The 57,671-nt window shown below is 39.4% G+C and carries 36 protein-coding genes, 1 tRNA gene and 1 pseudogene (2 of these 38 cut by a window edge); 18 read left to right on the top strand and 20 right to left on the bottom strand.

The window, feature by feature from the left end; all coding sequences use genetic code 11:
• The 3 genes from DKG77_RS09095 to DKG77_RS09085 all read left to right on the top strand — a co-directional run.
• On the top strand, window positions 1-289 hold the final stretch of the coding sequence (locus DKG77_RS09095) for a PspC domain-containing protein (protein ID WP_109662347.1). 1,454 nt of this gene lie to the left of the window's left edge; the window shows 289 of its 1,743 coding nt (coding positions 1,455-1,743); the start codon falls outside the window, past its left edge; its stop codon occupies window positions 287-289.
• Window positions 290-402: 113 nt separating this feature from the next.
• Window positions 403-1,125, top strand: a complete 723-nt coding sequence (locus DKG77_RS09090; RefSeq protein ID WP_109662345.1) for a head GIN domain-containing protein — start codon at window positions 403-405, stop codon at window positions 1,123-1,125.
• Window positions 1,126-1,336: 211 nt separating this feature from the next.
• Window positions 1,337-1,783 (top strand): hypothetical protein, encoded by a 447-nt coding sequence (locus DKG77_RS09085; protein WP_109662343.1) that lies wholly within the window; start codon window positions 1,337-1,339, stop codon window positions 1,781-1,783.
• 74 nt (window positions 1,784-1,857) lie between these two features.
• On the opposite strand, the gene trxB is transcribed toward DKG77_RS09085, so the two are convergent.
• Entirely contained in the window at window positions 1,858-2,826 is a 969-nt protein-coding gene (gene trxB, locus DKG77_RS09080; protein WP_109662341.1) for a thioredoxin-disulfide reductase, read from the bottom strand.
• A gap of 574 nt (window positions 2,827-3,400) precedes the next feature.
• Window positions 3,401-4,903: a MocR-like pyridoxine biosynthesis transcription factor PdxR gene (gene pdxR, locus DKG77_RS09075; RefSeq protein ID WP_165819369.1), complete on the bottom strand. Its 1,503-nt coding sequence runs from the start codon at window positions 4,901-4,903 to the stop codon at window positions 3,401-3,403.
• A gap of 107 nt (window positions 4,904-5,010) precedes the next feature.
• Here pdxR and DKG77_RS09070 point away from each other — a divergent pair, with 107 nt between their 5' ends.
• From DKG77_RS09070 to DKG77_RS09055, 4 genes are read left to right on the top strand one after another with little or no spacing between them, the layout of a single operon-like run.
• Window positions 5,011-6,006 (top strand): NAD(P)H-dependent amine dehydrogenase family protein, encoded by a 996-nt coding sequence (locus DKG77_RS09070; protein ID WP_109662337.1) that lies wholly within the window; start codon window positions 5,011-5,013, stop codon window positions 6,004-6,006.
• 32 nt (window positions 6,007-6,038) lie between these two features.
• Window positions 6,039-6,911: an aminotransferase class IV gene (locus DKG77_RS09065; RefSeq protein ID WP_109662335.1), complete on the top strand. Its 873-nt coding sequence runs from the start codon at window positions 6,039-6,041 to the stop codon at window positions 6,909-6,911.
• A 29-nt stretch (window positions 6,912-6,940) separates the two neighbouring features.
• Window positions 6,941-8,236, top strand: a complete 1,296-nt coding sequence (locus tag DKG77_RS09060) for a M20/M25/M40 family metallo-hydrolase (RefSeq protein ID WP_109662329.1) — start codon at window positions 6,941-6,943, stop codon at window positions 8,234-8,236.
• A gap of 10 nt (window positions 8,237-8,246) precedes the next feature.
• Window positions 8,247-9,821, top strand: coding sequence for an N-acyl-D-amino-acid deacylase family protein (locus tag DKG77_RS09055; protein ID WP_109662327.1), 1,575 nt, complete (start codon window positions 8,247-8,249; stop codon window positions 9,819-9,821).
• Window positions 9,822-9,943: 122 nt separating this feature from the next.
• Here the strand turns inward: DKG77_RS09055 and DKG77_RS09050 are convergent, their stop codons facing one another.
• The 4 genes from DKG77_RS09050 to DKG77_RS09035 all read right to left on the bottom strand — a co-directional run bounded on the left by DKG77_RS09050 (window position 9,944) and on the right by DKG77_RS09035 (window position 18,835).
• A complete protein-coding gene (locus tag DKG77_RS09050; protein WP_109662325.1) occupies window positions 9,944-11,365 on the bottom strand; it encodes a SusD/RagB family nutrient-binding outer membrane lipoprotein in 1,422 nt (473 codons plus the stop codon).
• Between the two features lie 13 nt (window positions 11,366-11,378).
• Window positions 11,379-14,612: a SusC/RagA family TonB-linked outer membrane protein gene (locus DKG77_RS09045; RefSeq protein WP_109662323.1), complete on the bottom strand. Its 3,234-nt coding sequence runs from the start codon at window positions 14,610-14,612 to the stop codon at window positions 11,379-11,381.
• A 20-nt stretch (window positions 14,613-14,632) separates the two neighbouring features.
• Window positions 14,633-15,874: a M14 family metallopeptidase gene (locus DKG77_RS09040; RefSeq protein WP_109663705.1), complete on the bottom strand. Its 1,242-nt coding sequence runs from the start codon at window positions 15,872-15,874 to the stop codon at window positions 14,633-14,635.
• Window positions 15,875-16,441: 567 nt separating this feature from the next.
• On the bottom strand, window positions 16,442-18,835 hold the full coding sequence (locus DKG77_RS09035; protein ID WP_109662322.1) for an ABC transporter permease: 2,394 nt from the start codon (window positions 18,833-18,835) through the stop codon (window positions 16,442-16,444).
• Between the two features lie 725 nt (window positions 18,836-19,560).
• Between DKG77_RS09035 and DKG77_RS09030 the strand changes: the two genes are divergently transcribed.
• The 3 genes from DKG77_RS09030 to DKG77_RS09020 all read left to right on the top strand — a co-directional run bounded on the left by DKG77_RS09030 (window position 19,561) and on the right by DKG77_RS09020 (window position 23,458).
• Window positions 19,561-21,282 carry a purine-cytosine permease family protein gene (locus DKG77_RS09030; RefSeq protein WP_109662320.1) on the top strand — a complete coding sequence of 574 codons (1,722 nt, stop codon included), beginning with the start codon at window positions 19,561-19,563 and terminating at the stop codon, window positions 21,280-21,282.
• A complete protein-coding gene (locus DKG77_RS09025) occupies window positions 21,282-22,766 on the top strand; it encodes a mannitol dehydrogenase family protein (RefSeq protein ID WP_109662318.1) in 1,485 nt (494 codons plus the stop codon). Before DKG77_RS09030 ends, DKG77_RS09025 begins: the two co-directional genes overlap by 1 nt.
• 248 nt (window positions 22,767-23,014) lie before the next feature.
• Window positions 23,015-23,458 carry a hypothetical protein gene (locus DKG77_RS09020; protein WP_109662316.1) on the top strand — a complete coding sequence of 148 codons (444 nt, stop codon included), beginning with the start codon at window positions 23,015-23,017 and terminating at the stop codon, window positions 23,456-23,458.
• A 146-nt stretch (window positions 23,459-23,604) separates the two neighbouring features.
• Here the strand turns inward: DKG77_RS09020 and DKG77_RS09015 are convergent, their stop codons facing one another.
• From DKG77_RS09015 to DKG77_RS08985, 7 genes are all read right to left on the bottom strand, one after another.
• Entirely contained in the window at window positions 23,605-25,368 is a 1,764-nt protein-coding gene (locus DKG77_RS09015) for an efflux RND transporter periplasmic adaptor subunit (RefSeq protein WP_109662314.1), read from the bottom strand.
• The gene (locus DKG77_RS09010; protein WP_109663703.1) at window positions 25,365-26,081 is read right to left on the bottom strand and encodes a PepSY domain-containing protein; all 717 of its coding nucleotides are present in this window, start codon (window positions 26,079-26,081) and stop codon (window positions 25,365-25,367) included. The genes DKG77_RS09015 and DKG77_RS09010 overlap by 4 nt, the downstream gene beginning before the upstream one ends.
• 6 nt (window positions 26,082-26,087) lie before the next feature.
• Entirely contained in the window at window positions 26,088-28,595 is a 2,508-nt protein-coding gene (locus DKG77_RS09005) for a heavy metal translocating P-type ATPase (protein ID WP_109662312.1), read from the bottom strand.
• Between the two features lie 68 nt (window positions 28,596-28,663).
• Window positions 28,664-29,221, bottom strand: coding sequence for a helix-turn-helix domain-containing protein (locus tag DKG77_RS09000; protein ID WP_243414896.1), 558 nt, complete (start codon window positions 29,219-29,221; stop codon window positions 28,664-28,666).
• A gap of 20 nt (window positions 29,222-29,241) precedes the next feature.
• A complete protein-coding gene (locus DKG77_RS08995) occupies window positions 29,242-29,511 on the bottom strand; it encodes a heavy metal-binding domain-containing protein (RefSeq protein ID WP_109662310.1) in 270 nt (89 codons plus the stop codon).
• A gap of 11 nt (window positions 29,512-29,522) precedes the next feature.
• Window positions 29,523-30,740, bottom strand: a complete 1,218-nt coding sequence (locus tag DKG77_RS08990; RefSeq protein WP_109663699.1) for a TolC family protein — start codon at window positions 30,738-30,740, stop codon at window positions 29,523-29,525.
• The gene (locus DKG77_RS08985; RefSeq protein ID WP_109662309.1) at window positions 30,737-34,507 is read right to left on the bottom strand and encodes an efflux RND transporter permease subunit; all 3,771 of its coding nucleotides are present in this window, start codon (window positions 34,505-34,507) and stop codon (window positions 30,737-30,739) included. The genes DKG77_RS08990 and DKG77_RS08985 overlap by 4 nt, the downstream gene beginning before the upstream one ends.
• Between DKG77_RS08985 and DKG77_RS17275 the strand changes: the two are divergent.
• A pseudogene (locus tag DKG77_RS17275) lies at window positions 34,499-34,666 on the top strand (hypothetical protein); the annotation flags it as partial. The gene DKG77_RS08985 and the pseudogene DKG77_RS17275 sit on opposite strands and share 9 nt — an antisense overlap.
• Here the strand turns inward: DKG77_RS17275 and DKG77_RS17130 are convergent.
• From DKG77_RS17130 to DKG77_RS08960, 4 genes are all read right to left on the bottom strand, one after another.
• Window positions 34,613-35,020 carry an HYC_CC_PP family protein gene (locus DKG77_RS17130; protein ID WP_417935470.1) on the bottom strand — a complete coding sequence of 136 codons (408 nt, stop codon included), beginning with the start codon at window positions 35,018-35,020 and terminating at the stop codon, window positions 34,613-34,615. The pseudogene DKG77_RS17275 and the gene DKG77_RS17130 overlap by 54 nt on opposite strands.
• 376 nt (window positions 35,021-35,396) lie before the next feature.
• Window positions 35,397-35,470, bottom strand: a tRNA-Pro gene (locus DKG77_RS08970).
• Window positions 35,471-35,558: 88 nt separating this feature from the next.
• Complete coding sequence (locus DKG77_RS08965; RefSeq protein WP_109662304.1) at window positions 35,559-35,858, bottom strand: hypothetical protein; 300 nt, start codon at window positions 35,856-35,858, stop codon at window positions 35,559-35,561.
• A 211-nt stretch (window positions 35,859-36,069) separates the two neighbouring features.
• A complete protein-coding gene (locus DKG77_RS08960) occupies window positions 36,070-44,382 on the bottom strand; it encodes a T9SS type B sorting domain-containing protein (protein WP_109662302.1) in 8,313 nt (2,770 codons plus the stop codon).
• A 146-nt stretch (window positions 44,383-44,528) separates the two neighbouring features.
• Here DKG77_RS08960 and DKG77_RS08955 point away from each other — a divergent pair, with 146 nt between their 5' ends.
• Window positions 44,529-45,647 carry a PQQ-dependent sugar dehydrogenase gene (locus DKG77_RS08955; RefSeq protein ID WP_109662300.1) on the top strand — a complete coding sequence of 373 codons (1,119 nt, stop codon included), beginning with the start codon at window positions 44,529-44,531 and terminating at the stop codon, window positions 45,645-45,647.
• A 19-nt stretch (window positions 45,648-45,666) separates the two neighbouring features.
• Here DKG77_RS08955 and DKG77_RS08950 read toward each other — a convergent pair whose 3' ends face one another.
• Both DKG77_RS08950 and DKG77_RS08945 read right to left on the bottom strand, forming a co-directional pair.
• Window positions 45,667-46,476 carry an N-acetylmuramic acid 6-phosphate etherase gene (locus DKG77_RS08950; RefSeq protein WP_109663697.1) on the bottom strand — a complete coding sequence of 270 codons (810 nt, stop codon included), beginning with the start codon at window positions 46,474-46,476 and terminating at the stop codon, window positions 45,667-45,669.
• Between the two features lie 5 nt (window positions 46,477-46,481).
• Complete coding sequence (locus DKG77_RS08945; protein ID WP_109662298.1) at window positions 46,482-47,231, bottom strand: DeoR/GlpR family DNA-binding transcription regulator; 750 nt, start codon at window positions 47,229-47,231, stop codon at window positions 46,482-46,484.
• Between the two features lie 192 nt (window positions 47,232-47,423).
• Here DKG77_RS08945 and nagB point away from each other — a divergent pair, with 192 nt between their 5' ends.
• The gene (gene nagB / locus DKG77_RS08940; protein WP_109662296.1) at window positions 47,424-49,364 is read left to right on the top strand and encodes a glucosamine-6-phosphate deaminase; all 1,941 of its coding nucleotides are present in this window, start codon (window positions 47,424-47,426) and stop codon (window positions 49,362-49,364) included.
• Window positions 49,365-49,403: 39 nt separating this feature from the next.
• Here nagB and DKG77_RS08935 read toward each other — a convergent pair whose 3' ends face one another.
• Window positions 49,404-50,150 (bottom strand): DeoR/GlpR family DNA-binding transcription regulator, encoded by a 747-nt coding sequence (locus DKG77_RS08935; RefSeq protein WP_109662295.1) that lies wholly within the window; start codon window positions 50,148-50,150, stop codon window positions 49,404-49,406.
• A gap of 212 nt (window positions 50,151-50,362) precedes the next feature.
• Here DKG77_RS08935 and DKG77_RS08930 point away from each other — a divergent pair, with 212 nt between their 5' ends.
• The 5 genes from DKG77_RS08930 to DKG77_RS08910 all read left to right on the top strand — a co-directional run.
• Window positions 50,363-53,323: a SusC/RagA family TonB-linked outer membrane protein gene (locus DKG77_RS08930; RefSeq protein ID WP_243414894.1), complete on the top strand. Its 2,961-nt coding sequence runs from the start codon at window positions 50,363-50,365 to the stop codon at window positions 53,321-53,323.
• Between the two features lie 17 nt (window positions 53,324-53,340).
• Window positions 53,341-54,672, top strand: coding sequence for a RagB/SusD family nutrient uptake outer membrane protein (locus DKG77_RS08925; protein ID WP_109662291.1), 1,332 nt, complete (start codon window positions 53,341-53,343; stop codon window positions 54,670-54,672).
• Between the two features lie 90 nt (window positions 54,673-54,762).
• Complete coding sequence (locus DKG77_RS08920) at window positions 54,763-56,274, top strand: glycoside hydrolase family 10-like protein (protein WP_109662290.1); 1,512 nt, start codon at window positions 54,763-54,765, stop codon at window positions 56,272-56,274.
• 3 nt (window positions 56,275-56,277) lie between these two features.
• A complete protein-coding gene (locus DKG77_RS08915) occupies window positions 56,278-56,760 on the top strand; it encodes a GNAT family N-acetyltransferase (protein WP_109662288.1) in 483 nt (160 codons plus the stop codon).
• Window positions 56,757-57,671 carry the 5' portion of an MFS transporter gene (locus DKG77_RS08910; protein WP_109662286.1) on the top strand. The gene runs 369 nt beyond the window's last position, so the window shows 915 of its 1,284 coding nt (coding positions 1-915); it begins with the start codon at window positions 56,757-56,759; the stop codon falls past the right edge of the window. The genes DKG77_RS08915 and DKG77_RS08910 overlap by 4 nt, the downstream gene beginning before the upstream one ends.

Below are 57,671 nucleotides of genomic sequence, written 5' to 3'. Positions count from 1 at the left end.
AGAATCTACAAGAGGATATATTGGTCGTGGTGTAAAAAATGACCAAGATTATTATAGAAGTGGAATTGTCGGCTATACTTGGATAATGGGAGAAAATGGTGAGCTTAAATGCCAAGACTGTCCAGAAAAACTAGACGGTGATGAGGATGAAGATGAAGATGAAAGAGGAAAAATTATCATAGATGAAAATGGAATAGATATAGATGTACAAGATCGAGAAGATGCTTTTAAAATGAAAATTGATGAAAATGGCATTAAAATAAGAGCAGGGGAAAAAAATGACAATTGAGCAACGATTTACAACAACTGGGAATTTTTTAATACTCAAAAATCATAGCAAACACGAGATTTGAATCAATAAGAAAAAGACAATAATTAAAATCAATCATTAAAACAACAATCATGACAACACTAGCAAGAATAGCAATCGCATTTTTAATGGCAATCTTTGCCTCCTCCTGTAATTTTGACGTAAGCTTTGGAGATGGAAAAAGAGGAAATGGAGAGGTAGTGGAAGAAAGTAGAAAAGTAAACGAAGACTTTACAGTAGTATCTGCCTCTGAAGGTTTGGACGTATTTGTAACTCAAGATCGGGATTTTAAAATTTCGGTTGAGGCAGATGAAAACATTATAGACTTAATTGGAACAGATATTAAAGATGGAACCCTTAGGATTCATGCAATAGAAAATATTGGAAGAGCCACTAAAAAAGTTTATGTATCCCTTCCTAATATTACTGCATTAAAAAGTTCAAGCGGAGCAGATTTAATTGTACAAAACGTGATTGAAACTGAAAAGTTGGATTTGGACGCAAGCAGCGGGTCAGATTTACATGTAGAACTGGTTGCCTCCGAAGTTACTGCAGATGCCAGCAGTGGCGCAGATATTAAAATAGCGGGTAAAACAGATGCTTTATATGCGGATGCCAGCAGTGGTGCAGATATTAGGGCACGAGAATTAATGGCCAAAACATGTAACGCTGATGCCAGCAGTGGCGCAGACATTTCTGTAAACGTTTCGGAGTCTTTAATTGCAGATGCCAGCAGTGGCGCAGACATTTCCTATACTGGTGATGCAAGCGTACAAAAGAAAAAATCTGTTTCTGGAAGTGTACGTAAATACTAATATTTTTAGTGATCAAACAAAAAACCAATAGTCTGTTTTTGTTTATAGGGAACGGACAAAACCAATCTAACCGAGGCCTAGTTGAAAACTAGGCCTCCTTTTGTCGAAAATATTGCGAAATATTCAACTTAATAGCTTTTATATTAACTAATTATCATAAAAAATTGTATCTTATTAGTGAAAACAAAAACTAACTCTTAAAACGTTTGCCATGAAAAAACTACTTGGATTGGTTTTCTTGATGCTCATTTTAATCTCTGCTACCAAGTTTGCATCTACAGAACCAAAAACAATGCATACAATTGAAGGTGCTTGGGAACTTCAAAGCTTTTATAGTTATGATGGGCAGGACGTAACAGATACCATTGATAAATCCGATGGATACAGGCAAGTGAAAATGTATTCCAAAGGAAAGATTATGTGGACAAGATATGTTCCAGATGATCCAAATGGAAGGTTTGGCTATGGTTCCTACAAAATAACGGAAAATTCATTGATTGAGACTATAGAGTATGGCGACGATAATATGATGAAAGCTTTGGATACCATGAGAAATTTTACCTTCGAACTTGATTTGAAAGACAATTTTTTTAGTCAAATAACTTTAGATGATGAGGGCAACAGAACCTCCTCTGAAAATTATAAACGCATAGATTAATAATTGAATTAGCACTCCACTAAAAAAGGCGCCCATTTAAGGCGCCTTTTTTATTATTTCTATATTAATAAGCACTAAGAGACTACTGCTTCTTTGCTCTCAATTGAAGCTAGATAACGTTCTGCATCCAAAGCCGCCATACACCCTGTGCCTGCAGCTGTAACAGCTTGCCTGTACTCTTTGTCTTGAACATCACCACTTGCAAAAACTCCTGGCTTGTTGGTCTTTGTGGATTTTCCTTCGGTAATCACGTACCCTGTTTCATCCATCTCCAATTGTCCTTTAAATATATCAGTGTTTGGTTTGTGACCAATTGCTATAAAAAGGCCAGTTATCTCAATATCTTCTTTCTCACCTGTTTGGTTGTTCACCATTCTAAGGCCTTCAACTACTTGCTCACCAAGTACCTCATCCACTTCGGTATTATACCTAACTTCGATATTCTCCAAACTGTTCACCCTGTGCTGCATTGCTTTAGAAGCCCTCATATGGTCTTTACGAACCAACATGGTCACTTTTTTGCAAATGTTAGCCAAATAAGAAGCTTCCTCCGCTGCTGTATCTCCAGCACCCACTATAGCCACTTCCTGTCCTTTGTAAAAGAAGCCATCACAAACGGCACAAGCAGAGACCCCTCCACCCCTTAAACGTTGCTCGCTTGGTATGTTTAGGTATTTTGCAGAGGCTCCCGTAGAAATAATTACGGTCTCCGCCTCAATCAATTTACTATCGTCAACGGTTATTTTATGAATTCCTCCTAGTTCATCACTAAAATCAACTGCTGTGACCATTCCAATCCTGACTTCTGTTCCAAATCTTTCAGCCTGCTGTTGTAATTGCACCATCATAGTAGGTCCATCTATACCTTCTGGGTATCCAGGAAAGTTATCTACCTCTGTTGTAGTGGTTAATTGTCCACCAGGCTCCATACCTGTATACATTACGGGTTTTAAATCAGCTCTAGCCGCATAAATTGCAGCAGTATATCCAGCAGGACCGGATCCAATAATCAATGTTTTTATTCTTTCTATCTGTTCTGACATAACAAAAATCTTCCTCTATAATTACTTTTACAAAAGTAGGTTTTTTGTCCAAAAACTTACATAATGGTTACCTCTAATTAATATGAATACTCTTGGATGTTTGTTTTGCTATGTAAATTCAACAACTAGATTTTTTGTTTAATCTAGCCGATCTGAAGAACCTAAAAGATAAACCCTAAACTTTTCGGCATGTAAATTCAAAGCGTATAATTATAAAAAACCGTTACAACCAAGGAGCTCAACCTCAAAACCCCTTGGCGCAACGGAGACCTCTTCTAAAAAAGACACTTGAGTAGAGAACACTACAGTACTGTTACCTCATATCTTTTTCTTTGGAGATCTATACTAAAGTTTTAAAGGTTTTTGACTTCTAACTGAGGTAAACTTACCATTGAATTATGCTAAAGTCATACTACAATTAATCAATGGGCAATCTCCTTTAACGGATATACCTTCTGGATCAACATAATTGAAGTTTATAAACTATTTTGGTGAGATTTTTGCGTTTGCGCATCAAGAATTTTAAATCATTCTCAAGACTTTTGCATGGCTTTAAAAATACTCCTTCTACTGTTTAGGTTTGGTCGTTTTTACATTTGTAAAGGGTATAGGCCCTTGCCATTTTTTCTAGCTTTTGTTTGATAACCGGTGTGCTTACCGAGGAAAAACCCATTACCAACCCTTTTTCTTTCTTGGTCTTAATGAAGTATTTACTGTACGGAAAAGATATGATCTCTTTATCTATTAACATTTTGGACACTTCAATATCACACATATCATCTGGAAGCTTTGCCATAAGATGAAGCCCTTGGTTTGCCGGTTGGATCTTAACGCTATCATCAAATACGTTTTTAAAATGCTCAACAAAAAACTGCTTACGCTCATTTACCACTTGCACCACTTTTCTTAAATGCTGATTTAAGTAATCCTTTTCTATAAAATCTGACATTACCCTTTGTGTAACAGGAGATATAAATCTTAAAGACTGTTCAAACATTGCTTTGATACTGTCCACATAATGTGGGGGAGCAATTAAATATCCCAGTCTAATAGAGGGGTGCAAAATTTTGTTGAATGTACCTTGGTAAAAAACCCTATTTCCCTTGTCCAAACCAAATATTGAGGTGATTGGACTTTCCCAATTGCTAAATTCATTGTCATAGTCATCTTCAACAATGATCATATTATTCTCCTGTGCCCAATCCAAAAGTTCCAGCCTTCTTTTAAGGCTCATTTGAACCCCAGTTGGGTACTGGTTGGATGGTGTGGTGAAAATCAGTTTTCCTTTTTTTAATTTAACATGACTTAGGCTGTCCAATGACAAACCTTCAGAATCAATTTCTGCGGGCACAATTTTAGCTTTTAAACTTTTAAAAACGGCCAAAGCATTGGCATAAGTGGGGTTTTCAACAACCACTTCATCTTTTTTGTTCAACAGTAAATCTCCTATAATTGACAAGGAATGAAGTGACCCTGTAACTATAATGATTTGAGAATAATCGCATTGAATATTCCTATACATTTTTAAATAGTCCGCTATGTTTCTCCTAAGGCAATCCAAACCAAGGGTATGACTATAGGACATATCAGAATACTTAATATCCCTCCAATAGTTATTGGTTAAATTCTGCCACTGTCTAACAGGAAAAACATCTAAAGGAGGTAGCCCAGGTCTAAACGCTATACCTTTATTATGTCCCCTGTTCATTAAGGTAATATTGGAACTAAAATGCTCTGCGCGTTCAGAAACTTCTGGATACTTAGTAATTTGTTTTTGGGTTCTTAAACTGTACTTGATTTTCTTGTCTTTAATATCATTTACATAGTATCCAGAACCTTGTACGGCATAGATGTAATTTTCCAAACAAAGTATTTCATAGGCTTTTATAACGGTACTGCGTGATAAACCCATATCCTTGGCCAACAATCGTGTTGGTGGCAATTGATATCCCTTTACCAGTTTTTTTTTGTTAATAGCACGCATAAAAGAATTGGATAGTTTCATGTAAAGGCTCCGCTCTCCATTATCTGAGCTGAATCCATGAGAAATGAGCAAGCTATTGAGTTTGGTCTTCAAAATTGAAATGTATTGAAAAAAAAAATTGGTATGGGAAAGGTAGAAAAACATTTTATAATATTGATTAGCGCTTTATAAATAACTAAATATTAAATATTTAACTAGGTATGATTACAGTAATCCAAATTGGCCTGGGGCCTTTAGGGCAACAAATTGGTAGGTACATTTCTGAAAAGACAAGTATTTGTACAACAGCCGCGGTAGATATAAATAAACAATTGGAAGGGGGTGATTTTGGAAAGCTCATTAATGGCACTCCTTCAAACGTATTAATTAACAATTCTGTCCAAAACGCGCTGGAAAAACTTACAAAAAAACCAGATGTTGCAATAATCACCACAGTTTCGAGCATAAAAAAATTGGAAGCTCAAATTGAAGATGTAGCCAAACATGGAATACCCATAGTTTCTACTTGTGAAGAGCTTTCATACCCTTGGGAAGAAAACCCAGAGTCAAGTAAAAATATTGAAGCAATTTGTCAGAAACATAAGATCGCATGTCTTGGTACAGGAATAAATCCAGGTTTTTTAATGGATTACCTTCCATCCGTGCTTAGTTCGGTATGTAAGAATATAGATAGTATATTGGTTGAACGAATTCAAGATGCCACACCAAGGCGCATTCCTTTTCAGAAAAAAATCGGTGCAGGGCTAGACTTGAAAACGTTTAAGGCTAAAGAAGCAGAAGGTACCCTTAGACATGTTGGACTTAAAGAATCCGTATATTTCCTCGCTAAAAGTTTAGGTTTTGAATTGGATACGGTAACAGAAGACCTTAATCCAGTAATCGCCGAAAACGACATAAAAACATCTGCAATGGAGATACAAAAAGGAGATGCGCGCGGAGTTCAACAGATTTCCTACGGGTATCAAAATGGAGGTTGCAAAATAGAAATGAATTTTAAGGCAGCAGTGGGCGAACCAAGGTCCTATGATAAGATCACGGTAAAAGGAGTACCATCTTTCACCTCTGAAATAGATACTGGCATTAATGGTGATATTGCTACATGTGCCATTACAATTAATTCAGTGAAAAGTATTTTGAAAGCTCCACCCGGTTTACATACGATGGCAACAATAGGTGTCCCCGGATATTTAAATTAAATAGATCAACAACAAAAATCGCAATTTTTAAAATGGCCAATTATCCCGAAAAGGTATATATAAATGGAAGAATAGTTCCCCATCATGAAGCCAAGATATCAATTTTTGACAGGGGCTTTTTGTTCGGTGATGGAGTGTATGAGGTAATGGTTCAAATTGGGGAAACTTTTTTTTACGGCAAAGAACATTTAGATAGACTGGTTGGTTGTCTTAAAAAAATAAAACTAGATTTTGATGTTTCCACCCTGCCCAAAGAAATTGAAAGATTGCTCACCGCATCTAAATTAAATGCTAAGGATTGCTTGGTTTATATTCAGGTCACAAGAGGAGTTGCCGTTAGAAAACACTCATTTCCTAAAACTGGAAAACCTACTATTATTATGTACGCCACACCTTTTACATTGCCAGATATCAACCAAAAAAGCATTGCAACGATTACTACTGAAGACAATAGGTGGCACAGGTGTGATATAAAGGCAACCTCTCTTTTGGGCAATGTAATGGCAAATGATCAAGCTGCGGAACAAGGAATGTACGAGTCTATTTTTATAAGGGATGGTAGGGTCACAGAAGCATCTCATTGCAATGTCTTTTTTGTGAAAAACAGTATTGTTTATACACATCCGGCAGATACTTACATATTGGACGGAATTACTAGACAGATCATAATACAATTGTGCAAGGATTTAAAAATAGCGTTTAGGGAAGAACCTATTCTGGAAGAAAACCTGACAACCATGGATGAGGCTTTCTTGAGTGGAACAACGACCCAAATTGCCTCAATAGGGAGGATAGATGATCATTTGTTTGATCCTGATGGTAGTATTGGTCCCATAACCAGAAAGTTACAACAGGCCTTTTTAGAATTAAAGCGAACCTATAAGGAAACTCCCATGACTACTTAAAAATATCATTTGAACTAAAACGGAAAATAATGAAAAGATCAACCTATGTAGGTATTGTGTTTTTATCCATCATAATACATACTAATTTTATTTATGGCCAAAACACTCCACAAGCAGCTAAAACCTATATCAAGGAAATTAAGAAACTTGGGGATCAAAAATCAATCAAACATGCCATTCAGATTGTTGATGATATTGAGAGCGAAACTAATAGTGATCTCATTTTACTAACAGAAATCCCAGCTCCTCCTTTTAAAGAAACTGTTAGGGCAGAAAAATTTAAATCCATGTTAGAAGATGCTGGTGCTGAAAAGGTTTGGATTGATGAAGTAGGAAATGTAATTGGATTGCAAAAAGGTTCAGAAGAAGGCAAAGTGGTTGTTTTGGATGCCCACTTAGATACTGTCTTTCCAGAAGGTACAGATGTAATGGTTAAACAAAAGGGTGACACGCTCTATGCTCCAGGAATTGGCGATGACACAAGAGGGTTGGCTATGGTAATCGCAACACTAAAAGCAATTAACAAGGCTAAAATAAAGACCAAAGCAGATATTTTATTTATTGGGTCCGTAGGTGAAGAAGGACTTGGTGACCTTAGAGGTGTAAAATACCTGTTTAAAGAAGGTAGCGCCAAAATAGATTCCTGGATTTCAATTGACGGGGGAAGCATTGGTAGAGTTAACAATGCTGCGCTGGGTTCAGTAAGATATAAGGCAATTTTTAAAGGAAAGGGAGGCCACTCATGGGGAGCATTTGGCCTAGCAAATCCGCACCATGCTTTGGGAGTGGCCATTAAAGAGTTTTCGTTACAAGCATCAGAATATACAGCAAAAGGTCCCAAAACAAGTTTTAACGTTGGTCGAATAGGAGGTGGTACATCCGTGAATTCAATTCCTTTCGAATCTTGGATGGAGGTAGATATGAGATCCGTAAGTGCCGATAGGCTAAAAGAAATAGACAGTATATTCATAAAATCTATGAGAAAAGCTGTAAATGAATACAACGCATCCGGCATAAAAGATTCAATATCATTAGAATTAGTGAAAATTGGGGACAGACCTTCTGGGGAAACACCAGTTGATAATCCTTTGGTACAACGCGCCATTGCAGTTTCAAACTACTTTAATGCCGCACCAAAGCTTACTATTGGTTCTACAAACGCCAGTATACCAATATCCAAAGGTGTTCCTGCCATAACAATAGGACGTGGTGGAAAAGGAGGTTCTGCGCATGCCTTGGACGAATGGTGGGTTAACGACAACGGTGCAGATGCAATAAAGTTGGCCTTACTGCTAACCTTGGCAGAAGCAGGAATCTCTAAATAAACATATGCACATGAAAAGTAAAGTAGTCTTTCAATTAATTTTCGCTGCACTCATTTTATTAGGTTGTGAAAATGAGCAAAAATATGATATCTTAATTCTGAATGGAGAAATCTATGATGGTTCTGGCGATACTCCTTTTAAAGCAGATATCGCCATTAAGGATTCAACTATTGTTAGTATTGGGGACTTATCAGAATACAAGGCAACAAGAATAATCGATGCAAAAGGCCATGCCGTTGCTCCCGGTTTTATTGATATGCATGCCCATCTGGACCCAATACTAAAACTTTCAGATTGTGAAAGTCATTTAAGACAGGGTGTCACTACAGCCTTAGGAGGGCCCGATGGGGGAAGCCCATGGCCCATCAAAGCGCATTTGGACACTTTAGAACAAATAGGTGTTGGAATGAACATAGCCTATTTGGTTGGCCATAATCAAGTACGAAAAAATATTATGGCCTTAGAAAACCGGGCTCCCACTCAGGAAGAGTTAGAACAGATGAAAGCCCAAGTAAAAGAAGCTATGACCGAGGGTGCTTTTGGTATTTCAACAGGCTTAAAATACCTTCCAGGGGCCTTTTCCAACGTAGATGAAGTTATAGAGTTATCAAAAGTTGCCTCTTCAATGGACGGTATTTATACCTCACATTTAAGAGAAGAAGGGTTGGGTCTTTTTGATGCAGTAGCAGAAGCAATTAGCATATCCGAAAAAGCTGACATTCCCGTGATACTTACACATCATAAAGCTATAGGAAAACCTATGTGGGGTAAAAGCGCAGTTACTTTGGCGATGGTAGACTCTGCCAGAACAATTGGTCTTGACATAAAAATTGATCAGTATCCATATAGCGCAAGCCATACGGGAATCTCTGTGCTCATTCCAAGTTGGGCAAGAGCTGGCGGAGCTGAAGCATTTAAAGAAAGGGTCCAAAATGTACAACTTAGAGATAGTATTAAAAGAGGAATAATTTTCAATATTCTTAATGACAGAGGTGGGAATGACTTAACGCGTATCCAATTCGCCAAGGTAAAATGGATGAAAGAACTTGAAGGAAAAACATTAAAGTATTGGTGCGAATTAAAAGGGCTTGAACCAACATTGGAAAACGGCGCCGACCTGGTCATAGAGGCCCAATTAAATGGTGGAGCATCTTGTATATACCATGCAATGCACGAAGAAGATGTGGAACGAATCATGAAACATCCCCAAACTATGATAGCATCTGATGGCAGGCTTGTGAAACCTGGGCAGGGACACCCTCACCCTAGATGGTATGGTACTTTTCCTCGGGTTTTGGGTCACTATGTTAGAGAAAAATCAATAATAACCTTACCAGTGGCTATCTATAAAATGACAAAATTACCCGCTTCTTCTCTGGGGTTGACCGATAGAGGAATGATTAATGAAGGTATGAAAGCAGATATTGTTGTTTTTAATCCAAATACGGTAATTGACAAGGCAACATTTGAAGAGCCCCACCAATACCCAGAAGGTATTGATTTTGTTTTGGTCAATGGGCAGGTTACCATCGATCAAATGAATTATAATGGAACAAAGGCAGGAACGGTACTTAGAAAAAAATAGCTAATGTAGAGGAAGAGTTGATTTTTGCCAGTTTTAATAAAAGTAAAAAGGGGTGTCAAAATTGACACCCCTTTTCTTGAATTGAGAAACTAAGCTAACTCAAAACTAACAACTAATCTTTCTTACTGATTAACTGGTGTTGGCGTAAACAAATCTGGTATTGGATTTGGTAAATTACTGTTATTGTTAATCTCTTCCTGCGCATACAGAAAACGCTGTGGGTTAACTGTAGTTGTTGCATTATTCAAAGGAAAAGGTACTATCAAATCTGTCTCTGAACGTAGCCTTCTAACATCATTAAAAGGCATATAAGTACTAAATCCAGTAACATAACGTTCTTCGATAATTTCCCTTAAAACCGCCCTATCCGTGGCAATGTTATCCATATTCTCCATACCTCCAGCTTCAAAATCGGCGAGTACATATGGGTCATAATTAAAGGTCTCATCCCCATTTATGAGGTTGAAGGCAGCACCTGTATCCAAATAAGCTCTCAGCTCATTCAATTTATCAATAGCACCTTGCACATCATCATTTGCCCTGATCAAACATTCTGCCCAGATCAGCAGATTTTCCTCAAAACTTACCAACTTCATTGGTGTGGTGGCATCATCTATACCTCCGGTCTGATCTCCGTCCCCACTTATGTAAGAATAAGCTCTTCGCGCGGTCTCATCAGTTTTGGCGTTGTTTCTGCCACTAGCATTAGCTGGATCCACTAAGTCTCTGTAAAAAGCACCATCCCCTGTCATATCTCCTGCTCTACTACTGTTTACAAAATTGAACAAGATGTTACTATTTCCGGGAACATCTCCAATTGGGTTATAAGACATTGTACCTGCGCTACTATTAATTCCATTTACAACATTGGCCAATGCCTGTGCATATTGTTTTGTCTGTAAAAAGTAGCGTGCTTTTAGAGTATAAGCGGCGGCCACCCAACTATCCGCATCTCCTCCAAAGTAATTGTCTTGACTATTGGTTACGCTTGTAGTTGACCCATTTTGCAATTTTGGAATTGCACCGTCAAGCAATGTTTGCAAAGCAGCATAAATTTCAGCCTGCCCATCTAAGGTAGGATCTTCTGACCCGACCCCAGGGTTATCAGGCGTAGCGGCAGAATATGGTATATCTCCAAAAAGAGATGCGCCCGTACCTACAGCTAATGCTTCGTTTACATCTATGATTCCTTGTAAAAGTCCTACATCAGGAGAGATTCTTCTAATCTCTTTGTTTTGAACTAATATTCCATTGTAAAGGTGTCCCCAAACGGCATTGGAATCACCAGGAGTGTAATCATAGTTATATAATGTCTGCTGTACCAACTGCAAGCCTATTAGGCCTCCGGTATAGTACATACTTGTCCTGGCCAATTGCCCTTGTTGCACTTGGGCATTTGCCAATAATGTTCCTGCCAGTAATAGATCGCCAGAGGGAACCTCTACTAATTGATTTGGATTATCATTTATATCTAAGTAATCATCACAGGCGGTTGCCGATGTTAGAAAAATCAATGATAAAATTATTTTATATATAGATTTCATAATTTCCTACGTATTAAAAATTAAAATTGATTCCAAAAGCATATGTTCTTGCACCGGGGTTAGAGAAATAATCTAAACCACGTGCTCTACCCACTCCAAACTGATTAATATCAGGGTCAATACCTACAACATCGGTCCAGATAATTAAGTTACGACCAGAAGCAGTAAACTCTACAGAACTCAAACCAGTTGCTTTTTTAAAGTTTTCAGAGTCAAGCCTGTATGATAGTGATAATTCTCTTAGTCGAGTCCAACTACCATCTTCTACGGCAAATTCATTTAGCTTTCCGTCTCCAAAACCATATAAAGAGGTATAGTATTCTTCATCTAGTAAGACATTGCCTCCACCAAAGTTACCAACGTTTCCTCTGACTACGGAACCGGCAGTAAATACATCACCATCAAAGTTTGTTAAATCCTCCGTTAGTGTAATGGTCTTGCCAACATCTGCATGCGTTCCAAAGAAGGACAAAATAAATCGTGTTCGTTGTGCCAAATCATTCCCCTGACTGGTATCAAAAGATGCTGCTAAAGATAAATTCTTGTAAGCAAGATTGAATTGTAGACCTCCTCTCCAATCCGGATTCGGATCTCCAACTATAAGGTTTCCACCAGTATCTACTTGTGGGAAACCATTGGCGTCCAAAATCAAACTTCCATCATCATTTCTTAGAGCACCTTGAGTATAAAGCACTCCTAGGGGTTCGCCGTCAATAGCGACAGATTCAATGGAAGTTCCTTCCGAAAATTCCTGGATAAACTCTCCTGTTCCGTCAACACCTCTAACCACATTTTCATTGGTACTATAGTTTAACGAAATAGAACCTTTCCAATCTTCCTTTCTAAGAAAATCATACCTTAACTCAATTTCAAGTCCATCATTTTCTATTGTTGCGCCATTGGCATATATCTCATCAAAACCAAGTGAAGGAACCAAAGCAAGGTCTAATAAAACGTCTTCAGTTTTGTTCGTATAATATGTAGTGGACAAAGCCAGTCTGTTTCTTAAGAATCTTAAGTCTAAACCTACTTCATATTCTGTTTTGATCTCAGGTTTTAAGTTGGAATTTCCTAAACGTTCATCTAGTTGAAACCCTCCCCCAAAGTTTTCTAAAGCAATTTGATCAGAGAAACTTGAGAATGTTCCTACTTCAAAAACTGTTTGTTCCCTATGGGCAATTGGTACATTTGCTACTTGACCATATGCCAATCTAACTTTACCAAAAGATAAAGGACCTGAATCTTTTAATGCTTTAGTAAAGGTCCATCCTAATTCTGCACTAGGGTAAAAGAATCCATTATCAGATTCAGGCAACACAGAATGCTTTTCAAATGCGCCCCCTAATTGCAAAATAAGCTGGTCTGCATAGTCAAAATTTGCAGTACCATAGAAACGAATATTTCTTCTACTGGTTCTCGTAGTTTCTGAGCCAATATTTTCTTTGGCAGAAAGTTCGGCTGCATCAAGTGGGCTTCTAAAATTGGCAATAAAGTTATCCGCTTCTGTAAAAATTCGTTTACGTCTTCTATCATTGATACCAAAACCTACAATTACATTGGTATTCAAATTTTTGCTTAATGCATAATTGAAATTTGTAATTAAATCTCCATTATATTCCTCATTGTTAATGGTCTCATCGTTTAATAGTCCAAATCTTCTTGCAGCACCTGCAGTATAATAAGGGAAAAAGTAAACTCTTGTATCTACATAAAAATCAACCCCACCTCTAATAATGGTGCTAATATTGTCATTCCATTGATACGAAACTTCTCCTGTACCGATTAATCTGTTTACTTTGGCCGTACTTTCTTGTTCATTAACCGTCCAAAGCGGGTTGTTGTATATGACATTATCGCTGTTACCCAAATACCTTCTATAACCTCTATGCCTGTTAGGTGTAATAGAGCCTGAACTACTGTTGTAATTACCTATGTAATCCGTTTGATCAAAATCTGCGGGAGTACGAAGAAGTCCTAAATACAAACCTGCGGTGTTTGAACCTTGTTGCGTTCTATTGGAGCCTGTATGCACATAATTGGCTTTAAAATTAGTTCGCAACTTGTCCGTCAAGTTTTGTGTTAGATTAACGGTAAAGTTTGTCTTTTTGTAAAAACTGCTCTTGATAATACCTTCCTGATTTACATGTGCGGCGCTTATATAATAAGTGCCTTTTTCGCTACCGCTGCTCACAGAAACTTTATTGTCATAAGTAATCCCCGTTTGAAAGACTTGGTCAAAGTTTCTGTTAGTGAAAACTTCTCTAGAATTCTTTTGAGTAATGGGATAAATAATGTTACCTGTGGTCAAGGATTCAAAAAATTCACCGGAAGTATCAACGTCATCTGCGCCACCGGCTCTTTCAGAAATTCTATCTCCCCAAGACCGTTGTGCGGTAGGGCTAAAACTACCGCCATTACCTTGACCAAAAGTAGTCTGTAATGGGTGTTCATATGAAATTTGATCAATAGAAACACCTGTAGAGTAGCTTACATTAAATTTACCGGCTTTACCCTTTTTTGTGGTAATCACAATAACACCGTTTAAGGCTCTTGACCCATACAAGGCTCCTGCTGATGCTCCTTTAAAAACCTGAAAGGATTCTATGTCTTCCGGGTTAATATCGTTCAGCCTGGATTGCTGTGATACACCTGCGGACTGATCATCATCTCCCGAACCTGCTAAATTGTCGTTATTCAATGGAATACCATCCACAACAATTAAAGGTTGGCTCGAACCGCTCAATGAGCTTGTTCCTCTAATTTGAATGTTGGAACCAGCACCAGGGTCACCCGAGGTCGCATTAATAGTTACACCAGCAGCCTTACCGGCAATACCGTCAATAATTTTATTTTCCACAGGTTGTACGAGCTTATCTGCATCAATCTTTGAATAGGTAGATGCCAACTTATCTCGTTGTTCCACAAAACCTAGCGCTGTCACCACTACCTCGGACAAACTCTCTGCATCTGGTTGCAGTACAAAACTCATTGAAGAATCTGAGCCAATAATTCGTTCTTCAGTCCTATAGCCTATAAAGGACACTACAAGTGTCTCTCCTTGGTTAGCTTCAATAGTATAATTTCCATCAAAATCTGTCGTAGTTCCATTGGTGGTCCCTTTAACAAAAACCGATGCCCCGGGCAAGGGACCGGTCTCATCTGAGACTGTACCAGAAATCGAAACCTGGGAATACCCAATTCCTACCGTCAAAAATGCCAGTAAGAATGTTAAAAATGATTTTCTCATAAAATTTAGTAATTAGATAGTTATTTATTTAGTTGTTGTTCTGTTAATAGTTTCATCATTTCATAGGCAGATACTTTTCCTTTAAGTGTTATAAAATCTCTTGGGGTCTCATCCCCTATCTCATAGGTTATTCCAACAGCGTTATGTCTTTTTAAAAACCACCCTTTGGATACAGGTTTTGTACTTGTGGCACTTTTTTCATTCACAACATAATCTGGGATACCCGCTTCTAGGCCAGAAAACCAATTTTCAATAAAATTTGGGAGGTTCGTATTTTCCCTTTGCACGTTGGTATAAAAAACATCTTTCCAAGTGGAATGAAAATCCAATCCCAATAGTACTTTAACATGTTCTTCTTTAACAATACTCTCTATCTGTTTAGTTACGGCCAAAACCTCTGGTTGTCTATACCTTCCCCAATCCCTGTTAAGGTCCACGCCTTTACCATTATGCCGCCAATGTCCAAGATCCACCCCATCTGGATTCATCAATGGAAAAGCAATGACTCTATAATTTTTAAGGAAGTTATCTCTAAGTTCTCCGCTTTGTAGAATGGTCTCCAAAAAACTTTGAAAAGCAAAATACCCCGTTACTTCAGGCGGGTGTTGACGAGTAAGTAGCACAATAATATCTTTATTGGCTTTAGATCCAGAATAGATATCAAGCATTGGAATATCCCTTCCAAAATGGGTTTTTCCAATATTTTTTAGCTGTGTTATAGATTCATTTTTTTTGGTAAGCCCGGTATACCAATCCTTAACATCTTGAGATGTCTGCACTTCTTGGGCCGCAATAAGTGTAGTGTCTTTTATTACATTGAACTTGAGTATGGCGGTGGTATCCTTTAATGAGAATATTGTAGAATCTGCCTGCACCCATGACTTGTCCGCTGTTTTGTATTTTGGAACATACCTGTGCTTGTACCCTTTAGGGTAATTAAACTGAAAATAAACTTCTTTTTCGTTACTGGCCCAAGTTTTGAAAGCAAAATATGCGCTGTTATTTATTGGAGTGTTTTCAGGTAGAACTTCCAATAGCAAGGTACTGTCATTTAAACTGCTTATTTTATTGAGTCTTGCTCCCTCGAAATCATTACTGATGTAAATTCCAAATTCTGAAAAATGTAAAATCTTTTTGTTCTGGAAACCTATGTTTTTGTTTTTTGTGTCGACTTCATTTGGAAACTTTACCTTGTGGGAACTTGAGCAGGAAAAGACCATTGCCATAATAGCAAAAACTGTGATGGATCTTTTTAATCGCATGAGGCTCAGCATGGATTCTACAGAATAGAGATTATTAACTTATCATAAAATAAAGTTAAATTAACGTGCATGCTGCAAACCAATTTTCGGTTTGCAGGCATACCAATCTGAGCTGTTTTATAATAAAATATAAGCCCCGATATACTCTTACTTTTTTTTAATGAAAATGCCTAGGAACTTATAAAGGCCAAAGTCCAACAAAGTTGAGATTCAAGTATAAGGGACAGGTGTTCTTTTCGAGACATATATAGAATTCTCTGGAGATTTGCTTCAAAAAACAAACAAACTTTATACCCTAATTTTTCTATCCTCTTAAAGCCCAATTTAAGCGGTACAAAGGGTTGTGGAAATTGCCTAAAGTAAAATCTGCTCAGTTAAACTAAAAATCATAAGACATGGTGAGTAAAAACAAAAAGGATGAATTCCTTAAGTTAATTGACCGCCTTAATTTGTTAGGGGATTAAGCATAGACTTCTTGAGTTATTGCTAGGTTATTGAATAACTCAACAATTGATGAGACTTCGCTGTTTTTTCCAATTGGTATTGTAAAGTGGCCGTTATAGGATACTACTCTGTCCGTAAACTTTTCACAGGGTCAGAAATGGCGGCCCGAATCACTTGGAAACTTACGGTCAGTACGGTTATAATGAAAGCGGACATTCCGGCAATAGCAAAAATCCACCAACTTATTTCTATTCGATACGCATAACTTTCTAACCATTGGCCCATAAAGTACCAAGCGATTGGAGTAGCTACTAAAACCGATATCAGGACTAAACCGATAAAGTCTTTGGAAAGCATAGCCCATAAATTCATAACCGATGCACCTAGCACTTTACGTATACCGATTTCTTTTGTGCGTTGTTCTGCCATAAAGGATGCAAGACCGATGAGACCCAAACAGCTGATAAAAATTGCTAGTAAAGAAAAAATCCCCGAGAGTTTTCCGATGCGTTCCATTTCGGCAAATTTCTTAGCGTAGTTTTGATTTACAAATTGATATTCAAAAGGGACTGCTGGCACATATTCCGTAAACACATCTTTAACAATTGCCAACGCTTCGGATGCGCTCTTGTCCGGATTCAACTTTAATTCAATATAATTTGCATTGTAAACGTAGTCTATCATATAGATGGCATGTTTGACCGATTCGTAAGGCGATTCCGATAGCATATTCCTCACAACACCAATTATCTTATGTTCGCTATTGCCCCACTTGATTATTTTACCAACAGGGTTCTCAAGACCCATATACTTTACGGCGGCCTCATTGATAATGTAGGCTGTAGAATCAGTTGAAAATTCTCTCGAAAAGTCTCGTCCTTCAACAATTTCCCAATCTACTGTCTTTCCGTAGTCATGCGTGATGTAAAAATTAGCAAATTCAGCATTGAAGCCTGGGTCTTTTCCCTCCCACGAAAATCCATCATTGCTGTTGAATGCAGCCGTAAGAGGACTTGACGATTCCGACATTTCCACGATTGCATTCCGGTTCTTTAATTCGTTTCGCAGCAAATTGTACTTACCCTCATAGTCAGAAGTCGAGATTTCCATTATGATCAGCCCTTCTTTATCGTAACCCAGCGGTCGTTCTTTTGAATGTTCAATCTGTTCCCTGACGACTATAGTGCCAACAATGAGAATCACAGAAACCGTAAATTGCCATACCACAAGGACTTTTCTAAAAGCCGATACGGAACGACCTGCCTTAAAACTTCCCTTCAATACTTTGACAGGTTTGAAAGAAGACAAATAAAGGGCTGGATAGCTTCCGGCCAAAAGCCCAACCAACAGTATGCTTGATAGACATATTAGCCAAAACACAAAATTATTGTAGGGGAACACTATCTGTTTACCGGCCAATTGATTAAAAAACGGAAGAACGATCAAAACCATTAAAAGAGCCACACAGAATGATATGAAAACGACAACAATGGACTCGCTCAAAAACTGATTGACTAATTGCCCTTTGTTCGAACCCAAAGACTTTCGTATACCTATTTCTATATTTCTTTTAACGGAATTCGCGGTACTCAGGTTCATAAAATTTACACATGCCAGTAAAAGGATAAAAAAGCCGATAATACCGAACAACCAGACGTAACGTATGAAGCCACCTGTCTGAACACCGTTTTTCCAAGAGGATTTCAAATGCCAGTCGGCCATAGGATGAAGAAAGATTTCAGTCTTTAGAGCTTTTTGCGATGCGTCTAGTTTATCATATTTGATATTCTTGATTTTTCTGTTAACCGTTTCGAAGTTCGTATTGGCGGCAACTTGAACATACAGTTGATAGGAGTTGTCATCCCATCGTGGATTCTCGATTGCTGATTTGACCCAATCAACAGATGATGTATAAAGCTTCCAAGGTGCAATGAACATAATGTCTGAAAACTCTGAACTAATGGGCAAATCTTCGTACACTCCGGTTACTACAACATTAAGTTCATTATCTACTTCTACTACTTTTCCAATCGGGTCTTGATTTCCAAAAAAAGAGTTTGCGAGCGATTCTGAAAGAAGAATAGAATTAAGTTTTTTCAAACCATCACGGCTACCTTGCAACATTTTTAAGGAAAGCATTTCTGGAGCGCCCACATCCATATAGTTTCCTTTTTCCGTAAGCTTTTTGTCATCTTTTGAAAGGATATGCTCCCAAGTGAAAGAGGACATGACTACATGCTCAAAATTACCTCCAAAGCTATTCTCCAATTCTGGCCCCATAGGAGCAGGAATTGAATTTTGAGTTACCCTTTTGCCACTATTTGTTTGGTGCTGCCATACTTGAGCTATGCGTTCATAATTGTTGTGATATGTATTAAAAGAGAGTTCAGCTGTAATCCAAAGCCCAATAAGCATTACTACCATTATTCCAACCGCCAAACCACCAATATTGATAACGGAATAGCCTTTATTGCGTTTCAGATTTCGCCAAGCGATTTTTAGATAGTTTTTGAGCATGGTTCTCGTTTTTGACTAGTGGTACCTTCCAAAAAAGGTGATTATCCTTCGAAAAATTATAGGGATCGTACGATTCCTATAACTATAAGCATGCCATTTTTTATAACTAATTTAATATCAATTTATTACAAAATTATTGGTTGAAACCGATTCTCAAAACTGTAAAATATCTGTACAGGAAGTGTCCATTATTTATACGTCATTCGGGTAGGATTAAATAAAAGGAATGCATTTTTAATATATCATGATGGCCGGAGTATCTTAAAATGAACGTTTTTCGAAACAATCTGCTTATGGTTGTGAGATAATTAATCCCAGGTTTTTCTTGACTTTAATTGCCTATTATAAAAGTTCAATTTGCCATACCTATTTCTAAACTTTCTTAAAATTCACCGAAAAAGCCATTTAATGACCTAAAACGGTGGATTAAATGTAATTGGATTGTCCTGTAAAAGGTGAATTAACAAGAATACAAAAAGAGACCAAGAATAGGACACAATAGCAAGAGAAAATTCACTATCGATGCATTATCCCATAAAATGGCCGTATTGGGGGACAATTGATTTTACTTAAAAAATGTTAATTTACGATGATTTTTATACCAGGAAAATGGTCTATGTTTATTTTCTAACATTGTATTGTAAGAATAAAAATCGATTGTAATTAGTAATAAAATCGAACTAATAAAGATTCACGAGAATCCAATTCCCAACGCCAACTTAAATATGAACACAACCAACGATTTTCAACAGTTCGAAAACCTTGAAGAAGAACAATTACCCGTTGCCAAACATAAATTACATGATTGGACCCATTTTGCCGGACTATATGCCGCCGAGCATGTGGCCGCCACCGAGTTTGTCATCGGAGCCACATTTGTCGCCTTAGGAGCGAAAACAATGGACATTTTATTAGGACTGTTGATCGGCAATGTGTTGGCCGTTCTGAGTTGGACCTTCATCACTTCCCCCATTGCGGTCGATACGCGACTGAGTCTCTATACCTATCTCAATAAGATTGCGGGCGATTCGATGACCAAGCTCTATAATTGGGCCAATGTGATCATATTTTCGGTAATATCTGCAGCTATGGTTACCGTATCGGCTACTGCTGTCCGTTTTGCATTTGACATTCCTGCCCAACTGAACTGGTATCCAACCAATCTTTGGTTTATTTTAATTGTATTCGTTGTTGGTATAGTGGTGGTTTCAATAGCAATGTATGGATTTAATGCCGTTTCCGAATTTTCGGGTATTTGCGCACCTTGGCTTTTCGTAATGTTTACCAGCGGGGCTATGGTACTTTTACCTGCCTTATCCCTAGACGTGTTGGATAAGACTTCACCGAGTGGATGGAATGATTTTATTATACTGGGCAATCAATCGATATGGACGGGAATCGACAGTAACGGAGAACCTGGCATCGGCTTGGTCGAGGTAATCGGGTTCGCCTGGGCGGCCAATACCATTACACATTTCGGCTTAATCGATATGGCCCTGTTGCGCTTCGCGAAAAAGAAAATTTATGGGCTGGCCACGAGTACGGGAATGATGTTCGGTCATTATGTTGCATGGATCGCCGCGGGTATTATGGGTGCAGGAGCAGCAGTGATTTTAGGAAAATCCATTGTAGAACTCGACCCGGGCGATGTTGCCTACTATGCGTTGGGCTGGTCTGGATTTGTAATTGTAATCGTTGCAGGATGGACTACTGCCATAACTAACCTGTATCGGGCAGGTTTGGCGGCACAGGCCATCTTTTATAACCATTCACGGCGAGGAACTACATTAACAGTCGGTTTGATAACCATAGCGATAGCATGCTTTCCTTTCGTTTTTTCACAAATACTGCCGTTGTTGACCTATGCAGGGTTACTTGTGGTTCCTGTGGGGGCGATTGTATTTGCAGAACATCAAATTTTCCCTAGAATTGGCTTTACGCGCTATTGGTCTTCGTATCGCAAGTTGACTTTTAGTATGCCTGCCGTTGCCTCTTGGGCCTTGGGCTTGGTCTTCGGTTTTGGCTTGAATGCGCTCCTTATAATGTCTTTCTTTTATCTCTTTATCCCGACGTGGATTTTTACCATCTTGGTGTATACGGTGCTCGCGTCTCGTTATGGGGCGAAACGAAAATATCCAGTGGAAGCAAAAGAAGAAGAACTTCGGAAGGATTCGATCGAGCGATTTCAAGAACAGCAGGCAACTAATGAGCCGATTATTTCCAAGGATAAATCTTTATTCTCCAAAGGATTAAAAATCATAGCGATTACGGTTTTGGTTATTACCTTGATTTTGGCCTGTAATGTCATGTTCGGTAGTGCCACGGAAAGTGGGTATGTAGAAAATCGTGAAATATTCTATAGATATGCCTTTATCAGTACATTGATTTATTTCATAACGGCCTATTGGGCTTTACAACGTGGAAAACCAAAAAAAGAAGAGCACTAATGAAAAATACTGTGATACTTAATCAAAAGAATTTGAATCAGCTTGCCGACCGTATTCCTGTCCCGACATTTGATCGCAGTTCTCATAAGGTTGGAATAGTCCATATCGGTGTCGGAGGTTTTCATCGGACGCACCAAGCGTTTTATACACATCAGCTCCAAGAAAAATTTAAGGCTCCTGAATGGGGTATTTGTGGTGTTGGTTTGCGGAAAGGTGATCAAAAAATATATGAGGTTCTAAAAAAGCAAGATCATTTATACACGGTTCTGGTGAAACATCCAGATGGGAAAATAGAACCCCGGATAATAGGTTCAATAATCGATTTCGAACTAGGTGTCGATAACCCCGTACCCGTCATAGAGCGCTTGGCGGACCCGTCAACCAAAATTGTCTCTCTGACTATTACCGAAGGGGGCTATAATTTTAATCCATCGACAGGAGAATTTGACTTTGAGAATCCTGATATCCAACACGATTTGAAACATTCCGACAGCCCAAAAACAATATATGGGTTCTTAACGGGCGCTCTAAAAAAACGTCGTGAAATGGCACTGCCGGGATTCACCGTCATGTCTTGCGATAATATTCAGCATAATGGTGATGTTGCACGTAACATGTTACTATCATTTGCTCAGAGACAGGATGCGGCTTTGGCCCATTGGATTGAACGGGAGGTATGTTTTCCCAATAGTATGGTAGACAGGATAACACCCGTTACGACCCAGGCCGATATCGATTATTTGGAAAAGACCTACGGAATAAAAGATGAATGGCCGGTAACTTGTGAACCATTCATACAATGGGTCGTGGAAGATAAATTTTCAAATGGTCGGCCTGAATTCGAAAAGGTGGGTGTGCAATTTGTTCCTGATGTGAAACCCTATGAAAAAATGAAACTCCGCTTACTCAATGCGGGCCATTCTGTATTGGGTATATTGGGTGCTATTCACGGGCACCAAACCATAAACGCCTGCATGGAAGACGAAACTTTTGTTATCTATTTGAGAGCATTTATGGATAAGGAAGCCACCCCTGCTCTGGACGAAGTAGAAGGTATTGATTTAGAAGAGTACAAAGACAGTTTGATCGAGCGATTTGCCAATCCGAATATAAAGGATTCCGTAAGCCGTATTTGTTCGGAAAGCTCTGCCAAAGTGCCAAAATTTTTACTCCCTACCATCCAAGAAAATGTGACCCGGGGAGGAAGTATTAAATATGCAACATTGGTAATTGCCGCTTGGTGTTATTACAGCGATAAAGGAATCAACAAAAATCAACAACCCCTTGAAATTATTGATGCCTTGAGTGGGGAACTGCACCAAGCGGCCAAACGAACCGAAACCGACAGTCTGGCATTTATCAAACAGGAAACTCTTTTTGGCAATCTTACTAAAAATGAACGATTTACAGAGTTATACGCCGATATGATCCAAAAAATCTATGATGATGCCGATATCAAAAAGTATATACAGGATATACTTTAAAAGCTAAATTTTTGGATAGTCCCTTAAAACGAACATTTTTTGGGAATCTACTCCTTCTGCCCAAAAAGTCCCATAAAATGCCCGTTTATCAGTACACCTATCATCCACCAGAAACTGTTTTATGTGGGTACTAATAGAGAAGACATGAAGAACTTAGAGCCCAAGGGTACATAACCCTTGAAAAAATAATGCAGGGTTATTTGCGTTCTAGCTGTTACATGTACTAATAATCAAATCTTACAATTATTATGAAACTTACTAAGTTTTTCTTTATGATTTTCACTGTTGTTGCGTCCACTGCCTTTGTTGGCTGTAGCAATGACGACGATGATACCATGGTCCAAGTAAGGGTCAATGGCGTGGTTTTCGATAACGGTGACGATTTCAATGGGGATGTTGATGGTGACTTCACAGGAAATGGTGGAAGTGCCACTAGGACATTCGTTTGGTTGAACAATCTGACAACAGCAGACTACAATGCTGATATTACAGCAACTACCGACGGTACTTTCAACATAGTGGTATTGGATGCTGATGGCACTACTGTTTTGAACAGGTCTTTGGACGGAGCGGTTGAGCCGGATTCCTTTTCTGGGGTAACTGATGCCGGAACCTCTGGGGTATGGTCGGTAACAATCACCGTTAACTCTTTCAATGGAGATGGTAGTTTCTCTTTGAGCGAAGGAAATTAAAATCCGAGAGGATAGATAAATACTTACAGGAAAGCCCCACCTTGGGGGATTTTTTTGTTTTTTATTATGAAATCTTTTAAAAAAGTACTGTATGGCCAACATTTTGTTTGGCCTTTTTAATTAAACCCAAATACTGATTCCCTACCTTATTTCAATATTTTTACAACACTCCCACAAGTAAGCATCGCATCACCAAAATATGGATTTCGAATTTCGTTTTCGGTACTTAACCAAACAGCTCCTCTATTGTTGTTGGCCATTGGACATTTTTGGACATACAAAGTATTGTCCAATGAATCCAAGTTACTAGCAATGGCGACAATATTTTCGTTCAGAATCACAAAATGGATACGTTGGTTTTCCAAATCTTCCTTCTTGGCGATAGCTTCCAACATCTCAATACTCTTATTTACGTGTGCTTTTTCCATAGCTCCCGTATCAGACAAATCGAGCTTCTTCAGAATTTCCAAAGTTGCAATGGCATCCATAGATGTTTTTGGTGCATCACCGGATACCAGAGCATCCTTTAATTTTAAATAGGCAGGCAATGCCGCTTCAAAATCTTTCTGGAAACCATCTGAAAATTTTATTTTCATCATTTCTCCCGAAATGTCTGAAGAACTATTGTTCTCCAGCATTCCCATATGGCCTTCGTGACCTGTCATGGTCTTGCCTCCTGTTTTGTTCATCATACTTTTTTTGCCTTGTAATTGTGCCGCGGCATCTACAGTAAAGGTTCCATTGGTCACGATTTCTTCACCGTAATCAAGGCCATTGGCGACCTCAATTTGGTCCCCACTTCTTGCCCCCAGCATTACCTCACGCATTTCAAATATGGGCTCATCCCCATTTGCCTTTACATAGACCAAAGAGCGTTCCCCTGTCCACATTATGGCACTTGAGGGTACCAGCAATGATGCTTGGGGAGTGACTAAACCGCTCTCAATTTTGCCAGATACGAACATCCCAGGCTTAAACATATCTTTTTGATTGCTAAGCGTGGCGCGTATAGTAACAGTTCTGGTCGTGTTGTCCAGCACAGGGTCAATGAACGTTACTTCACCATCAAATGTCTTATTGGGGTAGGCATTGGCAGCTATGCTGATTTTCTGTCCTTTTTTAAATTGGGATAATTGGCTCTCATAGACATCAAACTCAGCCCAAACCGTGTTCAAATTGCTGACCTTGACAATCGGTTGACCCTTTTTTAGATAGTCCCCTTCAGAGCTCATTACTTCTGAGACTGTTCCGGAAACTGTTGCATACACAGGGAAATTCTCCTTTACTTTACTCGAGCTTTCGATGCTATTGATTTGATTATCCGATAATTTCCAAAGTTTTAGCTTATTGCGTACCGCACTGTATAATTGTGGTTGCGATTCCCTTAGAGAAGCTGCTGTCAACAATTCTTGTTGTGCGGCCACCAGTTCAGGTGAATAAATAGTTGCCAGTAATTGACCCTTTCGAATCGCTTGCCCCTCATAATTTACATTCAATCGTTCAATCCTTCCATCAAAATAGCTGGCTTGCACGGCCATTGCTTCCTCGTTAACTGCAATCTTACCAGATAAGGAAATTGTGTTATCGTTATCACCCTCAGTATCTCCCACCACGGTGGTCCGTATGTTTGCCAAAGCCATTGCATTTGCTGTCATTTTGAACTGTTCAGGAGACAATCCATCAGCTCCTGCGTCCGCTGGAATCAAATCCATTCCGCAGATTGGACAATCCCCAGCTTCTGGCTGCATAATTTGCGGATGCATGGAACAAGTCCACATTTGTCCATTTTCCGGACTATGATTATGTTCTGTCATTTCCATAGTCTCGGTATTGGATTCTCCAAATAGAAAATATCCAACCCCCAAGCCAACGATAGCTGCAATTACGATATAAATAATATTCCTTTTCATCTCTTTCTTTTTAATCGATTTTTAATATTTACAATTGAGGGTGAACTTATATACCATAGGATAAATCCACTTAGAACTGTTATCAACCCTAATAATGAAAAAGCCCTAAGTACCGTGGTATTAAAGTTATCTCTCCCCTCATAATCCATCGTATGGGTCATCCATAGAAAATCAAAAATGCGCCAATCTCTGTGGCGAACCGTCTGGAACTTTCCATCAATGGTGGACACATAGGCCTTTAAGTTTTCATCGCTCTTATAGGTGATGACATAAGCGGGTAAAAGTTTTTCTCTGTATTCGTGATGTTTTCCCGTCTTTTCTATCAGGGAAACATCTGAAATTTCCAGTCCATTCCTCATGTAATTGCCAGCAACGTAAAGGGCCTCTTCTTCATTGATGGATGGCTTGGGGGTTCCATCCACGGCATTGAACAATCGGTTCTTGTTGATCCAATAATAGGGTTTACCATTGATATCCCTGATTTCAATCGAATTTATCCCTTCTTTAAGATTTAATAGGGAAGGTGCCATTAAATCCGAAAACGCGGGGGGCTGGTATTCCATGTTCTTAAAATGGTCACCGTGTATGTCATCAATATTTGTCCAACTAAAGTATAAACCACTAATGGTCCAGAACAAAAATTGAATGCCCAAGAAGATTCCTAGGTATCTATGTGATTTTCGAATCCATTTTGCTGTGTGCCTTTTTATCATGATCATCTAAATTTTTACTCGTTTTAAGCGCAATGCATTTGCAATTACAGATACTGAACTAAAGCTCATTGCGAGGGCCGCAATCATAGGAGATAACAATATTCCGAAGACGGGATATAATACACCTGCTGCAACTGGAACTCCCAAGGTGTTGTATATCAAAGCAAAAAATAGATTTTGCTTAATATTCTTCATCACGGCATCACTAAGGTTTCTGGCTTTGACAATACCATGAAGATCACCTTTTACTAGGGTAATTGCCGAACTCTCTATTGCTACATCCGTACCCGTGCCCATTGCAATGCCCACATCGCTTTTGGCCAACGCAGGCGCATCATTGATGCCATCGCCAGCCATTGCCACCACTTTGCCATCAGATTGCAGTCGTTCCACCTCTCTAAGCTTATCTTCGGGCAACATACTTGCTTTGAAGTCAGCCAGATTGAGCTCATTTGCCACAGCTTTTGCCGTTTCATGGTTGTCTCCTGTGAGCATAATCACGGCCACTCCTTTATTTTGCAACTCCTTTATAGCCTTCGCGCTGGTCTTTTTGATCTTATCACCAATGACCACATAGCCAACGACCTTCCCATCAGCTGATAAGTATGAAACCGTTTTTCCTTGCTGCTGATATTCCTTGGCCTCCATTTTCATACTATCGGAAATTGTTGCATTGGCATATTCCATTATTTTAGGATTACCAAGCGCCAACAATTTTCCATCCACTATTCCCTCAACACCTTTTCCGGTCACCGCAATGAATTGTTCAGCTTTTTTTGCTTTTGCTCCTTTTTCTTTACCATAAACCACGGTCGCCTTGGCCAATGGGTGTTCACTGTTACTGTTTAGAGCAACAATCATTTCAAGAATATCGCTCTCATTGAGGTCTTGACTGAACGAACCCACTTTTTCCACTGTTGGCTTTCCTTCGGTGATGGTTCCTGTCTTATCGACAATCAAGGTGTCCACCTTGTCCATTTTTTCCAATGCCTCCGCATTTTTGATGAGCACTCCATTTTGGGCACCTTTTCCTACACCCACCATAACAGACATGGGTGTAGCCAATCCCAACGCACAGGGGCAAGCAATGATCAGGACAGCGATGGCATTCACCAAAGCATAGACGTAAGCAGGCTCTGGTCCCCAAATGGCCCAAACAGCAAATGTCACTACTGCAATTAGCACAACAATGGGAACAAAATAAGCGGAAACGGTATCTGCCAATTTTTGTATGGGCGCCCGACTGTGACTAGCATCATTCACCATCGTGATAATTTGGGAAAGTAGTGTGTCACTCCCTACTTTCTCGGCTTTCATCAAAAAGGATTGATTCCCATTGATGGTTCCACTACTGACCTTGTCGCCCTCAGTTTTGTTTACTGGGAGAGGTTCCCCCGTGATCATCGACTCGTCTATGGCACTGTATCCTTCTGTTATAACTCCATCCACAGGAATTTTATCCCCAGGCTTTACTTTTAGGACATCCCCTATTTCTATTGTATCTATGCTTACTTCAAATTCCTCGCCATCCACTACTTTTATCGCCTTGTTAGGTGCCAATTTTAAAAGTTCCTTCACAGCTGAATTGGTTTTGCTATGCGCTCTAGCTTCCAATAATTGACCGAGCAGTACCAGCGTCAAAATAACCGTTGCTGCCTCAAAGTAAACATGTACTGTTCCATGTTCCGTTTTGAACTGCTCCGGAAACACATCTGGCAAAAACATCCCAACTATGCTAAAAATCCACGCAACTCCCGCTCCTATTCCAATGAGGGTAAACATATTCAGATTCCAGGTCTTGATACTCCGATAGGCACGCTCAAAAAACATCCAAGTGGCATAAAACACCACAGGAATTGAAAATACGAACTGCAACCAGTTCCAATATTTCTGCTCCAAAACATTGTACAATGGATTGTTTGGAACCATCTCGCTCATTGCAATGAGAAAAATGGGTAGGGTAAAGGCCACCGCAACCCAAAACTTTTTGAGCAACTTATGGTAGGTCTTCTCCTCAGCAGAGAGATCCGGTTTCATGGGCACCAAATCCATTCCACATATAGGGCAGCTGCCGGGTTTGTCCTTAACAACCTCTGGATGCATCGGACAGGTCCATTTGCCACCCACTGAGCTCGTTTTCAAACTTTGTTCCTCGACCAAATCCATACCACAAACAGGGCAGTCACCGGCTTTATCATAGGTCTTATCCCCTTCACAGTGCATTGGGCAATAAAACGTTCCTGTTCCTTTGCCTTTTGGTTTCACCTTATTTTCCTTTTCAGGATGATGATGATGGTGTTCTCCAGGCAGATGTATGCTATAGTTGCCTCCCTCCTTCTCCAATGCTTGCTGAAACGTATCTATTTCGATATGGTATTCCATTTCGATGATAGCTTCCTTTTTTACCAAATTAACCACAGCACTGGTTACGCCATCAACAGCGTTAAGTGTTTTCTCAACGTGATTTCGGCAACCATTACAACTCATTCCGTGTATGTGATAGGTGTGTTTCATAGTTTTTAAATTAACCGCCAAAACTACCTATTGCTGTTTCCAAAGTTTTGCACAATTATGGGTTTTATTTATACAATTTGATCTAACGGTTTTCTATTCCATTCCCTTGCTTTTTGGTATACTCCCATTGACATTCCTGTTGCTGATTTGAACTGCCTTGCCAAATGGCTGCTACTGGTATAGCCCAATTGATAGGCTATTTCGGAAAATGTTCTGTCCCCCATTTGAACAAGCTCCTTCGCCTTTTCAATTTTAAGACCGATGAAGTACTTCTCAATGGTAATCCCTTCATGGGCACTGAACAATTTACTCAACACGGAATAATCTTTGTTCAACTTGTCTACAAGATATTCCGAGAGATTTTGGTTCAAATCTTGGTCTTGCAGTCCAACAATCAGATGGTTTTTGATTTGGGCAATCAATTGTTCTTTCTGATCGATTACCAGTTCAAAACCATTAGTGGTCAAAATCTCCCGAATCTTGCTCATTTCAATATCCGAACCCTCCTTAAATCGAACTTCTCCCAATTCAATATGGGCCACATAAAATCCGTTTCTTTCCAACTCAGATTTCAAAACCGATTTACACCGGTCGCATACCATATTTTTTACCTTAACTGAAGCCATTGTGGTTCGGGGTTTACTTTTTAATGGGTATGCCCATCATTTTGATGTTCTACGTTGGCCACATAGTCCATACCGCATTTAGGGCAAGTGCCTTCGGTGTCACTGCCACTACCTTCGCAGTGCATTGGGCACACATATGCAGATGTATATTCCTTGCCCTGCTTTTCGTTTGTTTCAATTTGCTCGGTATTGGCCTCGGTGTTTTGCTCCGTTTTGCCCTTGCACGATACAGAAAGTAATAGTGTTGCAAGCAAGGTGATCGCTAAAAATGTTTTGATTCTCGTGTTCATTATTATCAGATTTACTTGTTTATTAAATAATTGATGAGTGCAGATTGCATGTAGTACAGTTGCACCGATCGGATTTGATTTAATTGAAATTTTAGTTGGAGTTCTTGAATATCCAGCACATCATTGAAATCAATGGTGCCAGTTTCATAATTCTTTATCAGGATTTGCTCCGCGTCTTCGGCCTGTCTCAAATTTTTAGCCTGGGTGTTAAAAGCAATGCGGGCTTCATTACGGATTGATATGGCTTTTGCCAAAGCCGACTCCAGGACATTGAATCTTTCCTGCTTTTGGAATTCAATTTCTTGTTTGCGGAGTTCATTCTGTTTGGTTCTGGAATCGTACCGTTTGTTGAAAATTGGAATGGACAGTGACACCATCGGCATTACGATGTCTTTACCATTATCACTGAAAGTCATATTGGGTCGCTCTTGTACAGGAACATAGTCCAGCCCAAAACCAAGCATGGGTGCACCCTCTTTTTGATTGACCGATTCTGCTTGGGTCACCGACTCATACATTTTGTCAAAACGTAGGAGCTCAGGGTTTAACTGTAAGCTATCAATAATCACAGGGTCATTTTCGGGAATATTTACTGCCTCGACCACTTCAACGGCCAAACCGGTATCCCGATTCAACAACGCATTGAAATTGGCTTGTTCCGCCACAAACTGCTCCTGTAAGATTTCCTTTTGCTGCTGCAGTTCGTTCTGGCGAATTTGCAATCGCAAAACATCCACTGCACTTGCCTTGCCTACTTCCACTGAGGTCAATGCCAAGGTTTCGTAGGTTTTGAGCAATTGAATGTTCTTGTCCAACACACCTTGCTTGGCCTTTAGGCTGTACAGCTTGTAATAGGACTGTGTCACGGACAAGGCCAACTTTCGTTTGGCAACAACGTAATCCACATAGTCTGTTTCAGCCATGGCTGTGGCATACTTTTGACGAGTGGAAACCGTACCAAACCAGGGCAGCATTTGTTTGGCCGAAAATCGGGCTACTTGGGCCCCCGTTCTTGTCTCGGGTTCACTTACAAAATACCCAGCTCCGAATTCGGTATTGGGAAGCCAATTGGCCTCGTTCACCTTCTCCTGGGCAATGTTATATCGAACTTCATATGCTTGAATATTTGAGTTGTTTACCTGGGCTTCATTAATATAGGACTGCAACCCTTGTGCATTCCCCAAAGCGGAAACAAACAAAATGCCGATCATGATTTTTACTTTTTTCATTTGTTTGCTTTTTTGAGTTGAACTTCTTTTCGCCAACCAAACAATACCGGAACAACAAAAAGGGTAATGAGCGCAATGAGCATTCCGCCAAAACTTGGAATGGCCATTGGTATCATAATATCACTTCCACGTCCTGTGGAAGTCAGTATTGGGAGCAACGCCAATATGGTTGTTGCCGTCGTCATCAAACAAGGCCTAATACGTTTTTCGCCCGCTTCGATAACAGAATCGTGAACCTCTTTTAAGTCCATTGGTCTATTTCTATCAAAAGTTTGGGTAAGATAAGTTGCCATGACTACGCCATCGTCCGTGGCAATTCCAAAGAGTGCTATAAAACCTACCCAGACGGCAACGCTTAGATTGATAGTTTGCATCTGAAAAAGGTCTCGCCAGTTTTCACCAAAAAGATTGAAATTGAAAAACCAATCTTGTCCGTAGAGCCAAATCATAATGAATCCACCTGCAAAGGCAACAGCAATACCTGAAAAGACCATAAAGGAAGTGGCAACACTTCTAAATTGGAAATACAATATCAAAAAGATAATGATGAGTGCCAATGGCACAACGACAGACAAAGTTTTTTCAGCTCGCAACTGATTTTCATAGGTTCCTGTGAAAGCATAGTTGATTCCCTTGGGCACAATAAGCTCACCATTGTCAATCTTGGCTTGAATAGCTGCCTGGGCGTTCTCTACCACGTTCACTTCGGCAAAGCCGTCCAACTTGTCGAACAATACATAGCCCACCAAAAAGGTGTCCTCACTTTTGATAACCTGCGGACCCTGTTCGTATCGCATGGTAACCAATTCACTTAGTGGTACGGGGCCTCCCTTGGAAATCGGCACGTAGATATTGTTCAAATCATCGGGATTGTTACGTAGTTCCCTAGGATAGCGCACCCGAACTGCATAGCGTTCCCTACCTTCAACCGTTTGGGTCAATGGCATTCCGCCTACTGCGATGGAAATAACCCTTTGTACTTCTTCGACCGTGACCCCATAGCGTGCAAGTTTTTCCCTGTCAATATCAATGAGCAGATAGGGTTTTCCAACAATACGGTCTGCAAAAACCGCCTGTTCTTTAACACCATCGGCTGTTTTTAAAATGTTTTCCAATTGTAGACCGAACGCCTCAATTTCCTTTAATTCCTGGCCTTTTACCTTGATACCCATTGGCGCACGCATTCCAGTTTGTAGCATGACCAAACGGGTCTCGATGGGTTGCAATTTGGGTGCGGATGTCACCCCGGGAAGCTTCGTCACTCTTACGATTTCATTCCAAATATCATCCGGGGATTTAATTTCTGGTCGCCAATTTCGGTAGTACTCCCCATCGTTATCTTCAATGAGTAAATTTCTGTCGATACTGGAGAAAGACCTCTCGACTTCGCTCGAGGTGACATTTCCGCTCAAGTTGGGATTTGCAACTTTTTTCCCATTTTTCAGCACGAAATACCCCTCATCATCAGTTCTAAAACGTTGGGGTTCGCTATCAGCGTTCAATTCGTATTCCGCACGATATTGTATCATGTTTTCATACATGGAAAGGGGTGCTGGGTCCAGGGCGGATTCCGTCCTACCCGATTTCCCAACCACCGTTTCGATTTCTGGAATACTGGCAACCGCCATGTCCAATTGCTGCAACACTCGTTTGTTCTCTTCCACCCCGGAATGTGGTAATGAGGTAGGCATCAAAAGAAATGAACCTTCATTGAGTGCGGGCATAAACTCCTTGCCTGTATTTCTCATTATCAATACACCAAGAATCAGTATTGTAGTGGGTATTGATAGGAAAAGTATTTTATTGCATAATGCCCATTGAAGAATCCTGGTGTAATAATTTCGGAATGCCCAAAACGTTCCTAATAATCCAAAACAAATAACACTTACAAAAAGTAAGTTCATTATAATACTTCGGTCAAAGCCCAAAGGTCTCCAATAGGTAGCCAAAAGGAAAATTATTGCCGAAACTGAAATAACGATGTTCAAACGGGTCACCTGTTTTCCTGAAAGTGTATATCCGTTGAATAGGCGTGAAGCTAGTTCAGGGTTCTTTAAAGGTCTTATGGTTCCAAAAGCCATCAATACTAACCCAATCCAATATCCATAAACTACGGCCACAAGACCTGCTATGATAAGGGCAGCACTAAAAACATAACCTATTATACTTTTGCTTCTTTTCCTTTTAAAGAAAATGGCAGCAAAAGGGGGTATTAAAAAGAGTGCAACAATAATCGAAGCTGTAAGGGCCATGGTCTTGGTAAATGCCAACGGCCGAAACAACTTTCCTTCGGCACCTATCATTGTAAATACAGGAATAAAACTGATGATAGTTGTCAATACAGCGGTCAGGATTGCCCCTGAAACTTCGGTAGTGGCATTGTACACCACATTATTGATTGTAAGTTGTTCATTGCCATTCCGCTCTTGGTTTTCATCAAGATGTCTAATGATATTTTCGGATAATATGACCCCAACATCCACCATTGTACCAATTGCAATTGCAATACCGGAGAGGGCAACGATGTTCGCATCCACACCAAAAAGTTTCATCGAGATAAATACCATTAAAACAGCTACAGGTAGCAAGCCAGAAATTAAAATAGAAGCTCGTAAGTTGAATACCATTACTATAATGACAAGCACCGTTATAAGAATTTCAAGGGTCAAAGCTTCATTGAGTGTCCCTAATGTCTCTTGAATCAATTCAGTGCGGTCATAAAAGGGAACAATGGTTACTTGAGAAGTACGCCCATCAACCAATTCCTTTGTTGGCAGTCCTGATGAAAGTTCCCCTATTTTTTCCTTAACACTATTTATGACATCCAATGGATTTGCACCGTATCTTGCAACCACAACACCACCTACGACTTCGGCTCCCTCTTTGTCTAACATCCCTCGTCTTGTGGCCGGACCCAGATGCACCCTGGCCACATCCTTTATACGAATAGAAGTATAGTTTTCAACATCTACTACTGCATTCTCAATATCCGCAATGGATTTTACGTAGCCTAATCCACGAACCAGATACTCTGCCTGATTGATTTCCAAAGTCTGGGCTCCAATGTCTTGATTGGATTGCTTTACGGCTTTTACCACATCCCCCAGCTGGATATTGTATTGGCGCATCAGCTCAGGGTCCACATCGATTTGATATTCCTGGACATAACCTCCAATAGAAGCTACCTCAGAAACACCTCTTGCCGAGGACAGCGCATACTTTACATAGTAATCTTGAATGCTACGTAGTTCGTGCAAGTCCCATCCTCCGGTAACATTGCCATCTTCATCACGTCCCTCCAATGTGTACCAGAAAATCTGTCCCAAACCCGTAGCATCAGGTCCTAGGGATGGATTCACACCATTTGGCAGCAATCCAGCGGGCAAGGAGTTCAGTTTTTCTAGAATTCGGCTTCTTGACCAGTAGAATTCCACATCCTCTTCAAAAATGATGTAGATACTGGAAAATCCGAACATGGAGGAACTTCGGATGGTCTTGACCCCAGGAATTCCAAGAAGGGAGGTGGTCAAAGGATAGGTAATCTGATCTTCAATATCCTGTGGTGAGCGACCGTCCCATTTGGTAAAGACAATTTGTTGGTTCTCCCCTATATCCGGAATGGCATCTACTGCCACTGGATCACTTGGTAGAAAACCGATGTCCCATTTAAAGGGAGCGTGTACAATACCCCACCCCACAAATAGGGCCAGTAATAGAACCGCTACCAGTTTATTTTCGATTAAGAATTTTATCGCTTTATTCAGCATTGTTTTAATGTATTAGATATTTACAGTAGATGTGCGGATAAGTATAAACAGCACATTGAGCCCAAAACAGAAACCTGTATGGGATCACTTCGAATATCTAGTACATCAAATCAAAAAAGTCTCGTAAAGAACTTGATAGTCCTTATCGAGCAAGGGCGGCAGGTGCCCAATAAAAGAAGTTGTAACCGTTTCTACATCTTGGAACAAGTTGATGTAGGAATAGGTAAAGCTAACTAAAAACACTTGTTGCTTAAGGTCCAGGTCGAAAAAAGAGGTTTTTAAATCTTCCTGACCTTGCATGGTAAATGAAACTTCATCGCAACAGGACTTTTCAAATTCTGTTTCCATGCCATCGGAATCAATCTCCATACCGCATGTTTTTGCATTTGCGAAGAATGCCACATCCACCACTTTACCCATACATAGGTGCTTATCCACGGTCCATGAAACCGTTGACAACAAGACCAATAGGGTCAGCATTGATGACAGAATTTGACGTAAAATGTCCTTCATTTCACTACAAAACTACAAAATGTAAACAATTATTGCTTGGTTTAACAGAAGTTTAGAAAGTGTCCCGTAAAACGAACAATTTTTGGAACACTCTGGCACATAGTTAAAATGTATAAGGATGAAATCAATTCTACCATTAATTGAACTTATATTTAAAAGTCATAGCTTTGAGAATGATTTAATTCTGTAGGTTCAAATCATGGTTACCCGAAAACCTATTAGTACTAAACCCAACATAGTAGGTGTTTAGCAAAATAAGCAACCGTTTTCGTCACGTTCATTGTATTATTTAGACTAATTTGTACTAATTTATATTTTATTTTTAAAATACAAAACCTTGACAATCAATTGATTGTCAAGGTTTAAATATTAAAAGTCGGGATGACAGGATTTGAACCTGCGACCCCACGCCCCCCAGGCGTGTGCGCTACCGGGCTGCGCTACATCCCGAAAATGGATTGCAAAAATATAAATTTAAATGAAAACGACGTTTGAATTTTCATCAATTAAACAATCTAAATTGCAGGTTCCAGATTTTTTAAACCCCCGAAAGGAATTCGCGGATTTCAATGCAAAAAGCTTCCCTTGCTTCTGCTGAATCATTGGCCGGATTAAGTAAAAAATACCCTAGTGTCTGATTTTGGCAAAACTCATCCAAATTTTTTCCCTTCCATAGATGATAGCTCATCAATAAGGTATTGTAGTCTATTTTGTATGGCTTGTCTACCTCACTATACCCATTTAGGTAAAGATTCAATTGAAATACAGAATAGTCAAGGTTTTCAGATTCGTAGGTTAAAAAAAAGGAGGGAACTGGTGTAGATTTGTTTTTATCCATTAATGAGCACGTTTAAGAATTAGCCCATAAACTTCATAGATGCAGTTCTAATATATAGTCTCTAGAACAACCCATTAAGACAGAGCTTTATATTTCTTTAAATGAACTATTGCTTCTTTAGGAGAATTAAATCTATTGGTTAGATTATACAAATTCAAATAATAAAACTACAGTACACTTGTAAATATACTCAAAAAACGATTATAATAACTTACCTGTAAAGTGTAAAATGCCCTACATATTGTTGCTTATCTCTGTCATTTGCATTGACAACATACCAGTAGTCTCCAGTGGGTAGTTCATTACCTTCGTAAGTACCGTCCCATCCCTTAACTTGGTCCAGTATAGCTACTACCCGACCATAACGATCGTAAATTTTCACTTCCAGATTTGGGAAGAAACTGCTATTGCCAAGTCTCCAATAATCATTAAGATTATCTCCATCAGGGGTGAAAAAATTTGGAATCTCTGGCATTCCATCAAAATCAAATGGCATTACCAAATTAGCCACACAGCCGTTTTGATCTCTCACCATTATATTGATGTTGGCATCCTGATTAATTGTAAAGACATTTAACTCCCCAAATGATTCTCCTTGGAAGAAATACTCATATCCTCCAAATCCACCACTGGCTATTGCCTTAATTTCGTTGGGACCTATTTTTTCTGCCTCCAGGATCAATGGTTCATATGCGTCTATTTCAAATTCCACAAAAGTCACACATCCATTTTGATGGTAAATGTAAACTGTATGATCACCCGGTGGCAGGTCTCCGAACACCCTCTGATCGCTTGCCAATTGAATATCATCTACATCCAGTGAAAACATGAGATTTGGCAATAGCGAACTATCTGTAATTGAAACAGTAGCCGTACTATTTGGGAAAATACCGTCACAACCATATTCAACTATTGGTTCTGCCATAAGTTCTATGCCTAATCCAATATCAGCAGTGATATTTGTTTGACAGCCATTTGCATCCCTAATAAAGATTACATAGGTTTCTCCTCCTTGAAGACCATCAAAAAACATTGTGTCATTCTGGACAAAATCCGCATCATCAGCAGAATTTACACTAGTGTAATAAGGTGCTGTACCTCCAGTAACGTCTAAAGTCAATGTTCCGTCCATGTCACCTAAACATATTTCTGGGGTGGTGGCAGCTATACCTGCCAACAGTTCCATAGGTTGTGTTATTTCTACTGTTCTTGTTATGGTACAACCTAGATCGTCTTGAATAATTACATCATAGGTTCTTGGAGACAAATCATTAAATGTTTTCCTATTCGGGTTAACAGGATCATCTCCTTCAAAAAATTCGCTTAGTGTATCTGATATTGAATATCTAATTGCTCCAGTACCCCCGCTGGCTTCTATTATAATCTGTCCGTTACTGTCGCCATGACATACAACCGGAACGGCTTCTAAGTAATCCAAGACCAAGGGTGGTTTTGGTTCTATAACGATTGGTGTAGATATTGCTTCACAACCACCACTTTGTGCATATACATAATATGTGCCTGGGTTTAGATTTCTGAAGATACCTGAACTCTGCGCCGGTCTTACTGTATTTGCGACCGTTGGATTTGGCGGAGTGTTAGAATTTAAAAGAGTGTACACATAGCTCCCTATTCCTCCAAATGCTTCTGAACGTATAATTCCTGTAGCCTCACCAGCACAATTAATTGTTGCATTTGTTAGATCTAAAGCAATGACCAATGGTGCTGCAGGATCTAAGGAAATTTGATTGGAACTCTCAAAAGGACATCCATTGGAGTTTTGAACTTCATATTGGAATGGTCCTGGGTCAATTGTAATATCCACAGTAATTTCTATACTGGTCATACCAGCTCCAAAGGGTGTAAATGGGTCGGCTGTGCCAGATCTACGGTAAAAATAATCTACCCCAACTTCTGGATTAGTCACGCTAAGCCCCATTCTTCCCAAATCACCACAACCAGGTGGCTGAAGCTCGACCAGTTCAGCAATTACAATTTCAGGATCTTGAATGGTTATGGGAATTGTTGTAAAGCTACAGTTCCATCCATCAAAAATGGTAATAGTATATTGTCCTGCAGATAAATTAGCAAATGTTGGAGTTGTTTGAAGACCACTATTGGTACCGTCTGTGATTCTGTTTAACTGATACAGATAGTTACCAGCTCCTTGGCCTCCTAAAATATTATATGCTTCAATAATACCATCATTATCATTATTACATGCTAAGGGACTCACCACTTGAATATCCGCAGATATTGGTGTAGGTAATGGAAGGTTTATTGAAGTGGATTCTTCACAACCTCTAAAATCCCTAATATTTACCGTATAATTTCCTGTGGACAAATCCTGAAATATTGGGTTTGTATTTGGGTAATCAACCAAAATAGTGGTGCCATCAGGGGCAATCAACTGATATTCATAAGTTCCCCAACCACCATCTCCTGTGGCCGTGATCTCACCAAGTCCTGGAACATTACAGGTAACCTCTGAGGTTTGAATTGCAGTAACCGTAAGTGCTCTATCTGGAGATCTTACTGTGACAACATTACTTGCTACATCGCAGAAAGGAGTATCCAAAGCTTCCACATAAACAATTAGATTGCCAGCTGGCAGACCAGTTATGATTTCTGGGCTATTGATTGGTGCATTGGTATCAAAACTTCCGGTTACGCCGGTAGTAGTTTCAACTCCTAGGTTATCTCTTGAGAAAACTTCGTAATTGTACGTACCACTATAATTATTGATTTCTAAACTGATTTCTCCATCATTACCATTAAAACAAGTAACCGGTCTTACCTCAGCTATTACGGCCTCTATGTTATTGTACTCTGGCATGTTAACCGTGGCTGTTAGGTAAGAACAACCTCCGTTCCCAACATCAGTAACCGCAAAAATATAATCACCAGGTGTGGAAATTGGCCAAACTACACGGTCCGTACCTGAAGAACTTCTTGCCGGTTCTGAACCTAAAGGCAAAATCTCAACTTCGTAATTTCCAGCACCTTCATTTACAATGATAGTAATGGAACCAGGACTTACCCCTGCACCAGAAGCATCACACGTAATTTGACTTACATTATAACTAAATGTAATGTCTGTAGGGGTATTTATATTTACCGTCGTCATTTCTTCACAACCATTCTGATCTCTAGCGGTAAGAGTAATACTTTGATTGACACCATTGTCTATTACTTCAAAAGTATTGCTTGTTTGAAAGTTGGTTCCATCAAATTGTGGTGTACCATCGTTCATGCTATATGTGTATGGACCTGTTCCTGTGGCGGCCCCTGATCCATCACCATTGGTATCCGTAAAAATAGTAATGATTGCAGTACTGAATTGATTACTAGATGGGTTACAACTAAACTCGGTATTGATGGCATTTACTTGTAATAATGTTGGTTCATCTACAAGTATGTTTCCAGAACGATCTGTGCAACCCCTATCTGAAACCACCTCTACCTGATACGTATCCGGTGCTAAATTATCGAATACTGGAGATGGTTGAGGCCCAGCAATTATTGTTGCACTGGCACCATCATATAAAATATAGTTAAGCGGGGTATCTGTATCACTACCTGGCTGTAATTCAACTATAATTGTTCCATTATCAGCTCCGTTACAAGTGATATCAATGCTTGGTGTAGCTGTAATAACTGGTGTGTTTACTGTAGAAACATTAACAATAGCTTCATCTGAACATAATGGCAATGTGTTAGAACTTAAATCTGTAACCAAAATGTTATAATCACCTGGCAATACACTGCTAAACGTGTTTGAACTCTGGGCAGGTCCTATGTTAGCCAATGTTCCAGCATCCCTAAGCTGAAATTCAAAATTGCCGCTACCACCAGTTGTATTCACCGTTATTTCACCATCACCCGCATTACAAGTTGGGAATGAAGTTGCATCTGCACTAATGGCAAAGAAATCAAACACATCTGCCGTGATAGTATCTGTACATCCGTTACCATCCCGTATCGTTATCACATAGCTTCCTGGATTTGGTACTACAAAATTGACACTGCTCTGAAACCCACTTCCAATATCATAAATAAACGTTTCCTCTGGTAAACCTGAACCGGTTGATAGAGGAGCGGTTACATCTATTTGGTATCCGCTTGTGGCGGTACATTGATTGATAACATCGATTGCTGGGGTTGGAATTCCAGCTTCTTGCGTTACCGTTTCTGTTACCAAAGCTGTACACCCGTTGGCATCTTGAACATAAAAATCATAATCTGTAGGATAAGGTCCTGGTATTTCAAATGTAGTATCCGCACTGAATACTGTTGGTGCTGGATCGCCATTTGGAACATAAGCATACCCAAAAGGTGCAGTTCCACCAAAACCTCTCACCGTAACAAATGCCCCGGCATTACAGGTGGCCTCCACATTGTTATCAACAACGATTGAAGGTGAACTAAAACCAATAAACACCAAGGTGCTTGAGGTACAACCGGTATTGTCATCTGTTACAATAATTTGGTAGTTGCCCGGCGCCAATCCTGTAAACGTATCGTTAAACGGAATAGGTTCATTTGTTCGTGGAGTAGGCCCTGAAATAATGGCGCCTGTATCAGTATTTTCGAGTGTTACGGTGAAATCTCCTGGATTGGAAGAAATGCCGGAAACTTCATAATCTATTCCTCCACTACCAGCTACGTTACAAGAAGCTGTGGTAGCGGTAGCCGTCACCGTTACTGGGTTTGGAGCTGTGATGGGGTCAATTTCTTCTATATAAGTACAACCATTGGCGTCTCTTACCTCAACAAAATAGGTGACCCCGAAGGTTACTTGACCGGTGAAATCATAAGTGTCTCCACCAGAAGTAGCTGGATTAAAGATTGGGTCTCCAACCAACCTAAATTCGTAAGGTGCCGTACCTCCTACTGCTTGCACTCTGTATGTAAAGGCAGCACCTGAACATATAGCAGGTGGCGCATCCAGCGGAATTAAATCCAAGGTGTTTTGGTCAATTATAACGTCATCCCTATCCTCACACCCTTGGGCATCTGTGGTTACAATGGTGTAATTCCCCACTGGAAGGTTTGGAAAGTTAACTGTTGTACTTCCAGTTCCCATTGAAGAAGCAACAAGGTTACCTGCAACATCTAACAACACATAATCAAAAGGAGCAACACCATTATTTATTGTAGTAGAAATTGAACCAAGTACATTTGGAGCCCCACATACCGCAGGTGAGGGAGTTGCTGTTGCATCCAATGGAGCACTTGCCGCAATAGTTACACTGTAAGCTGGACTTACACAACCCCTACTGTCTCTAACAATAAATCCTCCATGGGTTCCTGGACCATAACCAGAAAAAATATTTTGAGAACTAAACGTCGCCCCATTGTCATTACTATATTCGTATGGGGGAATGCCTTGCGAGGTATCGGCAATGACCTCCACTATTCCACTTGTAGCGTCGCCACATTGCGTGTCAGTTCCAACAACTGAACCTGCTATGGTTTCAGGAGGTGTAATGGTTACAATGTTAGATTCGGTAGTACATCCTTGGCTGTCTGTAATCAAGAACTGATAAGTAGTATCAGTAGTAATTGAGCCATCATTAGGAATGCTATAGATAAAGGAATTTCCTGTAATGTTATTGTTGTCCGATGAATAACCACCTCCGTTTATCTGTACTTCGTAAATGTCATAGTTACCCCCAGAAGTATATCCATTGCTAATATTTACTTGAATTTGTGCAGGGGGACCAGCACAATCCAATTCTTGAATTGTTGTTGCAAGCGCTGTTACTTGGGGTTCAATAGTTGCTGTGACCGTATCTCTACAATCGTTTGCATCCACTACTTCTATGCTATAGTTTCCTGGTGTAAGACCGGAAAAACTATTGCTTGCACCCAATGCACCTCCATTAATTCTATATTGATATGGGGCAGTACCTGCCGTAGCGTTTACCACTAAAGTTGCGGCAGTAAAATTGTCATAACAAAAATCTGAGGCCCCTACGTCCAATGTCAATGTTGGAGCTTGCAGGATAGTAAGTGTAAAGCTATCAGTTACGGTACAACCGTTTGCATCGGTAACACTTACCTGGTACAACCCATCTTGAGAAAGGTTGGAAAAGACACTTCCATTTTTAGGTCCCCTTGTAGAACTATCTGGTTGGGTCAACGTATATCTGTTACCACCCCATCCACCAACAGTATTAACTCTGACGGCACCAATGTTCCCGTTTTGACAACTCATGTCGGTCACATCCAAACTAGAAATGGCGAAGGCTGTTGAAGGTTCTTCAATTACAAGTGTGGAAGTATCGGTACAATTAGTGTCTTCATCTGTAACCGTAATTAAATAACTTCCTGCAGCTAGTCCTACCAATGGTATAATTCCACTATTTTGACCGGTAAACAATGTTCCGCCGTCTATATCGTAGCTATAAGTAGTATTAAATCCATCAACTAAGAAACGACCCTCCCCATCAGTATCGCCAACACAGGTAACAACTCTGGTTTGTTGTGCCTGAACTCCTATTGAACTAATATCGGTTATAGCGTAATTCTCATCATAAGAACATCCTTCGTTATCTGTTACTCTAAACGTATATGTTCCAAGTCCCAATCCTGTAAATGTGCTGTTTGTTCCATTGTTTACTGCACTGGCGGCTGGAGCAATGATTTCATGATTGTAAGGTCCTGTTCCACCTGTAATAACTAATCCAACAGAGGCTGTAGTAGTAATACAATCCAAACTAGAGATGGTAAATGCAATATCTGTAGGTTTGTCAAGGGTATTAAAAACAATATCTGGTAAAGGCTGAACGCAACCATTGGCATCTCTAATTAATGGAGTATAGGTTCCTACCCCTAAACTGGCAAAAACTGGACTGGCGCCAAATCCTGCCCCGACACTATATTCATATGGGCCAGTTCCTCCAGAAACTCCGGAAATAGTTATTTGTCCTCCATTTTCATTTGCACAGGTTGGAACCGTATCTGGTGTTGCCGTAGCAGTAATATTGGAAGGGGTGCCGATTGTCCCAACAATTGGAGTTGTAGTACAGCTGAAAGAATCCTGTTCATACCTTAGAACAATGTCATATGTACCAGGTGCCAAATTGGAGAACACATTACTGGTTTGATAGCTAGCCCCATTATCGTTGCTATATTCTATCTCATATCCAAAACCGTTGGTTACATTTACTGTAATTCTACCATTATTTGATCCTCCACAATTGGCATCTTCTTCAGTGATATTGAAAATTGGAGGAGGAATATCCGGAACGTTTACCGAAGCACTTCTTTGACAACCATTGGCATCTTCTACCAAAATTGCATACGTGGCAGCCGTGGTGACTGTAAAAGAGGTGGTACCAGTATATGTTGGTCCAAAAGGACCTCCATCAACACTAAAACGATAAGGTGCGGTACCTCCAGAAGTGGTTAAATCCACATCAACAGAAGCAGCGCCACAACCAAAACTAGCAGAGGCCGTTGCGGAAACATCCAAAGGACTTATTCCATTTCCTATTTCAATAGTCGCTCCACCGGTATCCGTAGTAACCGTTTCAGAACAATCATTTGTATCTACCCTAATACTATATACACCAGGGCTTACATTTGCAAAAGTGTAAGCATCCAATCCGTTTGGACCAAAGGTATCGACTGTCACTCCATTTTTTATCAAACGGTAAGTGTAAAAACCTGGAACTCCAGAAACTTGAACATCTATGCTACCTAACTCACTACTACATAATATATCATTGGCGGTAACATCTACCGTTATATCCAAGTTTTGAATGTTAACTGTGTTAGATGGGAATAAACATGCACTTGCGGATACATTTTTTAAACGTACCCAAACTATATAGTTTCCAGGAGTTGTAATATCAAAGAAAGGGTCGTCTTGGTAAGGACCTCCAGAATTGTTTAAACTGTACTCATAACCCGCTGGTACATTGGTAACCTCTACCCTACCAGGGTTTCCACATATAATGTCTTCCTTGATCAATTGTGGGTCAAGCGGATTTAGTGTCGATTTAAAGTAAAAGAACTGACCAGAATCCACACGTACCCTAAACTCCCCAGCAGAATCAAGGCTATAGGTAGCCCCGGTACCAACAGTATTCCATGTACATGCTCCGTTAATCGTTGGACAATCATCAACCACGGTAGGTGCACATGTATTTGGGTCTAATTTCTGCCATTCATAGCTACCACCAGATTGGCTAAGGGTAAGGGTTCTAATATCACTGGTACCGCACAAGAAAAATTTTGCCAAGGTACTACCGTCATTAGGGCAAACAACTTCTTCATTGGCGCCTTGGATGATGGTCATGAACATACTTGCGGAACTAAAAACCTGAGTTTTGTCCGAAGAAATATCAGCTTTTGAAATTTCCGAAGTTTTTTCAGAGGTGGGTTCAACAACAGCAGATACTATATTGGTAAGTATCTTGTTGACCTCTGTTTTTGCTAGTACCGTGGAACAACATATTGATATGAACACCAACAACACGGCATATAGCAAATGCCTTGTTTTTTGAGGGAGCATAGGTTAAGTCTTGTTATAGCAGAATAGTTCGGATTTGGGACCTTATATTCTATGATTGTAATTATCTAAACTTATATTTTTCTTTTATCTTTCGACTATAATAAGCCGTAGTTCGTCTATAAAATCTATTATTTCAACGACAAATTATGAAAAAAAGTGCGATACTTCCTTATTTTTTCGTTGTAATGCTTACTTCATCTTGTGCCCAAAATTCTGATAAGGGCATAAATCTTCCCAAACAGGCTGATTTTACTGCTGAACTCGTAGTTTCGGGTATTCAAAACCCTTGGGGCATGGTATTTCTTCCAAATGGTAGGATTCTAATTACCGAAAAGTCTGGAAAACTACTTCAATATAGCAATGGAAGGACTACTGAAGTAGCCAATGTTCCTCAAGTGTATTTGCGAGGGCAAGGAGGGTTTTTAGATATTGAATTGCATCCCAACCATGATGAAAATGGATGGCTCTACCTATCCTATGTTTCTTCAAATGGTAATGGCAAGGGAGGAAATACGGCTATAATGCGGGCCAAACTGTCAAAAAACTCACTTACGGAAAAGGAATTGCTTTATAAAGCTGCCCCCAATACAACTAAAGGACAACATTTTGGTTCTCGGCTAGAGTTTGATAACGATGGATTCTTATACTTTTCCGTTGGTGATAGAGGAAATAGAGATGTTAATCCTCAAGATATTACTAAAGATGGTGGCAAAATATATAGGATCAATGATGATGGTAGCATTCCAAAAGACAATCCCTTTCTAACATCAACAGGAGCCAAAACGGCCGTTTATAGTTATGGCCACCGCAATCCACAGGGGTTGGCCAAACATCCAGAAACCGGAGCGTTATGGGAGCATGAACATGGCCCTAGAGGAGGAGATGAAATCAATATTGTTCAAAAAGGAAAAAACTACGGATGGCCCTTAATTACCTATGGAATCAACTATAGTGGCACTAAAATTACGGATGAAACCGCAAGGTCAGGCATGGAACAACCTATTTACCAATGGACACCTTCCATTGCTCCTAGCGGGATGACTTTCGTAACTTCTGATAAATATCCAAATTGGAAAGGCAATCTGCTTGTAGGCTCTTTAGCTTTTCAGTATTTGGAGCGAATGATCATTGAAAACAACAAAATAACCTACCGCGAAAAACTACTGGACGGTATGGGTAGAGTTAGAAATGTTCGACAAGCTCCAGATGGTTTTATTTATGTCGGTATCGAAGGAAAAGGAATTTTTAGATTGGTACCTAAGTAAAGTTCAAACCACCAATGAATTACTTCATTTCTTCTATAGCACGTTTTACAGAGCCATATTTTTTCAATGCTTTTTCCGCATCGCTGTAGTCCAATCCAAGTTCTTCCACTAAATACCGTGTACCGCGATCTACCAACTTTGTATTGCTTAACTGCATATTGACCATCTTGTTTCCTTTTACCCTGCCGATCTTTATCATCAAGGCGGTAGAAATCATGTTCAAGACAAGCTTTTGGCTTGTTCCACTTTTCATGCGAGTACTTCCTGTAACAAATTCTGGACCCACTTCAATCTCCATGGGGATATCAGATTCAACAGCTAAAGGTGAGCCTGGATTGTTAGTAATACCAGCTGTCAATAATCCATGCTCCTTGGCTTCTCTAATTCCGCCTAAAACGTATGGTGTTGTTCCGGATGCCGCAATACCTATTACAACGTCTTTCTTATTGACATCAAATTTCTTCAAGTCTTTCCATGCTTGTTCTGTGCTGTCTTCTGCAAACTCAACGGCTTTTCTTATGGCGGCATCCCCACCAGCTATTAGGCCAATGACTCTATTATAAGGCATACCATAAGTTGGAGGTATTTCGGAAGCATCTAAAATTCCTAAACGCCCACTAGTTCCGGCGCCAATGTAAAACAGTCTACCACCATCCAGAAAACGTTCCGCTGCCAAATCCACAAGTTTTGTTATTTGTGGTATTACCAGTGCAACAGAATCTGCTATTTTCTTATCTTCTTTATTGATACTCTCTAAAATGGTACTGGTATCCATTTGCTCCAAATTGTCATAATTTGAAGGATTTTCTGTAATTTTCTTATAATTCATTTCCATTACAAAAGATGAATCTCTTGGTTTCTAAAGAGGTTTAAAAGGTTATTGTTGGGATCCAATTCCGTTATCATCGTATTAATGGCATTGATATCACAAGTTTTATATCTGTGTTGGGAATTTAATTTTTCGGATATCGACAAAAGTACAGTTTTTTTGGAAGCCTTAATTATTGCCTTTTTAACTTGCACAATATCCCAATCAAATTCGGTTAGTCCAAACAATGAATCTACATAACCAGTTCCTATAAAACTATAGTCCACTCTAATCTCCGTTAATTGACGAATTGTACTTGGGCCAATCGCTATTTGCGAATCTGGCGAAATCTCACCGCCTATAAAAATAACTTTAACATTCGGCTTTGCAAGTAATTCCATCGCAACAGGAAGGCTCATGGTAAAACAGGTCAATTTAATTGACTCGGGAATTTGTCTGGTCAATTCAAGACAAGTTGTGCCCCCATCAATAAACACAACTCCCCCTTCCTTGAGCATCATCACGGCCTTTTCCGCAATTTTCTTCTTTTCTTCAAGAGCATAGATGTTGGTATTTCTTACTGTTGAGTTGGTAAAACCTAAAGAAACGGCACCTCCATGCACTTTTCGTAGCTTGTTTTCGCTATCAAGTTCTTTTACGTCCCTTCTTATAGTGTCTATTGAAACATCAAGCATTTCGGCAATATCAGTCAAAAGCACCTTGTTATGGAGTGCTACTTCATTTAAAATAACATGTTGTCGTTCTTCTTTCAACATAAATGATACATTAATACATGTAACTGGGGCAAATATATGAAAATATTAGTCATGCCATTTTATTCCGTTTTTATGTACAAAATGTTACTAAAAGGTTAATAATTGCATATAAAAGCATTAATTACAGCAATAAACAGCAAAAATGATATTTTTTTACTACATTTGTCATTCAGAAGTTAAAACTGTTCACCTATGTCGCAAGTAGCAAAAGTTAAAACATTGGATTACCCAAATGACCATGAGTCCAAAAAATTTGAAAAAATAGAAACGCAAATACATGGAAACTCTCAGGATGCATCCTTTTGGGTTGCCAATGAGATTGCCCAACTGATCAGGCAGCGTCAAAAACAAGGTAAAAATGTGGTTTTAGGTCTTGCTACAGGTTCTACACCTACCAAAGTCTATGATTACTTAGCAAAATTCCACAAAGAAGAAGGTTTAAGTTTTAAAAATGTAATCACTTTCAATTTGGATGAATACTATCCAATGAAGTCAGATTCAATTCACAGCTATGTTCGCTTTATGAACGAACATCTTTTTGATCATATCGACATTAAAAAGAAAAACATACATATCCCTGATGGAACTTTGGACAAGGAAGACGTACGTGATTTTTGTAATGCCTACGAAGAAAAAATAGTGCAAGCGGGTGGTATAGATATTCAAATATTGGGTATTGGACGAACGGGTCATATTGGCTTTAACGAACCAGGATCATCCTTAAAGAGTAAAACACGTTTGGTGCGCCTAGACAGAGTAACAAGATTAGATGCCGCCAGTGATTTCTTTGGACTGGAAAACGTTCCAACAAAAGCAATTACCATGGGTGTAGGAACCATAATGGACGCCAAAAGAATAATTTTAATGGCATGGGGCGAGGGAAAAGCAAGCATTATAGAGCAATCTGTTGAAGGAAGGATTAGAGAGAGTATTCCCGCAACGTTTCTGCAACACCATGAGAACTGCGAATTTATTTTAGATTCCGCAGCAGCTTCTTCATTAACACGAATAAATACCCCTTGGCTTGTAAGCGAATGCGATTGGAATGATAAATTAATAAAAAAAGCAACCTTATGGCTTTCTGAAAAATTGGACAAAGCGATTTTGAAGCTTACCAATGAGCACTACAACGAATATGGGATGGGTAGTTTGGTGGCAGAAATAGGTTCTGCCGAGCATATAAACCTTAAGGTCTTCAATGAGCTCCAAAGAACTATTACCGGTTGGCCTGGAGGAAAACCAAATACAGATGACAGCCAACGTCCAGAAAGAAAGGATCCATACCCTAAACGTTCATTAATCTTTAGTCCTCATCCAGATGATGATGTAATATCCATGGGAGGAACACTATTGCGTTTAGTAGATCAGGGACACGAGGTTCATATAGCCTATCAGACTTCAGGAAACATAGCGGTTTTTGATGACGAGGTGATTCGGTTTTTGGATTTTGCCACCGATGTACAAGACGACAACAAGGAACTGGAGAAAAAATTACTGGATGCCAGACAGTTCTTAAGCTCAAAAACTCCAGGTCAAGTAGACAGCCCAGAAATTCAAAAAATCAAAGGTTTTATTAGAAAAGGTGAAGCTCTGGCAGCTTGCAGATATTGTGGAGTGGACGAAAAAAATGCTCATTTTCAAAATCTGCCGTTTTATGAAACCGGTACTGTAAAGAAAAAGCCACATTCAGAACAAGACGTTCAATTGACCTATGACCTGCTGAATGAGATAAAACCACATCAGATATTTGCAGCAGGAGATCTTTCTGACCCCCATGGAACACACAGGGTATGTCTTCAGATAATATATGAAGCAGTTGACCGATTAGTTAAGGAGAAGGCTGACTGGATTGATGACTGCTATCTTTGGTTGTACCGCGGTGCATGGCAAGAATGGGATATTGCAGATATGGAAATGGCTGTGCCCGTTGGCCCAAAAGATATGGAACGAAAGAAAAATGCCATTTTTAAGCACCAATCTCAAAAAGATGCTGCAATGTTCCCAGGTAATGATCAACGTGAATTTTGGCAACGAGCCGAGCAACGAAATACGGAAACAGCAATAAAATATAATCAGCTGGGTATGGCAGAATATGAAGCTATGGAAGGTTTTGTTCGCTATAAATTTAAATAAACATTAAAAGAAGGGAGGCTATCAACGACCACCCTTCTTTTACAACAATGCTAAATTCTTTCTATAAGGTTTTAATAGAGGGTCATTTTTATCCAATTCTGTAATTAGCAAATCAATAGACCCAACATCACAGATTTTATAGCGTTGAACCGAATTGATTTTCTCAAATATTGATGGGACTATTACCTTTTTTGATGCATTTATCATCGCCTTTTTGACTTGAACAATTTCCCAATCGAATTCTGTAACCCCATCAGATGGATGAATACTATTAACACCCAAAAAACAGATATCAGCTTTCAATTCAGATAAAACCCCAATTGGGCCACCGCCAATAGTAATTTGTGAATCCTTATTGATCTTTCCACCAATAAATATGATTTCGATATTTGGTTTTGGTAACAATTGAACGGCGATGGGCAAACTAGGGGTAAAACAGGTTATTTTAAGATATGGTGGAATCAGTCTGGCTATTTCAAGGTTTGTTGTACCTCCACTGAGCAGAACAACCTGACCATCCTTTAACAAAGAAACCGCCTTTTCGGCTATTCTTGACTTTTTCTCCAATGAATAAATCTCACGATTGGCATAATTGTAATGATTAAACCCCAATGAGATTGCACCTCCATGAACGCGTTTTAGCTTATTGGCATCATGTAGTTCTTTGATGTCTCTTCGCACAGTATCTGGTGAGACTTTTACCAACTCGGCGATGTCTGTCAGCAAAACTTTGTTATGTATTCTCACCTCATTCAGTATAACCTGATGACGTTCTTCCTTCAGCATGGTTTGTTATTTAAGCAAATGTAAAAGTTTAAAAATTATGGAAAAATAATGCAAAAAATGGCTTGTCCAAATATATTCAACAAAAAATATTGCAAAACATTGCAAGATTTTCGATTATTTGCATATTTTTGATATGAACTCTACAATAATTAAGTATAACGAGAACTTGAATTAGTAACTAACTCCAACACTAAATGGAAAAAATTAACTTTATGATTGGAAAAAATTTGCGCCAATTACTGTTTTTGGTGTGCATGGTCCTAAGTACCAGTGCATTTTCCCAAAATTCAGGCTCCTTCTCTGGAGCAGTAACAGATAGTAGGAGCGGAACGCCTATTCCCGGTGTTTCCGTCTTCATTGAAAACACTTCTTACGGAGCTGTAACCGATTTCGATGGTAACTACAGCTTTCAAGTTAACCTGCAACAGGCAGACTACGTACTTGTTGCGAGTTACTTGGGGTATTCAACAGAAAAAATAAGTTTGAGCTATTCCGGTGGTGACATAACCAACAATTTTACTCTTTCTGAAGACCTTTTAAATCTCGATGAAGTAGTGGTAACCGGTAATCCCGCGGGTGTAAACAAACGTACTTTAGGTAATGCCATTTCCTCGGTAAAAGCAGAAGACTTGGTCAATAATGGAGCCATTGCCGTGGATCAGGCAATCTCTGGTAAAATCTCAGGAGCTCTGGTACAACAGAATTCTGGTGACCCTGCAGGTGGTATAAGTATTCGCCTTAGAGGTCCAAGTACAGTTTTAGGAAACTCAGACCCACTCTATATAGTGGATGGAATTATAATCAGTAATTCCAGTAATAGCAACAACTTGGTTGACTTGGGCGGGAATTCCCAAAATAGATTGGTGGATTTGAACCCAAATGATATAGAACGCATAGAAATCATAAAAGGTGCGGCTGCCGCAGCAATATATGGTTCAAGGGCAAGTAATGGTGTGGTTCAAATCTTTACCAAAAGAGGAAAGTCTGGAGACCCCAAATTTACTTTTTCCACCAACGTAAGAATCAATGAACTCAGAAACGAAATAGATTACAATACGGTACCGTTGGCCTGGGTAGATCCTTTTGATCGTGATAACCTTGAGACCGTAGCGGTTGATCGATTCAATCTACAAGATGAGTTTTTCGAAACAGGTTTTGGTATTGAGAATTTCCTATCCGTAAATGGTGGTAATGAAAAAACATCATATTACATTTCTGGGTCCTTTCTGGACAATGAAGGAATTATTAAAAACACGGATTTTCAACGAATCGGATTCAAAACAAACATTACCCAAAAGGCTTTCGATTGGTTAGATATAAACGCCGGTCTTAATTTTACCAGAAGTGTTAGTAGTGATATTCCAAATGGCGGTATTAATGCAGCTTACGGAGCCATAACGGGTTTTGTTTTTAGTGATAATTCCATAAACCCAGCCCCAGATGATTCTGGAGTTTACCCAGTAACCTCACTTTTGGTACCACGCACAAATCCCGCTGAAGCGGTAAACCGTTTCGATTTTGGTCAAAAAGTGAATAGGATAATTACAAGTGTTGGTTTAAATGCAAGGATTACTGAAAAACTGCGGGCTAGTTATCTTCTAGGACTTGATTTTTATAATCAATCGGCCACAGCTTTCATACCAATTAACAATACCTCTCCTAACGGTAATGGTTTTTCCAGAAGGGCAGATATTAATAATTTTCAATACAACAGTGATTTAACGCTTACATATCAAACCCCAATCAATGAGGACATTGAGTCCACAACCACTTTAGGGGGTTCATGGCAGTACGAGGAGTTTGAAAGAATTGGTATTGAAGCTGATGGATTGGCACCAATAGTGGAAATTGCTTCTGACGGCAGTATTTTAGCCCAAGGAGAAACACGTTCACAAATATCGTATTGGGGCTCTTTTTTACAGCAATCATTTGGTTATAAAGACAAACTATACCTTAATGGAGCCATCAGATTAGATGGGGCATCAACATTTGGTGAAGATGAAAGAAACCAATTGTATGCCAAGGCCAGTTTGTCATATGTAATATCTGAAGAGGATTTTTGGGAAGACACTTTTGGAGATGCTTTTAATACGTTCAAGTTAAGAGGCTCATGGGGGCAGGCAGGCAACCTTACCGCTCTTTCAGCTTTCCAAAGATTCACAACTTTAAACCCTTCTTCAATAAATGGTTCTCCTGGTCTAATTCCTGGAACGCAACAAGGCGACTTGGACATAGCACCAGAAAGACAAGAAGAAATTGAATTTGGTTTTGATGCAGGATTCCTTAACAATAGGCTCGGTATTGAGTTTACATATTATAAACAAGATGTAACCGATCTCTTATTGCCAAGAGAATTGGCACCTTCAACCGGGTTTGGTTCTAGAATTGAAAATGTTGGGGATTTAGAAAACAAGGGTATAGAAATCTTACTAAAAGGTGCTCCTATTAAATCTAATGATTTTTCATGGGACATCACGGCGACTTTCTCGCAAAATGACAATACCGTGACCCGAGTAGCAGGCGGAGGGCAGTTTTCACTTGCCGGCAGTTTTGCGACCAATTTTGTTATAGAAGGTGAGCCTTTGGGTGTATTTTTTAGACAATTCTATGCTCGGGAAGCAGACGGAAGCATTTCTCTGGATGCGGATGGATATCCTTTTAGAGGCACCACTCCAGATGGTCAAAGCTCTAAAGTAATAGGGGATCCTAATCCAGATTGGTTTGGATCATTGATCAATGAATTCGCTTATAAAAACTTTAAACTAAGAATTCAATTGGATGCCGTTCAAGGTTTTGATGTGTTCAACTGGAACAGAAGACTTTTGGATAATGTGATTTTTGGAGGTGGCTACAACGTTGGACAAGAACTTTTAGGAAACAGACCTAAAGGCTTTGGTGGAGCACAAGCCGGTATCTTTGAAGAGTTTGTGGAAGATGGTTCCTTTGTAAAACTAAGAGAACTTGCCATCAGCTATGGTTTTAAACCTCCTTTTGATGGAATAGACAACGTTGAAGTGAGTTTAGTTGGAAGAAATCTAATCTCATGGGACGATTATTCTGGATGGGATCCGGAAATAAACACCGCGGGACAGAGCAACGGAGTAAGAGGGTTTGACTTTGCCGGAGTTCCTATTCCAAGAACATATCAACTAGGAATCAATGTTAGTTTCTAATCAAAAAAAAAGCTAAGATGAAAAACAATATAAAATATTTTATTATTTGCATTTCACTTTCCATAGGACTTGCTTCCTGCGAAACTGATTTCGATAACCCAAATGCAGCAACAGAGGAACAGACTTTTTCTTCTCGTGAAGGTATTTTGGCCTCAGCTGTTGGCCTTCAACAATTATATTCCACAACAGGTGTAAGATGGATTGTGGAGACACCAGCAATCACTACCAGAGAAGGCGGTATTACGACCACATTCCAAAATATGATAGAATTGGAAGATGGAGGGTCTGCCCTACCCAATTTTAATTCTAATGTTCAAGGACTATGGTCCACTATGCTTCGTGTAATAAAAATCGCAGAGGATATTGAGGCCAATACAGCCAACATAGAATTGGACGCAGGTACACAAAGTGGCTTAATTGCTCATGCAAAACTTTTTAAGGCTATGGCCATAGGAAGTCTTGCTCAAAATTACGAGCAGGTCATTATTGAGACAAGCAACAATAACGACGCTACATTTGTATCAAGAAACAATGCCTTTTTAGCGGCAATAACCCTTTTAAATGAGGCTAGTAGCCAATTAGCGGGAAATGCAGCTTCAGATGAGTTTACCAATGCCATTACTTTGGGCAATATTGATTTGGAAAATACCATTTTGGCAATGACAGCTCGGTACAACCTTTTTGCCGGCAACTATGATACGGCGCTTGCAGCGGCTAATAGTGTTGACTTAACATCCACCTCTGTTTTTGCATATGATTCCCAAAACCTAAACCCTATCTGGGCCAGGGTATTTCAAAACGATGCGCCAAACTTTAAACCAAGAGATAATTTTGGTTTACCCGCAGCCTTCACTTTTGATGCCGCAGATGGAAGACTTGCATTTTATTTGGTAACCTTGGATGAAACAAATCAAAATGGATTGCCCATTGAAGATTTGGCCGGCTTTTTTAATGTAAACACAGGTTCACTTCCAGTATATATTCCAGATGAAATGAACCTTATCATTGCAGAGGCTAATCTAAGGCAAGGAACTCCAAATTTAGGGGCGGCGACAACGGCTTTAAATGAGGTGCTTACAGATAATGATGATCAATTGGGAATAAATGCCAATGTAGCTGCATATTCAGGTGACAATACCGTTGATGCCTTGCTTACAGAGATATATAGAAATAGAAGGTCAGAGCTTTTCCTGACAGGAATGAGCCTTGAGGACAGCCGAAGATTTGGAAGACCTGAGCCTAGTGGAACGGCAATGGACTATGATGAGGAACGAAACAGGAATTTTTATCCCTATCCGGATTTGGAGCGCAACAGTAACCCAAATACTCCTGCAGATCCATCAATATAAAACAGTTTTAGTTTGAGTTGTTAGTTTTTATTTAATCAAGCGAAAAGGCCTACATTTAGTCCACAAGTAGGCCTTTTTTATTTAAGTTTTATGTCAAGAATTATTTACATAATTCCACTTTTGCTTTGTCTTTCTTGCTCCGTTTCAAGAATGACCAAAATTCAACCACAAAAAGAGTTTAGAGGAGTTTGGATTGCAACAGTTGTAAATATTGACTGGCCTAAAAATTCAAATGACAATTCAGAAAAACAGAAAAAGGATTTTATAGAAATTCTGGATTTCTATCGGAAACTTAACTTCAATGCGGCCATTGTACAAATACGAACAGCTGGAGATGCATTTTATGAAACAGAACAAGCTCCTTGGTCCAAATACCTGACCGGAAAAGAAGGAGAGGCACCAGATGACTTCAACAAACCATTGGAGTGGATGATAAAAGAAACGCATAAACGGGGAATGGAATTCCATGCATGGCTCAACCCCTACCGTGCCACTTTTGATTTGGATACGCTCGCACTGTCGGAACAACACGATTTTCATCAACATCCAAATTGGATGATCAAGTATGGCAAAAAATATTATTACAATCCCGGATTGCCAGCAGTGCAGGAAAAACTGACCAACGTAATTAGTGAAGTAGTCAAGCGCTATCAGGTTGATGCAATTCACTTTGATGACTATTTTTATCCTTACAAAATCAAAGACGAGGTATTCAATGACAGTACCGCTTTTCAAACCTATGGTTTGCAGGATCAAAATGTAGATGATTGGAGACGAAGCAATGTAGATTCCTTGGTGAAGAAAGTTCACGAAACTATAAAAGAAACCAAACCCTGGGTTCAATTTGGTATTAGTCCTTTTGGAGTATGGAAAAATAAGAACACAGATCCAAATGGTTCAGATACCAAAGCAGGGCAAACCACCTATGAAGACCTCTATGCGGATCCGCTTCTTTGGATAGAAAAAGGCTGGTTGGACTATTTGGTCCCCCAAGTATATTGGAGCATGGATTATCCTCCTGCTTCCCATAAGGTTATTACCAAATGGTGGGCAAATACTGCCAAAAACACCAATTTATATATTGGCAACGGAACGTACAAAATCAAAAATAACAAAGACAAGGCCTGGAACAAGAAAAAAGAAATACCTAAACAGCTTTCTCTGGCCAGATCACAAAAAGAAATAACCGGCAATGTTTTTTTTAGTGCTAAATCACTTTTGGGGAAAAATGAAAATGTCACTAAAGCCTTAAAACGAAAGTTCTATGGGTTTCCAGCCCAGAACCCAAGTGGAAATACAAAAACAAAAAGGGAAGTATCGGCACCAAAAGTTGAGTCGACACAAATATTGAACAACAAACTGAACACTTGTATTTCCCATTCAGACAGCATTCCAAGGTTTTTGAATTTTTATGCATTAAATAAGAAAGTGCCAAACCAAAAACTGCTCATTAGAAAGGATTATCTTTCCGTTAGTCAAAATTCTATCTGTAACCAGATACGGTTGACAAAAAAACAGTCAAAAAATGGTATTGGAATTACTATTATTGATGCCTACGGAAATGAAAGTAAATTACAGATGCTAACACTAGAATCAAATTAGATTATGCAAGATATGCTTGTAAGACTTCTTGATTTGCCTGATTGTTCCCAGGATGAAAGACATCTTTTAGAATCTGAAAACATCATTATCAAAAGACCCATAGCTCCAGAAAAAAGCATTATAACAAATTGGGTCGCATCTAATTTTAGTGCTAATTGGGGAGATGAGGTCGATGTAGCCTTTGCTTCTTTACCCGTTAACTGTTTTGTGGCTCAACGAGAACAATCCATTTTAGGCTTTGCATGTTTTGAAAGCACATCTAAAAACTTTTTTGGACCAACGGGAGTATTAGCTTCGGAAAGAGGAAAAAAAATTGGAAAAATACTTCTTATAAAATCACTTAATGCATTAAAAGAGCTAGGGTACGCTTATGCTATAATAGGAGGAGTTGGTCCAGTAGCGTACTACGAAAAAGTGATAAAGGCAAAAGTCATTGAGGAATCTGAAAAAAGTATTTATCAACATCTATTAAAACACCCTAAATGAGCATTGCACAAAAAGACAAAGGCGTATGGGCATGGATACCATTGTTGTATTTTACGCAAGGTATTCCCTATATTCTAGTAGTTACGGTATCTGTTATTATGTACAAGCGTTTAGGCATTGGCAATGCAGAGATAGGGCTATATACTAGTTGGCTTTACCTACCTTGGGTAATAAAACCATTATGGAGTCCCTTGGTAGATTTAAATGGAACCAAAAGAAAATGGTTTCTGGGCATGCAATTTATTGTTGCACTGTCTTTTTTGGGTATTGGTTTGTTTCTCCCTTCAAATTCCTTTTTTGTCATCACCCTAGCCTTCTTTTGGATGGCCGCTTTTGCCTCCGCAACCAATGATATAGCTTCAGATGGGTATTATATGATTGGTTTAACGCAAAAAAAACAATCATTTTTTATTGGGCTTCGAAGTACTTTTTACCGTTTGGCCATGGTAACAGGACAAGGACTACTGGTTATATTTGCAGGTTTTCTTGAACATAAATATGGAGACAATACAAAAGCTTGGTCAATGACCATGATCTGTGCTGCTGTTTTAATGATCATTTTGACCATTTCCAATTTTTTTGTAACACCCAAATTTGAAGTATCACAAAACAAAACAACCGAAAAACCAACTAGTTTTTTAGAGGTCTTTTCCAGTTTTTTTAAAAAGAACCAAATCTGGGTGGCCATACTGTTTATCCTTACTTACAGATTGGGCGAATCGCAATTGGTTAAAATGGCTTCTCCTTTTTTATTGGATACTTTGGAAGTAGGAGGCTTGGGGTACTCCACAGAAGCGGTGGGAACCATATATGGTACCGTTGGCATCATCATGCTTTCAATTGGTGGTATTGTGGGTGGAATTCTAATTTCCAGAGATGGGTTGAAAAAATGGATGCTTCCAATGCTATTG

The sequence above is a fragment of the Flagellimonas aquimarina genome (assembly GCF_003149745.1).
GTDB classification, from domain to species: domain Bacteria; phylum Bacteroidota; class Bacteroidia; order Flavobacteriales; family Flavobacteriaceae; genus Flagellimonas; species Flagellimonas aquimarina.
The sequence above is the reverse complement of the archived record's forward strand: the minus strand, read 5'-3'. Positions and strand labels throughout refer to the sequence as shown.

Bases quoted from the DNA above. Each gene is read 5' to 3' on its own strand.
- DKG77_RS09090 (WP_109662345.1), top strand. From the start codon at position 403: ATGACAACACTAGCAAGAATAGCAATCGCATTTTTAATGGCAATCTTT.
- DKG77_RS09085 (WP_109662343.1), top strand. From the start codon at position 1,337: ATGAAAAAACTACTTGGATTGGTTTTCTTGATGCTCATTTTAATCTCT.
- trxB (WP_109662341.1), bottom strand. From the start codon at position 2,826: ATGTCAGAACAGATAGAAAGAATAAAAACATTGATTATTGGATCCGGT.
- DKG77_RS09070 (WP_109662337.1), top strand. From the start codon at position 5,011: ATGATTACAGTAATCCAAATTGGCCTGGGGCCTTTAGGGCAACAAATT.
- DKG77_RS09065 (WP_109662335.1), top strand. From the start codon at position 6,039: ATGGCCAATTATCCCGAAAAGGTATATATAAATGGAAGAATAGTTCCC.
- DKG77_RS09060 (WP_109662329.1), top strand. From the start codon at position 6,941: ATGAAAAGATCAACCTATGTAGGTATTGTGTTTTTATCCATCATAATA.
- DKG77_RS09055 (WP_109662327.1), top strand. From the start codon at position 8,247: ATGAAAAGTAAAGTAGTCTTTCAATTAATTTTCGCTGCACTCATTTTA.
- DKG77_RS09050 (WP_109662325.1), bottom strand. From the start codon at position 11,365: ATGAAATCTATATATAAAATAATTTTATCATTGATTTTTCTAACATCG.
- DKG77_RS09045 (WP_109662323.1), bottom strand. From the start codon at position 14,612: ATGAGAAAATCATTTTTAACATTCTTACTGGCATTTTTGACGGTAGGA.
- DKG77_RS09040 (WP_109663705.1), bottom strand. From the start codon at position 15,874: ATGCGATTAAAAAGATCCATCACAGTTTTTGCTATTATGGCAATGGTC.
- DKG77_RS09035 (WP_109662322.1), bottom strand. From the start codon at position 18,835: ATGCTCAAAAACTATCTAAAAATCGCTTGGCGAAATCTGAAACGCAAT.
- DKG77_RS09030 (WP_109662320.1), top strand. From the start codon at position 19,561: ATGAACACAACCAACGATTTTCAACAGTTCGAAAACCTTGAAGAAGAA.
- DKG77_RS09025 (WP_109662318.1), top strand. From the start codon at position 21,282: ATGAAAAATACTGTGATACTTAATCAAAAGAATTTGAATCAGCTTGCC.
- DKG77_RS09020 (WP_109662316.1), top strand. From the start codon at position 23,015: ATGAAACTTACTAAGTTTTTCTTTATGATTTTCACTGTTGTTGCGTCC.
- DKG77_RS09015 (WP_109662314.1), bottom strand. From the start codon at position 25,368: ATGAAAAGGAATATTATTTATATCGTAATTGCAGCTATCGTTGGCTTG.
- DKG77_RS09010 (WP_109663703.1), bottom strand. From the start codon at position 26,081: ATGATAAAAAGGCACACAGCAAAATGGATTCGAAAATCACATAGATAC.
- DKG77_RS09005 (WP_109662312.1), bottom strand. From the start codon at position 28,595: ATGAAACACACCTATCACATACACGGAATGAGTTGTAATGGTTGCCGA.
- DKG77_RS09000 (WP_243414896.1), bottom strand. From the start codon at position 29,221: ATGGCTTCAGTTAAGGTAAAAAATATGGTATGCGACCGGTGTAAATCG.
- DKG77_RS08995 (WP_109662310.1), bottom strand. From the start codon at position 29,511: ATGAACACGAGAATCAAAACATTTTTAGCGATCACCTTGCTTGCAACA.
- DKG77_RS08990 (WP_109663699.1), bottom strand. From the start codon at position 30,740: ATGAAAAAAGTAAAAATCATGATCGGCATTTTGTTTGTTTCCGCTTTG.
- DKG77_RS08985 (WP_109662309.1), bottom strand. From the start codon at position 34,507: ATGCTGAATAAAGCGATAAAATTCTTAATCGAAAATAAACTGGTAGCG.
- DKG77_RS17130 (WP_417935470.1), bottom strand. From the start codon at position 35,020: ATGAAGGACATTTTACGTCAAATTCTGTCATCAATGCTGACCCTATTG.
- DKG77_RS08965 (WP_109662304.1), bottom strand. From the start codon at position 35,858: ATGGATAAAAACAAATCTACACCAGTTCCCTCCTTTTTTTTAACCTAC.
- DKG77_RS08960 (WP_109662302.1), bottom strand. From the start codon at position 44,382: ATGCTCCCTCAAAAAACAAGGCATTTGCTATATGCCGTGTTGTTGGTG.
- DKG77_RS08955 (WP_109662300.1), top strand. From the start codon at position 44,529: ATGAAAAAAAGTGCGATACTTCCTTATTTTTTCGTTGTAATGCTTACT.
- DKG77_RS08950 (WP_109663697.1), bottom strand. From the start codon at position 46,476: ATGAATTATAAGAAAATTACAGAAAATCCTTCAAATTATGACAATTTG.
- DKG77_RS08945 (WP_109662298.1), bottom strand. From the start codon at position 47,231: ATGTTGAAAGAAGAACGACAACATGTTATTTTAAATGAAGTAGCACTC.
- nagB (WP_109662296.1), top strand. From the start codon at position 47,424: ATGTCGCAAGTAGCAAAAGTTAAAACATTGGATTACCCAAATGACCAT.
- DKG77_RS08935 (WP_109662295.1), bottom strand. From the start codon at position 50,150: ATGCTGAAGGAAGAACGTCATCAGGTTATACTGAATGAGGTGAGAATA.
- DKG77_RS08930 (WP_243414894.1), top strand. From the start codon at position 50,363: ATGATTGGAAAAAATTTGCGCCAATTACTGTTTTTGGTGTGCATGGTC.
- DKG77_RS08925 (WP_109662291.1), top strand. From the start codon at position 53,341: ATGAAAAACAATATAAAATATTTTATTATTTGCATTTCACTTTCCATA.
- DKG77_RS08920 (WP_109662290.1), top strand. From the start codon at position 54,763: ATGTCAAGAATTATTTACATAATTCCACTTTTGCTTTGTCTTTCTTGC.
- DKG77_RS08915 (WP_109662288.1), top strand. From the start codon at position 56,278: ATGCAAGATATGCTTGTAAGACTTCTTGATTTGCCTGATTGTTCCCAG.